The organism is Microcoleus sp. B3-A4 (assembly GCF_036705385.1).
Lineage (GTDB): Bacteria > Cyanobacteriota > Cyanobacteriia > Cyanobacteriales > Microcoleaceae > Microcoleus.
On record NZ_JAUBUI010000007.1, the window covers coordinates 1 to 55,273 of the forward strand.

General features: G+C 43.9%; 67 protein-coding genes and 1 tRNA gene (1 of these 68 cut by a window edge). 51 read left to right on the top strand and 17 right to left on the bottom strand.

Annotated elements, in window-relative coordinates:
* Positions 1-69 precede the first annotated feature (69 nt).
* A complete protein-coding gene (locus QUB33_RS05345; protein WP_333348272.1) occupies positions 70-867 on the top strand; it encodes a hypothetical protein in 798 nt (265 codons plus the stop codon).
* A gap of 111 nt (positions 868-978) precedes the next feature.
* Here the strand turns inward: QUB33_RS05345 and QUB33_RS05350 are convergent, their stop codons facing one another.
* Together QUB33_RS05350 and thyD are read right to left on the bottom strand one after the other, a co-directional pair.
* Complete coding sequence (locus QUB33_RS05350; protein ID WP_333348275.1) at positions 979-2,034, bottom strand: nucleotidyl transferase AbiEii/AbiGii toxin family protein; 1,056 nt, start codon at positions 2,032-2,034, stop codon at positions 979-981.
* Between the two features lie 348 nt (positions 2,035-2,382).
* Positions 2,383-3,309 (bottom strand): thylakoid membrane protein ThyD, encoded by a 927-nt coding sequence (gene thyD / locus QUB33_RS05355; protein WP_333348278.1) that lies wholly within the window; start codon positions 3,307-3,309, stop codon positions 2,383-2,385.
* Positions 3,310-3,457: 148 nt separating this feature from the next.
* Here thyD and QUB33_RS05360 point away from each other — a divergent pair, with 148 nt between their 5' ends.
* Positions 3,458-5,089 (top strand): DUF3352 domain-containing protein, encoded by a 1,632-nt coding sequence (locus tag QUB33_RS05360; RefSeq protein ID WP_333348281.1) that lies wholly within the window; start codon positions 3,458-3,460, stop codon positions 5,087-5,089.
* A gap of 212 nt (positions 5,090-5,301) precedes the next feature.
* Positions 5,302-5,922 carry a DUF3352 domain-containing protein gene (locus tag QUB33_RS05365; RefSeq protein ID WP_333348284.1) on the top strand — a complete coding sequence of 207 codons (621 nt, stop codon included), beginning with the start codon at positions 5,302-5,304 and terminating at the stop codon, positions 5,920-5,922.
* Positions 5,923-6,199: 277 nt separating this feature from the next.
* Here the strand turns inward: QUB33_RS05365 and QUB33_RS05370 are convergent, their stop codons facing one another.
* The 3 genes from QUB33_RS05370 to QUB33_RS05380 form a co-directional block, all read right to left on the bottom strand.
* Positions 6,200-6,397, bottom strand: coding sequence for a hypothetical protein (locus QUB33_RS05370; protein ID WP_172187588.1), 198 nt, complete (start codon positions 6,395-6,397; stop codon positions 6,200-6,202).
* A 196-nt stretch (positions 6,398-6,593) separates the two neighbouring features.
* Positions 6,594-7,010 (bottom strand): tetratricopeptide repeat protein, encoded by a 417-nt coding sequence (locus QUB33_RS05375; protein ID WP_333041347.1) that lies wholly within the window; start codon positions 7,008-7,010, stop codon positions 6,594-6,596.
* Positions 7,011-7,135: 125 nt separating this feature from the next.
* Complete coding sequence (locus QUB33_RS05380; protein WP_172187584.1) at positions 7,136-7,489, bottom strand: HesB/IscA family protein; 354 nt, start codon at positions 7,487-7,489, stop codon at positions 7,136-7,138.
* Between the two features lie 245 nt (positions 7,490-7,734).
* Here QUB33_RS05380 and QUB33_RS05385 point away from each other — a divergent pair, with 245 nt between their 5' ends.
* The 8 genes from QUB33_RS05385 to QUB33_RS05420 all read left to right on the top strand — a co-directional run bounded on the left by QUB33_RS05385 (position 7,735) and on the right by QUB33_RS05420 (position 15,726).
* A complete protein-coding gene (locus tag QUB33_RS05385; RefSeq protein WP_333348287.1) occupies positions 7,735-9,387 on the top strand; it encodes a DUF6930 domain-containing protein in 1,653 nt (550 codons plus the stop codon).
* Positions 9,388-9,502: 115 nt separating this feature from the next.
* Entirely contained in the window at positions 9,503-9,757 is a 255-nt protein-coding gene (locus QUB33_RS05390; protein ID WP_333348290.1) for a hypothetical protein, read from the top strand.
* A 4-nt stretch (positions 9,758-9,761) separates the two neighbouring features.
* Entirely contained in the window at positions 9,762-10,118 is a 357-nt protein-coding gene (locus tag QUB33_RS05395; RefSeq protein WP_333348292.1) for a type II toxin-antitoxin system PemK/MazF family toxin, read from the top strand.
* A gap of 60 nt (positions 10,119-10,178) precedes the next feature.
* The gene (zds, locus tag QUB33_RS05400; protein ID WP_333348634.1) at positions 10,179-11,615 is read left to right on the top strand and encodes a 9,9'-di-cis-zeta-carotene desaturase; all 1,437 of its coding nucleotides are present in this window, start codon (positions 10,179-10,181) and stop codon (positions 11,613-11,615) included.
* 102 nt (positions 11,616-11,717) lie between these two features.
* Positions 11,718-12,164 carry an SRPBCC family protein gene (locus QUB33_RS05405; protein WP_333348295.1) on the top strand — a complete coding sequence of 149 codons (447 nt, stop codon included), beginning with the start codon at positions 11,718-11,720 and terminating at the stop codon, positions 12,162-12,164.
* Between the two features lie 106 nt (positions 12,165-12,270).
* Positions 12,271-14,292: a serine/threonine-protein kinase gene (locus QUB33_RS05410; protein ID WP_333348298.1), complete on the top strand. Its 2,022-nt coding sequence runs from the start codon at positions 12,271-12,273 to the stop codon at positions 14,290-14,292.
* An 85-nt stretch (positions 14,293-14,377) separates the two neighbouring features.
* Positions 14,378-14,451 (top strand) — tRNA-Val (locus QUB33_RS05415).
* 123 nt (positions 14,452-14,574) lie between these two features.
* Positions 14,575-15,726, top strand: coding sequence for a tyrosine-type recombinase/integrase (locus tag QUB33_RS05420; protein ID WP_333348301.1), 1,152 nt, complete (start codon positions 14,575-14,577; stop codon positions 15,724-15,726).
* Between the two features lie 197 nt (positions 15,727-15,923).
* Here the strand turns inward: QUB33_RS05420 and QUB33_RS05425 are convergent, their stop codons facing one another.
* The 3 genes from QUB33_RS05425 to QUB33_RS05435 are packed head-to-tail and all read right to left on the bottom strand — an operon-like array spanning position 15,924 to position 19,842.
* Entirely contained in the window at positions 15,924-16,103 is a 180-nt protein-coding gene (locus tag QUB33_RS05425; protein WP_333041339.1) for an NblA/ycf18 family protein, read from the bottom strand.
* Complete coding sequence (locus QUB33_RS05430; RefSeq protein WP_333348304.1) at positions 16,100-19,555, bottom strand: VapE domain-containing protein; 3,456 nt, start codon at positions 19,553-19,555, stop codon at positions 16,100-16,102. Before QUB33_RS05430 ends, QUB33_RS05425 begins: the two co-directional genes overlap by 4 nt.
* Positions 19,552-19,842, bottom strand: a complete 291-nt coding sequence (locus QUB33_RS05435) for a hypothetical protein (RefSeq protein ID WP_333332939.1) — start codon at positions 19,840-19,842, stop codon at positions 19,552-19,554. The genes QUB33_RS05430 and QUB33_RS05435 overlap by 4 nt, the downstream gene beginning before the upstream one ends.
* A gap of 352 nt (positions 19,843-20,194) precedes the next feature.
* Between QUB33_RS05435 and QUB33_RS05440 the strand changes: the two genes are divergently transcribed.
* The 22 genes from QUB33_RS05440 (at position 20,195) to QUB33_RS05545 (ending at position 32,827) form a co-directional block, all read left to right on the top strand.
* Entirely contained in the window at positions 20,195-20,431 is a 237-nt protein-coding gene (locus tag QUB33_RS05440) for a helix-turn-helix transcriptional regulator (protein WP_333146769.1), read from the top strand.
* 233 nt (positions 20,432-20,664) lie between these two features.
* Complete coding sequence (locus QUB33_RS05445) at positions 20,665-21,885, top strand: hypothetical protein (RefSeq protein ID WP_333348307.1); 1,221 nt, start codon at positions 20,665-20,667, stop codon at positions 21,883-21,885.
* Between the two features lie 343 nt (positions 21,886-22,228).
* Positions 22,229-23,797, top strand: a complete 1,569-nt coding sequence (locus QUB33_RS05450) for an AAA family ATPase (protein WP_333348310.1) — start codon at positions 22,229-22,231, stop codon at positions 23,795-23,797.
* 92 nt (positions 23,798-23,889) lie between these two features.
* Entirely contained in the window at positions 23,890-24,171 is a 282-nt protein-coding gene (locus QUB33_RS05455; protein WP_333348314.1) for a hypothetical protein, read from the top strand.
* Between the two features lie 44 nt (positions 24,172-24,215).
* A complete protein-coding gene (locus tag QUB33_RS05460) occupies positions 24,216-24,524 on the top strand; it encodes a hypothetical protein (protein ID WP_333348318.1) in 309 nt (102 codons plus the stop codon).
* A 59-nt stretch (positions 24,525-24,583) separates the two neighbouring features.
* Positions 24,584-24,997: a DUF6876 family protein gene (locus QUB33_RS05465; protein WP_333348321.1), complete on the top strand. Its 414-nt coding sequence runs from the start codon at positions 24,584-24,586 to the stop codon at positions 24,995-24,997.
* 87 nt (positions 24,998-25,084) lie between these two features.
* On the top strand, positions 25,085-25,468 hold the full coding sequence (locus QUB33_RS05470) for a hypothetical protein (protein WP_333348324.1): 384 nt from the start codon (positions 25,085-25,087) through the stop codon (positions 25,466-25,468).
* Between the two features lie 132 nt (positions 25,469-25,600).
* Positions 25,601-25,942 (top strand): hypothetical protein, encoded by a 342-nt coding sequence (locus QUB33_RS05475; protein WP_333348327.1) that lies wholly within the window; start codon positions 25,601-25,603, stop codon positions 25,940-25,942.
* A gap of 75 nt (positions 25,943-26,017) precedes the next feature.
* A complete protein-coding gene (locus tag QUB33_RS05480; protein WP_333348330.1) occupies positions 26,018-26,362 on the top strand; it encodes a hypothetical protein in 345 nt (114 codons plus the stop codon).
* 31 nt (positions 26,363-26,393) lie between these two features.
* A complete protein-coding gene (locus tag QUB33_RS05485) occupies positions 26,394-26,633 on the top strand; it encodes a hypothetical protein (protein WP_333348332.1) in 240 nt (79 codons plus the stop codon).
* Positions 26,630-27,013, top strand: a complete 384-nt coding sequence (locus tag QUB33_RS05490; RefSeq protein WP_333348336.1) for a hypothetical protein — start codon at positions 26,630-26,632, stop codon at positions 27,011-27,013. The genes QUB33_RS05485 and QUB33_RS05490 overlap by 4 nt, the downstream gene beginning before the upstream one ends.
* 1 nt (position 27,014) lies before the next feature.
* Positions 27,015-27,686 (top strand): MT-A70 family methyltransferase, encoded by a 672-nt coding sequence (locus QUB33_RS05495; protein WP_333348339.1) that lies wholly within the window; start codon positions 27,015-27,017, stop codon positions 27,684-27,686.
* 96 nt (positions 27,687-27,782) lie between these two features.
* Entirely contained in the window at positions 27,783-28,379 is a 597-nt protein-coding gene (locus QUB33_RS05500; protein WP_333348342.1) for a hypothetical protein, read from the top strand.
* Between the two features lie 81 nt (positions 28,380-28,460).
* Positions 28,461-28,745, top strand: a complete 285-nt coding sequence (locus QUB33_RS05505) for a hypothetical protein (RefSeq protein ID WP_333348345.1) — start codon at positions 28,461-28,463, stop codon at positions 28,743-28,745.
* A gap of 41 nt (positions 28,746-28,786) precedes the next feature.
* Positions 28,787-29,347 (top strand): hypothetical protein, encoded by a 561-nt coding sequence (locus QUB33_RS05510; protein ID WP_333348348.1) that lies wholly within the window; start codon positions 28,787-28,789, stop codon positions 29,345-29,347.
* Positions 29,348-29,393: 46 nt separating this feature from the next.
* Positions 29,394-29,615 (top strand): hypothetical protein, encoded by a 222-nt coding sequence (locus QUB33_RS05515; RefSeq protein WP_333348351.1) that lies wholly within the window; start codon positions 29,394-29,396, stop codon positions 29,613-29,615.
* A 35-nt stretch (positions 29,616-29,650) separates the two neighbouring features.
* Positions 29,651-30,043, top strand: a complete 393-nt coding sequence (locus QUB33_RS05520; RefSeq protein ID WP_333041319.1) for a hypothetical protein — start codon at positions 29,651-29,653, stop codon at positions 30,041-30,043.
* A gap of 27 nt (positions 30,044-30,070) precedes the next feature.
* Positions 30,071-30,421: a DUF3846 domain-containing protein gene (locus QUB33_RS05525; RefSeq protein WP_333348354.1), complete on the top strand. Its 351-nt coding sequence runs from the start codon at positions 30,071-30,073 to the stop codon at positions 30,419-30,421.
* An 80-nt stretch (positions 30,422-30,501) separates the two neighbouring features.
* Positions 30,502-31,092 carry a hypothetical protein gene (locus QUB33_RS05530; protein ID WP_333348357.1) on the top strand — a complete coding sequence of 197 codons (591 nt, stop codon included), beginning with the start codon at positions 30,502-30,504 and terminating at the stop codon, positions 31,090-31,092.
* A gap of 169 nt (positions 31,093-31,261) precedes the next feature.
* Positions 31,262-31,999, top strand: a complete 738-nt coding sequence (locus tag QUB33_RS05535; RefSeq protein ID WP_333348360.1) for a hypothetical protein — start codon at positions 31,262-31,264, stop codon at positions 31,997-31,999.
* Positions 32,000-32,037: 38 nt separating this feature from the next.
* A complete protein-coding gene (locus QUB33_RS05540; protein ID WP_333348363.1) occupies positions 32,038-32,520 on the top strand; it encodes a DUF1822 family protein in 483 nt (160 codons plus the stop codon).
* Positions 32,521-32,530: 10 nt separating this feature from the next.
* Positions 32,531-32,827, top strand: coding sequence for a hypothetical protein (locus tag QUB33_RS05545; RefSeq protein ID WP_333348366.1), 297 nt, complete (start codon positions 32,531-32,533; stop codon positions 32,825-32,827).
* A gap of 86 nt (positions 32,828-32,913) precedes the next feature.
* Here the strand turns inward: QUB33_RS05545 and QUB33_RS05550 are convergent, their stop codons facing one another.
* Complete coding sequence (locus QUB33_RS05550) at positions 32,914-33,408, bottom strand: hypothetical protein (RefSeq protein ID WP_333348369.1); 495 nt, start codon at positions 33,406-33,408, stop codon at positions 32,914-32,916.
* 352 nt (positions 33,409-33,760) lie between these two features.
* Between QUB33_RS05550 and QUB33_RS05555 the strand changes: the two genes are divergently transcribed.
* From QUB33_RS05555 to QUB33_RS05605, 11 genes are all read left to right on the top strand, one after another.
* Positions 33,761-34,138 carry a hypothetical protein gene (locus tag QUB33_RS05555; protein ID WP_333348372.1) on the top strand — a complete coding sequence of 126 codons (378 nt, stop codon included), beginning with the start codon at positions 33,761-33,763 and terminating at the stop codon, positions 34,136-34,138.
* A 114-nt stretch (positions 34,139-34,252) separates the two neighbouring features.
* Positions 34,253-34,576 carry a hypothetical protein gene (locus QUB33_RS05560; protein ID WP_333348375.1) on the top strand — a complete coding sequence of 108 codons (324 nt, stop codon included), beginning with the start codon at positions 34,253-34,255 and terminating at the stop codon, positions 34,574-34,576.
* Between the two features lie 35 nt (positions 34,577-34,611).
* Positions 34,612-34,947, top strand: coding sequence for a helix-turn-helix transcriptional regulator (locus QUB33_RS05565; protein WP_333348378.1), 336 nt, complete (start codon positions 34,612-34,614; stop codon positions 34,945-34,947).
* Positions 34,937-35,170, top strand: coding sequence for an HNH endonuclease (locus tag QUB33_RS05570; RefSeq protein ID WP_333348381.1), 234 nt, complete (start codon positions 34,937-34,939; stop codon positions 35,168-35,170). Before QUB33_RS05565 ends, QUB33_RS05570 begins: the two co-directional genes overlap by 11 nt.
* 311 nt (positions 35,171-35,481) lie before the next feature.
* Positions 35,482-35,706: a hypothetical protein gene (locus QUB33_RS05575; RefSeq protein ID WP_333041309.1), complete on the top strand. Its 225-nt coding sequence runs from the start codon at positions 35,482-35,484 to the stop codon at positions 35,704-35,706.
* Positions 35,707-35,723: 17 nt separating this feature from the next.
* Positions 35,724-36,113, top strand: a complete 390-nt coding sequence (locus tag QUB33_RS05580) for a hypothetical protein (protein WP_333348384.1) — start codon at positions 35,724-35,726, stop codon at positions 36,111-36,113.
* Between the two features lie 32 nt (positions 36,114-36,145).
* The gene (locus tag QUB33_RS05585; protein ID WP_333348387.1) at positions 36,146-36,388 is read left to right on the top strand and encodes a hypothetical protein; all 243 of its coding nucleotides are present in this window, start codon (positions 36,146-36,148) and stop codon (positions 36,386-36,388) included.
* A 44-nt stretch (positions 36,389-36,432) separates the two neighbouring features.
* Positions 36,433-36,681, top strand: a complete 249-nt coding sequence (locus QUB33_RS05590) for a hypothetical protein (RefSeq protein ID WP_333348390.1) — start codon at positions 36,433-36,435, stop codon at positions 36,679-36,681.
* A gap of 37 nt (positions 36,682-36,718) precedes the next feature.
* Positions 36,719-37,087, top strand: a complete 369-nt coding sequence (locus tag QUB33_RS05595) for a DUF7694 domain-containing protein (RefSeq protein ID WP_333348393.1) — start codon at positions 36,719-36,721, stop codon at positions 37,085-37,087.
* Complete coding sequence (locus QUB33_RS05600) at positions 37,087-37,404, top strand: hypothetical protein (RefSeq protein WP_333348396.1); 318 nt, start codon at positions 37,087-37,089, stop codon at positions 37,402-37,404. The genes QUB33_RS05595 and QUB33_RS05600 overlap by 1 nt, the downstream gene beginning before the upstream one ends.
* Before the next feature lie 541 nt (positions 37,405-37,945).
* A complete protein-coding gene (locus tag QUB33_RS05605) occupies positions 37,946-39,154 on the top strand; it encodes an MFS transporter (RefSeq protein WP_333348400.1) in 1,209 nt (402 codons plus the stop codon).
* A gap of 368 nt (positions 39,155-39,522) precedes the next feature.
* Here the strand turns inward: QUB33_RS05605 and QUB33_RS05610 are convergent, their stop codons facing one another.
* Positions 39,523-39,759, bottom strand: coding sequence for a hypothetical protein (locus QUB33_RS05610; RefSeq protein ID WP_333348403.1), 237 nt, complete (start codon positions 39,757-39,759; stop codon positions 39,523-39,525).
* A gap of 190 nt (positions 39,760-39,949) precedes the next feature.
* On the opposite strand from QUB33_RS05610, the gene QUB33_RS05615 reads away from it, so the two are divergent.
* The 3 genes from QUB33_RS05615 (at position 39,950) to QUB33_RS05625 (ending at position 41,209) form a co-directional block, all read left to right on the top strand.
* The gene (locus tag QUB33_RS05615) at positions 39,950-40,261 is read left to right on the top strand and encodes a thioredoxin family protein (RefSeq protein WP_333348406.1); all 312 of its coding nucleotides are present in this window, start codon (positions 39,950-39,952) and stop codon (positions 40,259-40,261) included.
* Between the two features lie 125 nt (positions 40,262-40,386).
* Positions 40,387-40,662, top strand: a complete 276-nt coding sequence (locus QUB33_RS05620) for a thioredoxin family protein (protein WP_333348409.1) — start codon at positions 40,387-40,389, stop codon at positions 40,660-40,662.
* A gap of 58 nt (positions 40,663-40,720) precedes the next feature.
* Entirely contained in the window at positions 40,721-41,209 is a 489-nt protein-coding gene (locus QUB33_RS05625; RefSeq protein ID WP_333348412.1) for a MerR family transcriptional regulator, read from the top strand.
* 103 nt (positions 41,210-41,312) lie between these two features.
* On the opposite strand, the gene QUB33_RS05630 is transcribed toward QUB33_RS05625, so the two are convergent.
* The 7 genes from QUB33_RS05630 to QUB33_RS05660 all read right to left on the bottom strand — a co-directional run bounded on the left by QUB33_RS05630 (position 41,313) and on the right by QUB33_RS05660 (position 47,980).
* Positions 41,313-43,271 carry an AAA family ATPase gene (locus QUB33_RS05630; RefSeq protein ID WP_333348415.1) on the bottom strand — a complete coding sequence of 653 codons (1,959 nt, stop codon included), beginning with the start codon at positions 43,269-43,271 and terminating at the stop codon, positions 41,313-41,315.
* 182 nt (positions 43,272-43,453) lie between these two features.
* Complete coding sequence (locus QUB33_RS05635) at positions 43,454-43,627, bottom strand: hypothetical protein (protein ID WP_333348417.1); 174 nt, start codon at positions 43,625-43,627, stop codon at positions 43,454-43,456.
* Between the two features lie 243 nt (positions 43,628-43,870).
* Positions 43,871-44,653, bottom strand: coding sequence for an adenylate/guanylate cyclase domain-containing protein (locus QUB33_RS05640; protein ID WP_333348420.1), 783 nt, complete (start codon positions 44,651-44,653; stop codon positions 43,871-43,873).
* Positions 44,654-44,737: 84 nt separating this feature from the next.
* Positions 44,738-45,319, bottom strand: coding sequence for a Pycsar system effector family protein (locus tag QUB33_RS05645; RefSeq protein ID WP_333348424.1), 582 nt, complete (start codon positions 45,317-45,319; stop codon positions 44,738-44,740).
* 10 nt (positions 45,320-45,329) lie between these two features.
* A complete protein-coding gene (locus QUB33_RS05650) occupies positions 45,330-46,193 on the bottom strand; it encodes a hypothetical protein (protein ID WP_333348427.1) in 864 nt (287 codons plus the stop codon).
* Positions 46,194-46,577: 384 nt separating this feature from the next.
* Positions 46,578-47,051 (bottom strand): GNAT family N-acetyltransferase, encoded by a 474-nt coding sequence (locus tag QUB33_RS05655; RefSeq protein WP_333348430.1) that lies wholly within the window; start codon positions 47,049-47,051, stop codon positions 46,578-46,580.
* A complete protein-coding gene (locus QUB33_RS05660; protein ID WP_333348433.1) occupies positions 47,048-47,980 on the bottom strand; it encodes a GIY-YIG nuclease family protein in 933 nt (310 codons plus the stop codon). The genes QUB33_RS05655 and QUB33_RS05660 overlap by 4 nt, the downstream gene beginning before the upstream one ends.
* A 636-nt stretch (positions 47,981-48,616) precedes the next feature.
* Between QUB33_RS05660 and QUB33_RS05665 the strand changes: the two genes are divergently transcribed.
* From QUB33_RS05665 to QUB33_RS05680, 4 genes are all read left to right on the top strand, one after another.
* Positions 48,617-48,874 (top strand): type II toxin-antitoxin system ParD family antitoxin, encoded by a 258-nt coding sequence (locus QUB33_RS05665; protein ID WP_333348436.1) that lies wholly within the window; start codon positions 48,617-48,619, stop codon positions 48,872-48,874.
* Positions 48,875-49,073: 199 nt separating this feature from the next.
* A complete protein-coding gene (locus QUB33_RS05670) occupies positions 49,074-51,125 on the top strand; it encodes an N-6 DNA methylase (RefSeq protein ID WP_333348438.1) in 2,052 nt (683 codons plus the stop codon).
* Positions 51,122-52,492, top strand: a complete 1,371-nt coding sequence (locus QUB33_RS05675; RefSeq protein WP_333348441.1) for a restriction endonuclease subunit S — start codon at positions 51,122-51,124, stop codon at positions 52,490-52,492. The genes QUB33_RS05670 and QUB33_RS05675 overlap by 4 nt, the downstream gene beginning before the upstream one ends.
* Positions 52,493-52,495: 3 nt before the next feature.
* A protein-coding gene (locus tag QUB33_RS05680; RefSeq protein ID WP_333348443.1) for a DEAD/DEAH box helicase family protein crosses the window boundary here: on the top strand, positions 52,496-55,273 show its 5' portion. The gene runs 456 nt beyond the window's last position; 2,778 of the gene's 3,234 nt are visible here — the first part of the coding sequence; the start codon lies at positions 52,496-52,498; its stop codon lies off the right edge, out of view.

Consider the following 55,273-nt stretch of genomic DNA (forward strand, 5'->3'; position numbering starts at 1 on the left):
TTAAGACTCAGGTGTGCATATTTAAATAACCACATTAAACTCAGTATTTCTGCTTAGTTAAAAAGCGGGATGCTCCCCATCGATCGTCTGCTGAATAACGCGCCGACTGCTCAACCCCCATCCCAAGGAATCGACATTCAGCAGTTCCGAAATAGTGTCGAAGACAAGCTAAAAAGCATCCACGAAGATTTAGTGATTTTCGATCGTCGAGGTGAAGAACGCTTTGAGTCATTGTCTCAGGATCAGCGCATCTTTCTCAGCAAAGGCGATGAGCAATTTGCGTGGCTGATGCAAATGCTCACCGATGAAGCCAAAGATGGCCCGCGTTTGTTCAGTTTTAAGCTCATTAAAACAGGGTTTTTCGATCGCCCCACATGGATAAGTAAAAAAATTCAAATCACCCTCTGGTGCGAACACTCTCGTTTGCCTCTTCCCGCCTTAAATCCTAACGACAAGAAGAAGGGGGTTTATGAATTGGAAGTGTCGCGCGCATGGTTTACCAAAGCAGCCCCCTATCTCAAAATTTTGAGCGGAACCCTTAGTCTAGTCTTACCTGTCGCAGCCTCAGCAACCAAGCTAATGCTAGATGAAGCCACCTACAAAGGCATTGAAGAAGAACTCGATTTCGGACAAAAAAGCATCGAGTCTACCTTGAAAGGAAGCGATTTAGCGACTAATTTGTCTACCGAAAGAGATGCCCCTGATTGGCAACAGGGCGAAGCAGCCATCCGCGCCCAAGGCTCGATTTTGCGAGAATTACACGCGCTGCTAAAAGCAAAAGATCCTGGTTTTGGTGGCTTGGTGCGGGTGCAGAACAGACGCCGCGAATTTCTGTGGGTTCACGAGCAGTTTGTAGATGAGTATTAAGATTTTTATGTTGACACCATTATTACTATCAGGTGATAATTTAAACAGGAAATCTCAGGTTGCCATGCTCTGCCTGGAAGGAGAGCAATACCAAATCCAGCATCTAAGCATCTAATATTCAAGCCTGCCTGGGAACGAGGAAATAGTCTCGCTAAATGTCCTGACTGTGATTTCCCTGCCTAAATCCTGAGCTAGTAAATCGATACCGTCAATAACTTTATTTGGTTCTGCAATACTCAAAACCTCATAGCATTTTTCCCGATAATCGGGACGATCTTGGAAATACTGAATCGCTCGATCGAGTGGTTCCATAACTTGATAAGCTGCTTCCGCTTTGTCGATCGCCTCTTGGGGAATCGGAGTCGCTAATCTTTGAATAGCCAAGTCGATTAAATCTCTAGAATTTACCCGATCGCTCGGCCATCGATCGGCATTTGCCAACAACTTTTCTGCTATACTATCAATTTGATTCAAACAAGGAACAGGCGACCAATTTGGATAATTTGGTTCGCCAAACTCAATTCGCCCTTCACAAACCATCTCGAATTTAATAGTAGTGTCGTCAACAATAACAGGAAATCTTATCCCATACTGGTTGGCTTGAATATCGTTCGGGAGAACAATGCGTGAAGCGAAGCTATCCCCAAGGGAATCGCGACTAGCAAAAATCGCATTATAGCCTCCTTCGGCTACTTTGCGGCGCAGGAGACGGTAGCCATTATCCATCGGACACATAAAGTCAATATCCTGGCTCAACCGATATTCTCCGTGTTCCATACTTACCAACGTTCCGCCGCCAAAATACGCCCGACATTCCTGTAGAAATTCGACATTCAAGTGGCTGAGTACAGTTAATATCTTTTGATGAATTTCGCGTTTAAACATTGCTTGAGAACTTACCCAATTTTCTGGATGTTTTGGCGGAAAACCGCTTCTCAGTTCTGCTATTAACCAAGACTGATAGTGTTGGCTGATTTGTTGAATAAAAGCCAGTTCCTCAAAGCTAGGTGTTCCCAAAACTCCCCAATAATGCCAGCCAGATTCGTAGCGGCATAGCATTTCCTTGAAACTCATTTTTTTTACATCAGCAATTTGCCAGCAGATAGCTTGAAGGAATGGGAGTTCGGCGGGAATTGTCAACCCGGTTGCTATTTCTTGATGGTTCATCTGCTTTCGGCAAAAGCGAGGCAGAGCCTCTGGAACTGCGTTACCAGGCAGAGCCGATTGGTGACAAATTAAGCTCACACCGACCGTCTCTCTTGTTTGTATCGAAGTCTCGATCCCCCCTAACCCCCCTTAATAAGGGGGGGACAAGATTCTTATCAAAGTCCCCCTTCTTAAGGGGGATTTAGGGGGATCGAGACTCGACTAAAAGGGACATTTATTATGGGTTTCAGTCTTAAGTTGTCACCAATCAGCAGAGCCTGGGAACGATAATTTTTCTTCCAGTCCGCGCAGGCGGACTTTGTTTGTTTAGCCCCGACTTCTACTCGGCGGGTTCTATTCCGTAGGTTCCTAACTTCCCGATAAAATCTCTTCGAGTGCTAATTTTAGCGTCGGATATTGATATTGAAAACCACTAGCTAAAGTTTGTTTGGGCAACACTTTCTGCCCTTCCAAAACAAGTTTTGCCCCGTCTCCCAAAAGCATTTCTAAAGCAAAACCTGGCACCGGCAACCAAGAAGGCCGCTGCAAAACTTCCCCTAAAGTTTGACACAATTCATTCATCCGCACCGGATTCGGTGCTGTCGCATTCAAAACGCCTTCAACTTGCGAATTTTGCAAAGCGTACAAAATTAAATCAACCACATCCTCGCGATGAACCCAAGAAAACCACTGTTTCCCAGTGCCGAGCGGCCCGCCTGCAAATAGTTTAAAAGGTGGCAGCATTTTTGCCAACGCGCCTCCCATTCCCAAAACTATCCCCAGCCGCAAAATTGCTAACCGCGTTCCCGCATTTTTTGCAGGTTGGGCGGCTGCTTCCCAGTCTTTGCACACTGTTGCTAAAAAATCGTTTCCAGCGAGGCTCGTTTCGTCAAATTCAGCGGTTTCGCTGGTTCCGTAATAGCCGATCGCCGATGCGCTAACAAACACCGATGGTCTAGGATTAGCATTGACGATCGCCTCCACCAATTTTGCCGTCGTCAGTCTGCGACTGTCCAGAATTGCTTGCTGGCGCGCCTCCGTCCACCTTTCCTCCGCAATCGGAACCCCTGCTAAATTGACAACAGCGTCGCAGCCCGCGATCGACTTTTGCCAATCACCAGACTCCGCAGGAGTGTAGGCGACAACTTCCAAATTCGGATAAGCTGAAGCCGGAAAAACTCGGCTAGCCTTCGCCGCATCCCTGCTCAAAACCACCATTTGATGTCCCGCAGCTTGCAGCTTCTCCACCAGCCCGCTACCTACAAATCCCGTTGCTCCCGCGATCGCTACTTTCATCTTTTACCAATAATGCACAGTTCTAGCAGTTTAGACGATCGTCCAAACTTGTTTTGAATTATACAAAAATAAAGAGCAGCCTCGATCGCCTCCCCACAAGCTTTCTGTATTTTGATTAAACTGATATGGGACGCGAGGAAAACAAACCATGCCTGCAAAAAAATCAAAGCTTCTAATTGCTGCCTCCATTGCCGCAGCAGGTAGCGCTGCGGTCTACTTTTACTTCCAGGGTTTGAGCCAACAAGTATCTAACCCTCAAGACAGCGCCAAAGTTGTACCCGACGAAGCAATGATGGCCGCGTTCATATCCCCCAATCCCCAAGCTTTGGCCGTGTTGCAGCGATTTGGCACGCCTGGGGCTCAAAAGTTGGTCGGGATGGGTTTGAAGACCTTTCAAGAACAAAGCTTGGCAGGCACTCAAATCGACTTTGACAGGGACTTAAAACCTTGGCTGGGGGGGGCGATGGTCGCTTTGTTGCCCCCTGATGTTGCTGCAAAAACCGAGCCTCCTAAGCTGCTGGTTGTAGTCAGCGTCAAGAATAAAATTAGCGCTTGGAATTTTGCCAATAAATTAAAATCTCAGCCCGGTGCAACTACTCAAGAAACCGAGTATAAAGGAGTTAAAATTTCTGAGATTGCAGAGCCAACTGGCAAGCGCTACAGTGTGGCTTTGCTGAATGACCAATTAGTGATGGCTCCTTTGAGAAAGCCTGTGGAATTGGCGATCGATACTTTTAAAGGAGAACCCTCCCTCGCTACGCAGCAGAGCACAACTAAGTTTTTTGCAGAGAGTGCTGGTGTCAAGAATCCGATCGCAACTGTTTATATTGCTGACTATGCTGCTGCAATTGAGCAATTGAAAGCTAATTTGCCCGCAGATATCCAGTTGCCTTGGACAGTGTTTTCGCAGTTCAAACAAGTTAAGTCTTTGGTAGCGGGAATTGGTGCGGACAGTGCGGGATTGAGGGTAAAAACTGTCGCTCAGTTAGACCCTAAATTCGTGCAGCAAAATCCACAAGTCCCATCGAAATTGTTACCCCGATTTCCCGGCGAAACTCTTGCTTTAGTCGGCGGCAAAGGACTAGATCAAATTTGGTCGCAGGCGACGACTCAGGCAAAAGATAGCCCGGAAGTTGACAGGGGAGTTCAGCAGGTGAGGAGTAGTTTTAAGCGGTTGGATTTGGATGCCGATCGTGATGTTTTTGGTTGGATGAATGGGGAATTTGCGATCGGGGCGATCGGTTCGGATCAAGGGATTTTGTCTCAGTTGGGGATGGGGGCGGCGATGATTTTTGAAACGAGCGATCGCCCTGCTGCAGAAGCAACCCTGAAAAAACTCGATGCGATCGCCAAAAGCAATGCTACAGTCAGTGTCGCCCCCAGACAAGTTCAAGGAAAGGAAGTTACGGAATGGAAAATACCCCAGCAAGGCACTTTATTCGGGCACGGTTGGCTGAATGAAAATTCTGTGTTTGTAGCTTTCGGTGGCCCTTTAGTTGATGTGATTACTTCGACGCCACCGCAGCCGTTAAGCAGCAGTCCGAGTTTTCAGGCGATCGCCACTTCTTTACCGCAAGTCAACCAAGGTTACTTTTACATAGATATGGAAAAAACCATGTCTTGGGCTAACCAATATTTGCTCGCAGTACAGCCAAATTTAGTTTCACCGCCCGCTGCTGAATTGCTAAATTCTCTCCGAGGAGTTAGCGTAGCCACAGCTTCTACACAACCGACAACTGCTGAGTTGGAGATGCTTTTTGCCTTCAAATCTAATCGGTAATTTTTCCTTCTATCCTTCTATCCCTTAATATCGTTTCCGGTTGCATCGGAATAATCAAATCGAGTCAACAGTTAACACTCAACCATTCAGTTTTTCCACCCGCCCGTCAACAGTCAACAGTCAACAGTCAACTATTCCGGAGGAGTGCAACCGGAATTGATATAAATCCCGTACACGGCTTTGTTGTCGGACTTTTTCCTGACAAAAAAAAGATGCTGCCCTCAATAGAGGGCAGCTACTCAAATCGTGATGTTTTTGGTTGGATGAATGGGGAATTTGCGATCGGGGCGATCGGTTCGGATCAAGGGATTTTGTCTCAGTTGGGGATGGGGGCGGCGATGATTTTTGAAACGAGCGATCGCCCTGCTGCAGAAGCAACCCTGAAAAAACTCGATGCGATCGCCAAAAGCAATGCTACAGTCAGTGTCGCCCCCAGACAAGTTCAAGGAAAGGAAGTTACGGAATGGAAAATACCCCAGCAAGGCACTTTATTCGGGCACGGTTGGCTGAATGAAAATTCTGTGTTTGTAGCTTTCGGTGGCCCTTTAGTTGATGTGATTACTTCGACGCCACCGCAGCCGTTAAGCAGCAGTCCGAGTTTTCAGGCGATCGCCACTTCTTTACCGCAAGTCAACCAAGGTTACTTTTACATAGATATGGAAAAAACCATGTCTTGGGCTAACCAATATTTGCTCGCAGTACAGCCAAATTTAGTTTCACCGCCCGCTGCTGAATTGCTAAATTCTCTCCGAGGAGTTAGCGTAGCCACAGCTTCTACACAACCGACAACTGCTGAGTTGGAGATGCTTTTTGCCTTCAAATCTAATCGGTAATTTTTCCTTCTATCCTTCTATCCCTTAATATCGTTTCCGGTTGCATCGGAATAATCAAATCGAGTCAACAGTTAACACTCAACCATTCAGTTTTTCCACCCGCCCGTCAACAGTCAACAGTCAACAGTCAACTATTCCGGAGGAGTGCAACCGGAATTGATATAAATCCCGTACACGGCTTTGTTGTCGGACTTTTTCCTGACAAAAAAAAGATGCTGCCCTCAATAGAGGGCAGCTACTCAAATAAAGCATCTTAAAGTCTCTCAAAGCTTCAGAATTAACCTTCAGACATTCCTGATTTATTCGGCAATTGCAAATCATCCGGATCTACATAGTGACAAACTGCTTTGTCCATGCAAATCAAGGCCCAGCCAGATTTATCGATGCTCATCAATTTGTAAGAAGCGGGCTGAATAAAGAAACCTTTGTGGTTGCGGGTTGCTGGTTTGATGTTAACGTGGCTGTCATTACTCATGTTTTTACAACTCCTAGTATTATCGTAGAAAAATCTGAAAACCGCTGGGCGGGTTTGTGAATCGTCTAAGTTTTCAAATACTAGCACTGACTTTCTGAGTTTTCCATAAAGTTATTTATTGATTTATTACGATATCGTAATAAACCGCAAAATCGATTTCCTCGATCCCCGCCCAAAAATCGACTTGTTTGCGTGGTTACGGCTCCAGAAGCCACTGTTTAACGCGGGCGAGACTCTTCCAGTCGGGTTTTCTCTTTAATCCTTCTTCAAAATTTTTTTTAACTTCGTCGAGCAACTCTTCGGAAGCCATTAGGAGTTGCTGAGCCACTTCTACGTGGGGGCGCACTCCTTTATCTTTGAGATCCAGGATCGCTACTGCTAGGTTGATGCGAGCTTGGGGGTCGTGAGGGTTCAATTTAACGGCTGTTTTCGCTGCCTTTTGAGCCGGTGCAGGTTTATTTTCCAACAGGTAGAGCCACGCAAGGCTAGCCCAGGCATTGCCATTTTTGGGAGCTTTTTCGCACACTTCTTTAAACACGGGGATCAGATTAGCCGGGGCTTCGCCAGCTTGGTAGCGATCGAAACCGTCTTTAAACAATTCTTCAGGGGTCATTCGATTTTAGATTTTGGATTTTAGATTTTAGATTGGAAAGAGCATTGGGTGCGGGACGCAGCAATGCAGTCCGAGGCATTCTCAGCAATTAGCAATTACCAATCCCCAATGCCCTATTTTCCAATTTATGTAGAAAAAGAACTGCCACAACCGCAAGTTTGAGTTGCGTTGGGGTTAGTAAACTGAAAACCGCCCCCGATCATAGCATCGCTGAAGTCGAGAACCAAACCGTAGAGATAAAGAATGCTCTTGCGATCGCAAACTACCTGAAAACCGTCGTAGTCGAAGACTTCATCGTCGGATTTCACAGTGCTGGGATCTGCGAAATCCATCACGTAAGACATACCAGAGCAGCCGCCCTGGCGCACCCCTACCCGCAAGCAGAGGTCTTTACCTTGCTTCTCTCTCAGAGCTAAAACTTGACGGACAGCAGAGTCCGTCATTTGAATTCCACGCTTTTGTGAAGTGGCTTGAGTCATAATTTGCCGAACTCCTGAGATTGTCTAATGCTAAGAGTTTAATCTTATGCCTCCATTGTACAGGCATTCGCCAGAAGGCCTTGGGTTAGATGCTGAAGGCCGAATTTTTAGCTTCTAATTTTTAATTCCCGTGGGGCCTCGTTCCCAAGCTCGATGTCCTCTCCCCCTATAGGGTTTATGATTGATAAGCAGCGGTTGACCGGCTACCGGCACCGCAACAATGCTTCACCCAACGGGCTTACTCTATGGCAGCGCTGAATCGCACTACTCTTCGTCGGCTACAAAACTTACCTCAAATTCCCAGCGTGTGGGAGGGCGATCGCCGACCCTTATCTAATGCTGACTCACACCTGATGATAGATGACGATGACATTCTAGAAGGTGGTGGCGAGTGCATTCTCTGGGTCGATGGCTCCGAGGGAGTCGTGAGGGCTATGGACATGGTAGGTCCAGATGCCGGCCCAGAGGCGATCGTCCGGGCCCTGCTACGGGCAATGGAACATCCCCAAAGTCCGGCTCCCGCAGGTCGGCCCCAAAAAATAGTAGTCAAAAACCGAGAAATTCAATTTTATCTGCGGGGCGTACTTCAAGATTTAAGCATTTCCATTGACTACGTGCCGGAATTGCCCTTAATTGACGAAATATTTCGCGGCATGGAAGAGGTCGCGATCAACAGGCCTCCTGAGTTGCCCCCTCAGTATGCTGAAGTTTTAATGGAAAAAGCTGCTCAAATTTGGCAAGATGCTCCGTGGCGGACTTTGAGCGAACACCAAATTATATCTATTGAAATCAATCAGTGGGATGTCGCCAGCCTCTACGTTTCCGTATTGGGGCAAGGCAGGATGGATTACGGAGTTTTACTGTACCGTTCTCTAGAATCCTTGAAGCGGTTTCGAGAACGAGTCGTCAACGATGAATCTTTTGAAGATTTAGAACAGGCTTTTTTAGGGCAAGACTGTTTGTTTCTTACCTTTGAAAGTGCGGCAGATATTGATGAGGACGACGACGAAGAAATTGATTTAGCAGATTTGCCTCCATCGGAAATTGAACCAAATTTCGGCAACCTACATCCTTTAGAAGGATTGCGATCGATTCTTTACGAAGAAGAAGCCCTCACGATGTTAGTTGCTCTCGAAGCATTTCATCGCTTTTTCCGCAACGGCCGCCGGAAATTGGGTTCAGACACTTTTCCAAGTCTTAGCAGCCGCTACCGCATCCCAGTTCCGCAGCCTGACGGAGAAATTCAACAGGTATCCGTTAAAGTTTCAACGATGCCGGATGTGTCAGACGAATTATTACAGATGCTCGGTGATGATGACGGTGATGACGGTGATGACGATGATGATGAATTTGAAAAGCCACTGCTGCGGGACGATTTGGTGCCGCAAAATTCATTTTTGAGTCTCGGCGCCGTACCTTGGGAAACGGTACAGTTCCTGCGCGAAAGTGTCCAGTTTCACCAAGGTGCAGAAAGTGAGATTAATACCGCCGGAGATGGTTTGCCGGTGGTGATGATCCAAACTTCTCATCCGAAGGCAAAAACTATGATTCAGGATTTGAAAGAAGCTGGAGGCGTGAAGGGGATTGGTTTTAATCCGGGCGAAAATCCTTTTCAGGATGAGCAATACGACTTGGGTATTTTGCAAACTAAAAATGGGGAGCTGTATTTGTTTGGGGAGTTTAATGAAGACGATCCGGTGCATCAGGAAGCTCGCAAGAAATGGGATCGCCGCTGTAAATTAACCAACGGTTGGTGCGGTTTGATTATTGCTAAAGGGTTGATGGGTGCTTCTCGCGGTCAGCCTCAGTTTAAGGATATGGTTGCTTTGCTGGAGGTGCGCTGGGTGTCTGCTAAAGACTTGGGAATTGGGCCACTTCAGTTGATGCCGATGTTTTAAAGTTGGTTGACTGTTGACTGTTGACTGTTGGCTGTTGTGAGAAAGAAGAAGTAAAAGTAATTTGTAAGGTGCGCCGCAGCGCACCCTCGTTTTTAAATTATTAAGGAGAATCATTATGTCAAATTCTACTCAAAAGCGAGAAGTGTTAGTCGCCCTTGATGCTGAATTCGCTGCTAAAATAGACCAGCTTACTGATGATTGGACGGAGGCGATCGAACAAGCTCTCCGTCTCTGGTACGCTAAGCAAATAGAAGATAAGTTGCGGAATTTTTATCAAAACCGCAGCCAAGAAGATATTGAGTTTGAGGAAGAATGGGCAACATTGGCTCAGGAACAAATGGAAGAAATTTTAATAGAGGAAGGTCTTTGAGACAATGACAGAAGCTTATCCGCGATCAGGCGAAGTTTATCTTGTGAGAGCTTTGCGAACGATCGGAGATACAAAAAAGCGTCCTGTTGCTGTCGTTTCCATAGATAGCCGGAATGAATTGAGCCTTACTGTACTGATTGTCCCTTTTACTAGCGATTTGAGAGGGGGCGAAACTCCGACTCGGGTTTGGATTCCTGCTGGTGAAGGAGGTTTAGAATCTGACTCGCTGGCTGTCTGCGAGCAAATTATAACTGTCCAAAAGACTTATCTGGAACAAGGCCCTTACGGTAAACTTAGTGCGGATGTCCTAGCAAGAATACAGAGGGCTATACAAGTGTCGATCGGCATTTATGAACTTTGAATGTTTCGGAAATTCTAAAATTTGTTACAATCTGTAAAAATACTGGAAAGGATAGGTAAAATGCGGGTTGCGATCGCAGGTGCGGGACTGGCTGGAATGACCACAGCAGTCGATTTAGTGGAGGCCGGCCACGAAGTAGAAATTTTTGAATCCCGCCCCTTTGTCGGCGGCAAAGTCGGCAGTTGGGTTGATCCCGACGGCAATCACGTTGAAATGGGTTTGCACGTCTTCTTCGGCTGTTATTATAACTTATTTGCCCTGATGAAAAAAGTGGGAGCATTTGACGATTTGCTCCTCAAAGAACACGTCCACACTTTTATTAATCGAGGGGGCGAAACCGGTTCTTTAGATTTTCGGTTTCTTGTGGGTGCTCCTTTGCACGGTTTGAAGGCGTTTTTCACGACATCTCAGCTATCCGTACAAGACAAAATTCAAAACGCGATCGCCCTGGGAACTAGCCCCATCGTCCGAGGTTTGATAGACTTTGACGGGGCAATGAAAACTATCCGCGATTTGGATAAAGTTAGCTTTGCTGACTGGTTCCGCAGCCAAGGTGGCAACCAAAACTCGCTCAAAAGAATGTGGAATCCGATCGCCTATGCACTGGGCTTTATCGACACGGAAAATATTTCTGCCCGGTGTATGTTGACAATCTTTCAATTCTTTGCATCAAAAACCGAAGCCTCTGTCATGCGGATGCTAGCTGGATCTCCCAACGAATATTTGCACAAACCAATTGTGGAATATTTGGAAAACAAAGGAGCAAAAATTTACACGCGGCGCAGAGTGAGAGAAATTCAGTTTGAAGAAGGCGAAGAAACCCGCGTGACAGGCTTGGTAGTAGCTAACGGCGAAACAGAAGAAAATATTACCGCAGACGCTTACGTTTTCGCCTGCGACGTACCCGGAATTCAGAAAATATTGCCCCCAGCTTGGCGCAAATGGTCAGAATTTGACAACATTTATAAATTAGATGCTGTGCCGGTTGCTACAGTACAATTGCGGTTCGACGGTTGGGTAACGGAATTGGAAGACGAAGCTAAGCGCAAACAGTTGAGCCACGCTGTAGGAATCGATAATTTGCTATATTCAGCAGATGCAGATTTTTCTTGTTTTGCAGATTTGGCGCTGACAAGTCCCAAGGATTATTATCAAGAAGGAAAAGGTTCGCTGTTGCAGTTGGTGCTGACACCGGGAGATCCGTTTATCAAACAAAGCAATGAGGCGATCGCCCAACACGTACTTAAGCAAGTTCAGGATTTATTCCCGTCTGCGCGGGAATTAAACATGACTTGGTACAGTGTAGTTAAGCTCGCTCAATCTTTGTATCGCGAAGCACCGGGAATGGATGTTTTCCGCCCTGCTCAAAAAACGCCGATCGCCAATTTCTTTCTAGCAGGAAGTTACACTCAGCAAGATTACATTGATAGCATGGAAGGAGCGACACTTTCAGGCCATCAAGCGGCTAAGGCAATTCTCGAAGCTTACAGTCATTAGTCATTAGTCGTCTCTCGTTTTCTCTGGTTCCCAGGCCTAGCCTGGGAACAAAAAAGAAACAATTCTTCAATCTAAAATCTAAAATCTAAAATCTAAAATCGCATGACTGATTGGTTAGAACACAGCGTCCAAGTAGAAGTAGCAATTCCCATCGAATTAGCGTGGCAACTCTGGTCGGATTTAGAGCAAATGCCGCGCTGGATGAAGTGGATCGAATCAGTTCGCGTTCTCGAAGACAACCCGGAATTATCGCGCTGGAAACTCGCAACTGGCGGGTTAGAATTTAGCTGGCTTTCTCGGATTCTCAAAGTAGTGCCGAAGCAGATAATTCAGTGGGAATCGGTAGACGGTTTGCCAAATCGGGGTGCGGTGCGGTTTTACGATCGCAAAAACAGCAGCATTGTCAAACTGACGGTAGCTTATGGAGTTCCCGGCTGGCTGGCAAAATTGATGGACAATTCATTTCTAGCGCGAGTAGTTGAATCGACTCTTATGGCTGACTTGGAAAGGTTTAAAGAGTATGCTCTGAAAGTGAAAGCGACATCTTAAATTCTGAGGACTAAAATCCTTTGGTTTTTAATTGTAACGCGAGAGCCGATCGGTCTTTGGCGTCAGTATCATAGAGATGTGCTGCTGATTCCTTCTCGGTTCAGTTATGAGTTACTGCCTAAACCCCGCTTGTCAAAACCCGCAAAATGCCGATCGTACCCAATTCTGCCTGAATTGCGGCTCCAAACTGTTGCTGAGAGAACGTTACCGCGCCATCAAACCCCTCGGGCGCGGCGGTTTCGGCCGCACTTTTTTAGCAGTAGACGAAGACAAACCCTCAAAACCGCGCTGTGCAATTAAACAGTTTTTCCCCCTATCCCAAGGTACAAGCAGCAGCGAAAAAGCAGCAGAATTATTCAACCGAGAAGCGGTGCGACTGGACGAATTGGGAAAACACCCGCAAATTCCCGAACTGCTGGCGCACTTTCAGCAGGAACGCTATCAGTATTTGGTACAGGAATTTATAGAAGGTCAGAATTTACAGGAAGAGTTGGCGCGGACTGGGCCTTTCAGCGAAAGTAAAATTCTCAGTCTGCTGAAGGATTTATTGCCAGTATTGCAGTTCGTGCACGATCGCAGTGTAATTCACCGAGATATTAAACCCCCCAACATTATCCGGCGTCGCATTTCTAAAACTCCCATCATTTATACTTACCCAGCATTAACCGGGGAATTAGTTTTAGTTGATTTTGGCGCTGCAAAAGTTGTGGAGGGTTTGAGAGAAACCGGTACAGTCATAGGTTCTCCCGAATTTGTGGCGCCGGAACAAATTAGAGGTCAAGCGGTTTATGCCAGCGATTTGTACAGTTTGGGAGTAACTTGCATTTATTTGCTAACTCAAATATCTCCTTTTGATTTGTTTGATATCAATCAAGATGTTTGGGTTTGGCGAGACTTTTTGAAGGTTCCAATCGATCCGAAATTAAGTCGCATCCTCGACAAAATGATCGAATCGAGTCTCAGCCGGCGCTACAAATCTGTAGCTGAGGTATTGAAAGATTTGCAGCCGCAGCAGTCGGCGGCACAGGTTCCGACTCCGGCGGCCCCTGCGATTTCCCTGCCGCAGAGGACGCCGGCGGTGCAGAATGCAGTGCCGCCAACGCTTGCAGGCACAATCATACCTGTGCCGCCGATGCAGCGGGTTGTACCTGCACGCGCGCCTACTTGGAGGTGTGTTCATACTCTGGTAGGGCATTCTAATGCTGTCACGTCGGTAGTTTTCAGTCCTGATGGCGCGACTTTAGCTAGCGGCAGTGAGGACAAGACGATCGAGATGTGGAAGTTGGACGCGGGTAAGCGGTGGTACACTCTCACGGGTCATTCTGACTGGGTGACTTGTGTAGCGTTTAGTCCTGATGGCGCGAGTTTGGCTAGTGGCGGCCGGGACAAAATGATTCATATTTGGGATTTGAATAAGGGTAAGTGGTGGTACGCTTTGGCTGGTCATTCTGACAGGGTTTCTGCTGTGGCGTTTAGTCGGGATGGTCAGGTTTTGGCTAGCGGCAGTCGGGACAAAACTGTGCAGTTGTGGAATTTGAATAAGGGAAGGCGGATGTCGGCTTTGACCGGTCACGCTGGCGGGGTGGAGGCGGTGGCTTTTAGTGCTGGCGGGGAGTTTTTGGCTAGTGCCAGTCGGGACAAAACTGTGCAGTTGTGGGATTGGCAAAAGGGTCGATCAATTGGTACTCTGGCGGAACACGGGGATTGGGTGCGGGCGATCGTTTTTGCTGCGAACTCCCCCAACTCCCTGGCCGGTCAGACCCCCCCCAGCCCCCCCTTGGTAAGGGGGGGAGTAGGAGAAGGATTAATTTTGGCCAGCGGCAGTCGGGATGGTACGGCGAAGCTGTGGCGGGTGGATGCACAGGGGCGAGGGACGCTGTTGCGGAGTATGAGGGACAATTCTGGGGATGTTTTGTGTCTGGCGTTGAGTCCCGATGGTCGGGTTTTGGCGACGGGGAGTCGGGATGGCACGATTTATTTGTGGGATGCGGGTACGGGGGGTTTGCTGGAAATTCTGACGGGCCACGGGGGGGAGGTTTTGTCGGTGGCGTTTAGTCCTGATGGGGGGAGTTTGGCTAGCGGTGCGGGCGATCGAACTGTGAAGATTTGGCGGGGGATTGGGCATTAGGGGCGATGTCAAGAGTGCCTGCTTAAAAATCTTATATTTATGCTTGACAGGCGATCGAGTGTTCTGCTACATTAGGAATTCGTGAGGACGCATAGCTCAGTTGGTTAGAGCACTACGTTGACATCGTAGGGGTCACTGGTTCGAGTCCAGTTGTGTCCATCCCAAAACCCGCTTTCTAGGCGGGTTTTGAGTTTTCTATAACCTAATGGGCTGCTATAGTATTCTCAATCAGGGGTGACAATAAGTGACAATCCCAGACATTAAATGCGATAAATCTGCGATATGCCCAAAGGTTCTGTAAATGTAGAAATTTTCAAGGAACGGCTACGGTTAGCCTGGTCATGGAACGGGAAACGCTTTTGGCTCTACATCGGTTTGCCCGATACGATCGTCAATCGTAAGGTCGCTTCTATGAAAGCCAGCCAAATCGAGCTAGACATTGCTAGTGGTAATTTTGATCCCTCCCTCGCCAAGTACAAGCCCCAGAAACAAGAATCTATTTCTGTTTCTGAGCTTTTTGACCAATTTGTCGAATATAAACGCCGTAAAATTGAGGCTGATACTTTTGCTAAATATACTGCCTTTCAAAAACACGTTGCTGTGTTTTTCAAGAACAAAACAACAATTTCTGTTTCTGAAAGTGTTGCTGAAAATTTTAGAGATTGGTTATTGTCCGATCGCTCCCTTGAACCTGTGACGGTACGCGAACGGATTATCATGATGAACGCTTGCTGGGAATGGGCACACAAAAAGAAGCTGGTTCTCGAAAATCCTTGGGCTGATGTTAAGGTTTCAGTCCCGCCAAAACAGCGCCCCGAACCGTTCACGCTTACAGAAATGAGCGCCATCGTTCATAAATTTCGTTCTGACTCAAACTTCAGTAACTACGCGGATTATGTGGAGTTTAAATTTGGCGTCGGTCTTCGCACCGGGGAAGCTGCTGCGCTGCAATGGCGACATTGTTCCGCTGAATGCGATCGCATCTGGATCGGAGAAAGTTTGAGTAATGGTGGCTCTCGCAAATCAACCAAAACTAATAAGGCGCGCACGGTGCCGCTAACACCAAGGCTGCAACAGCTATTACTTGATCGGCGACCAATTGAGACGCTGCCCGACAATTTAATTTTCACCAGTAGCGAAGGTAGAGCGATCGACTCCAAAAATTTCTGCAACCGCTACTGGAAACCTGCGCTTGCATCCCTTGGAATTGATTACCGAAAACCTTACAACACCAGGCACACGCTAATTTCTCACGGCTTGGAAGCTGGCATGAATCCCGTGGCGATCGCATCCCTCACTGGCCACAATGTTCGCACTCTGTACGAAAACTATGCCGGATTGGTCAACTCACCACAATTGCCTGATTTTTTCCCGGTTTTGAACCCGGTTTCAGATGCTGATTTTGTGGTAATTCCATCTGATATCTCTGAATAAAACTCAGATGTTCAGGATGATTAATATCCCCATTACAACTTATTAATTGATTCAACAAAATAGGATTATAGAGAATTTTCCCGCTTGGGTTGCGTCCCCAGTGAATCCCTTCTATAAGTTTTTTTTGTTGTCGGTATCGCATTAAGGTTCGATCGCAGCAGTTGAGAATTTGGCAGGCAGTCTTTGCATCACAGAAATTATTCATTTGGATTTTGATTTGAATTGAGTAAACTTTTGATTACGTTGTCTTTGATCATGTTTTGTCGCATTAGTTCAACTAAGAGGACTCGTGCTTCTTCTACTGAAAGTGATTGAGCTTGAGAAGCGTAGATTCTTAATCGAAGTTGTTGCTCAAGTGTGAGGTCAATAGTTGTCATGATTCTATTTTCTCAGTGCGATCTTTTTCGGCAATCAATAGGTTGATTCGATCGCGAACCTCAGCAGTTTCTCCAGTCAGCCAATTCACTATTACCTCTCTCTGGTATTTAGTCCCTGGCGCTTTCCATCCATACATCTGAGTCAGTAGATTTTGCAAGTGTTCTGGGTAGTATTCGGGCCACCAAATAGTAGCTATCTCTCTTAGTTTTTCAGCATCCTTCTCATCTATTCCCCCGGAGATAGCTGCTGGTTCGGGTGTTGGTTCGGGTGTTGGTTCGGGTGTTGGTTCGGGTGTTGGTTCGGGTGTTGGTTCTTCCGTTCTCTCCGTTGTCTCCGTTGTCGGTTCTACTATTGGCATTGTCGATTCCGATGTCGTTGGAGCTAGTGTCGGAGTTGGTGTCGGGTCTGGGGAAATCAATCCATTAAAAGCGGTTTTTTCATCAGCGGTAAGGGAGTTCCAGACTTTCTGGCGATCGGCTGCGCCTTTGCTGCAAACTTCCTTGAGCATGGTCTGAATATCAAGAGCTGTTTCTCGATCGCCGGCTTTGATCGCTAGCCGAATATATTCGACAAGATCCCCTGTTTCGTCGTTTTGTTGAGGCTGCTGATCAACCTCATTTTTTGAAAATGGCTCCAAATTCTGAGGTCGATCGCTAGGTTGATCACCTTGCTGTGCAAAGGATTGATCAACCTGATCAACCTGATCAACCTTGTTACCAAAACTAGGAAAATCTTTCGCTGCCGTGGAATTACTGCCAGCCAAAGCAGCCATCCAGTTTACTGTTCCTTTCGAGGTCGGATTCGAGGTCGGATCAGAAGTTGGATCAGAAGTTGGATCAGAAGTTGGATTCGAGGTCGGATCTGAATTTAGTATTTTTTCAGAAATAGGATGATCAGGTTGATCAGGTTGATCAAATCCTTGTGTAGCAGGGTGATCAACCTCGTGATCAACCTCCCTTTTTAAGGGGGTTTTCAAAACTTGAGGTTGATCAGCAGCCTCAACAGGGATTGAATCAGCCTCAAATTCGGCGTCAAATTCGGCGTCGGATTCAGCAAGCTCAAGAGGGAGGGAGACAGGTTCGGGTTCGGGTTCAGTTTTGCACCAAACTCGAACTCGTTTGCTGGATATCGATCGAAACTCTCGCTCCCACCCAAATTTTTTGAGGATGGCGGAACAGCGCATCTGATGCGATCGCTCTTGTCGGCTCAGGTCAACTTGGAGATGAGTGAGAAGGTCGCTGAGTCGGATATATTCGCGGTGTTCAATAAAATTTTCGATGACATCTTCCCAGGGATCTGATGACTGAAACTCTTGAGCAATGTGTTCGGCAGTTTCTTCATCTTCATAGTCAAGACAAGGTTCTTCGCCAGATTTGTAAGCCAGCATCGCAGCAGCCCAAATCGCATCTCGTTCTTTCTTAAGCAATTTAGTATCAATCCGGTGCTTGACCGGAATTACCCAAAATCGCCGGTTGCCTGTTTCATCAGCGAGAAATTCTTGCTTGTTGGTGGTTGCGACAATGATGCTGGGTCGGTTGAAGTCTTCAATATCTCGGCAATATGGCGGTCGAATTTTGTCTGTTCCGGTGGATAAAAAAGCTTTGGTTGCACTGACATCGCGCCGTCTGAAAACACTCTCTAGCTCTGCCCATTCTACAAACCAGGCTTGGTGCAATTTCAGCCGTTCATCTTTGTCAGAAACAGTTCCCAGGGAATCGTCAAAATATTTGCCTCCCGCCAGCACCTTAAAAAAAGTTGACTTTCTATAGCCCTGTTTCCCTTGCAGAATCAGAACTGTGTCTATTTTGCATCCTGGTTCAAACGTTCGTTTCACAGCACCAATTAATGTTTTTCGGACAAACATTTCATAAATTGGATCGTTGACACCAAAATATTTTTCAGCGAGACTATCTAAAAACGAAGTATCTGGTGCTGGTGGCAAAGAATTTAGATACTCTTCAATTGGTGAATACTGATTTTCTACTGCTATTTCTGTCAGGATATCTTGAACATCTTCTCGACTGGATTTTACGAGAATTCCGTGTTTAATTGCGAGTTGAATTCGCACTCGATCGAGTGATACTGGTGTACCGTCAATTTCGATTCGCTTGCTGAGTTTATTCAAACGAAGCCGTTTGCCAAATTTTCTAATGATTTTTCGGTAATCCTGAATCATTCTGTTATCTGAATTTAAAATATTAAATTCAGGTGATGAATCAGAGCTAGCAGCAGAATTAGGAGAGTTACCCAAATCAGATTCAGCCTCTGCCTCCATTCGCGAAACTAAATGATCGGGTTGCAAAGACTTAATGAATCGCCAGTATTCACCTTTAATGCAGCTTTCAATCCCATCACTAACATATTTAGAGATGCTGGCGATCGGATTCGACTTAACTGCGTAATTCCAGATTTGATCCCACTCTTCTTGATCCCAGCCACTGCCGGGAGAACAACGCCGACAAGCATCAAGAAATAGAGTGTAGGCATCCTCATTGGTTACTTGTCCGAGTCGGCTGAACTCAGATTGAACTCCAATTAAATCCCGTGCCAGTGTTGCCATTGAGGTATTTCTGAGAGTCGCTACTCCATTCAAAAATTCCTTGTTGGGCTTTCCCAGACCGCACTGTAGAGAAATTGGCACCGGCACCGGAACAGTGATGTCTTTATACCGTTGAGATATTTCCTCCGGTGTCGCAGTTAGAGTTGCGGTGGCAGTGCGCCCCGTCGTGGCAGTCGCACTGTCTAAGACAGTAGCGCTGTGGGTGGCAGTCGCAGTAGCAGTGGTAGAAAATTGCAGTAAAGCTTGGTGCTGTTCCTCAAGTTCTCGTTGTTTCCGAGCGAGTAACTCTTGATAGAGAATGAGAAGTCGATCGCGCAAATCACTGTAGCTGTAGCGAGTGCCAGACTCTTCAACAAAATCGGTTTTAACGGGTTCGCGATCGGGCTTAACGTGCCACGCACCCGCGAGCCGAAAAACACGACTGGGATTTTTGTTGCTCTCGTCTGCTTCCATCACTTCGATCAGAAGCACTTGCAGTTCCCGCCATTGTTCCTGTGCGATCGGCTCATCAAAAAGCCAATACGGTTGCATCGACTTGTCACCGCTAAATATGGTGAAAGTTGGTTCAACAAAACCTACTTCGCTCCATTTTTCAAATTGTTCTGCCAACGGGATATCGTCCCACTCGCAGAAAATACCACAGCACTGCTTAATCTCAGCATCGCTATGTCCGGCTGTACCTGCGCCTGCACCATTAACCACGACATAAACACCGCGCTTGTCTGCTTGATACTGCTCAATCTGTTGCCAGTTAAGCTCAGAACTTTTGCGACCTTTATCCTTTTTCTTGCGTTCATCAGAGCTATGATAGAAAAACCTCAACAAAGCTTCGCCCGGTTGATAGCCCAAGTAATTCAGGTGCTTTTGTGCCAGCTCACGATCTATATTCATTGCTTTCTGACTCCTGATTTTGATTTTGCTGCGACTAAAGTTTGCAATTGTTGGCGCAAACGATAGATTTCCTGATTGACCGACGATCGTTTTTCTTCCAAATCATTGATTCTTTCTCTCAGTCGTGTGATTTTTTGACTTTCATTTGCTTGAATTTCGCTAGCTGGGAAAGTACCTTGGGCTGGATCTGACCAATAGCACTCGGCACACAGCCCATTCGTTAATAAGCCGAAGCATCGTTTGCCGTCCTTGTGATAATTCGATCGACACCATCCGTTTTGGGTCATGTTCTGTACTGATTTTTTAGGGCAGTTTTTCAGTTAGCCAATAGCTGAGTTAGCTGTTTCCCAAATCCGTATGGAATTACCGCATTTTGTTTTCTGGAAAACTGTGCCTGTATGAAATGTGGCTTTGGGGTGCGTGGTTTTTCGTTACGGATTTTCAACATGGGTGAATTTGTTGAGATGGCTGCGAGAATAGTGCTAGCGATCGAGGTCGAATTAGCCCCCGGCCTCGATCGCTAGTTGTTCTACGAGAAGAGACAAACTGGCTAGACAAAATAAGTAGCCAATTTGTCCTGTAATTGATATTATGACAGAAAGACCTAAAGATCAATCCTTAGAAACTAGGAAAATTACTGTGTTGCGATACTTACGGGAAAAAGCGGGACTAAGTAGGGAGCAATTAGTAGCACGTTTGGGAAATCGGATTGCAGTGCGAACTTTGCAGCGATGGGAGACGCTGGGGAAAGAGCCAGCCCTTACTCGGGGCGACTGGATCGACCTTTGTGATGCTCTCAATGTTCATTGGGAAGAGCTTCCCAGGGATTTGTCAGATTTAGTAGAGGAGGAAACAAACTACGAAATGCTTGCTTAACCTTAACAAGACAAAATGGCTTGTCATAATGTCTTATTAAGTGGTATGATAATCGCACAAGCCAAAATTAACAGCCCCAAAAATCTGAGAACCAGCAGCCTCAGTAATCAACGATCTGCTTAGGAATGTGACGCAAGGCTTGCGCGATTCAACTTTTAGGACATTGCAAAAGCAAAATTGCTTCAGAAAGAAGTACGGAATCTTTTTGTCAAAATTACCGAGTTAAAAAAACCATGCCAAAACTACCCACAACGTTTCAAACGCTTGACTTGACAGGATTTGAGGTCGATCGAACTCAACAATACACAGGAATTAGTCGAGAAATGATTGATTTTACGTGTGCTGTGCTTAACAAAAATCGTATAGGCATTGTGGTTCGGAGTGTGGGTGCAGCGCTCAAGGAAATTTACGGAATCGGAGGGAGCACCGATATTATCTGCAAATTGCTGAAAGAATGGCGTACAGATAATCTGTCGCTGATGAAGCAAGGAAAATCAGAGAAGGATTTAGCAACAGCACTGTTGGAAGCAGCGGACGATGGTTTGCTGGAGGACTCCGAAATACCTGAAGATATTCTCAAGGTTTCTCATCAAATGGCGATCGCGTTCTACAGACTGGCTTATCAAAAAGCTGATACCAGCGTGAGTGGCGATCGGATGAAACAGTTAGCTCAGGAAAATGAGCTGATGCGTCAACAACTCAAAGATTTTCCTCAAAATCAAATGGAGTTGAAATTTTATCTAGCAGAGTATGAACGCCAACGAAACGAACTTCGGGAAGCGTACATGAATCTGAACAAACAAAAGTTGACCGATTCTGAAGAATTTCGTCAGCAGTTAGATTTGCTTCAAGCCGAAAACAATGAATTGAAAGCCAAATTGACACTTGCTGAAAAACGGTTGCTCGAAGTTGCAGAATTTGAAAATGCTTCTCGCGATCGACTCAACGAAATGTCCAAACTTAACGGTCAAATCGAAGCACGAGAACGAGAAGTGTCGAGTCTTCATTCTCAAATCCAAGCTCTACAAGCACAAGTTGGCGAGAAACAAGTCCTAGAAGCTCAACTAGAACAAGTGAGAACTCAGCTAAGAGAAGCTTCAACAACAATCACTAACCTGCAAAGTCAACAAAAAGTTAGTGGGGCTTTAGAAGTCGATCGAGAATTTGATGATAGTGATGATGGTATCGTTACAGACGCACAGCTTATGGTCGAAAACGAGACTTTGCATGGTGACTTGTCTGATGCTCTCAAAGAAATTGAAGAATTGAAAAGCATCGTGGCTAATTTATCATCGGTTAACACTCCTGATAACACTCCTGATAACATTCCTGATAACACTCCTGATAACATTCCTGACAACATTTCTGATAACGTTTCTGACAACATTTCTGATAACGTTTCTGAAAAAACTCCCAGTAAAAGCAAGAAACCAAAACTTGCTCTTGTTCACTAGAAACAGAAAGAAAAACAAAAACTCAGTAACAGCTCTGAACAACTGTTACTGAGAAAAAAGAGAGAAAGTTTGGGTTTCGGAGTTTGAGTTTGGAGTATTGAGTGAGGACTTAAACTCAATACTCATAATCACTCTCGTATCAACCAGTAATCGTCAACCAGTAATAGGGTAATTGGCAATCGGTACTGGGTAATCGGTAGTAAGTAGATAGGCGGGATTAAACCGACTAATGTAACCGTATGTAAATAGGCTTAAGTTAGCCAGTAGAAAGCATTTAGACACTTTACATCGTTTACATAGTTGCGTTTTAAAGCGCCGACTTACTTAATCAGGGGATAGAAACATGATAAACCTAAAAAAAGAAATTCAGCTAATGTTGATGGCACGATTTCCTTTGTTGTGGGTAGTAAGCCCAGAAGAGGAAACCGCCGAAGAAATTTTGTGTGCTATAGCAAAAGCTAAGGAAGGGCAAATCTACTTCTGGGATTTTGCCCGTGGTTGGACGGATTCGGGTACATCTAAGGGAAATCCGATGCAAGCCTTGGAGCGGATTAGCAAAGCGCCGACAATGGAACAAGTCACTGTCTTTGTCATGAAAGACATCGCGACTCTGATTGCACCAGGTGCGAATGGGCAGATAGCAAGTAACCAACTAGCGATCGTCCGGGAACTGAAAAATCTGGCAAAACAAATAGCCCGTGACCGTCGCTGCCTCGTTATCCTCTCTGACCAACTGAGAATTCCACAAGAACTGCGCGAAGAAATTACGGTAGTAGATATCTCGCTGCCGACCATCGATGAGATATCAAAGCTGATCGATCGACTGGTGGGCAAGGAAATTAAACTCAACGCAGAACAACGGCAACAGCTAACAAAGGCTTGCCAGGGGCTGACTCGGTGCCGAATCTCTCGCGTCCTTGCCAAGTGCTTAGTTCTTGGAAAAGTTGATATTCGGGCCCTCGCTGCGGTCATCGAGGAAAAGCGCCAAACCATCCGAGAGACAGGCATCCTCGAATTTATCCCGGTTCAATCAGGTCTGGAGTCGATCGGCGGACTCGAAAATCTCAAGCAATGGGTAACAGTTCGATCGCACTCTTTCAGTGACCAAGCCCGCGAGTATGGTTTGCCCAACCCCAAAGGTGTGTTACTCGCCGGCATTCAGGGAACAGGCAAAAGTCTCTTAGCCAAAACCATTGCTGCTGAATGGAAATTGCCTCTGCTGCGCCTCGATGTCGGGCGCGTGTTCGGGAGCATGGTCGGCGAAAGCGAGAACCGCATCAGGCAAGTCATTAAGTTGGCGGAGGCGATCGCACCGGTGATTTTATTCCTTGACGAAATTGATAAGGCCTTCGCCAACATCACCTCTGGTATGGATGGAGACTCCGGCACTTCCCAGCGGGTATTCGGCGCGCTGCTGACCTGGATGCAAGAAAAGACCGCGCCAGTGTTCGTAGTGATGACCGCAAACCGCGCCGAAGTTTTGCCCGCCGAGTTGATCCGCAAGGGACGGATTGATGAAATTTTCTGGGTTGACCTGCCAAACCACTCAGAGCGGGAGGCAATTTTTCGAGTTCACCTTACCCGCCTCCGTCCTGATCGAGTGAAGTCGGGAGATTTCGACTGCGGAATGCTCGCAAGTCAGTCGCCGTCTCTTTCCGGTGCGGAGATTGAGCAAGTCATTTTTGATGCGATGCAAACAGCGTTCAGTGCCGGACGCGAATTCACAGAGCGAGATTTGAGCGTAGCAATCATCGGCTGCGTCCCTCTGGCACGGATTGCTCAAAATCAAATTGACGACCTTAAAACTTGGGCAATTCGATCGGGCGCTAAATCTGCCAGCATTGCCGATCGAACAGAAATATCTGTGAGTTCCTACTCTCACCTTTCTCCTCTTGAGGTTGACGAAAATTAATCCTTATCAAAAAGCGAAGGTAGCCGAAAGGTTAAATGCTTCGCTTTTTGGTTTTGGTTTATGAAATAAGTCATTTACTCTCAAAGAATCAGATGGAAGCAATTGAACTAGGCAAAGTATTTCCTAATCCCAATGTTAGAAACGACGGATACCTTCTCAGGAAATTGATTTGGAGAAATAAACGTCCTATTGGTTGGTGGAGTTATGGCAGATGCGGAACCGATAACGGTCTTTTATGGCTGCAAAATTATGCAGGCTATTACTCACCTGATTTTTGTTTGGAATTACAGTCTGAACAAATAGCCTTACAACGGGTTCGCCAAATTCTTGAAGAATGGGACAAGAATGATGAACGTCCTACTTGGACAGTTTAATGCAAGTTTAAAGTTAAGCAATTCGTTACCAACTAAACCAAAATATGCAGAACCAAGAATTTCAGCATTATGTTCATCCTCTCGCAACGATCGAAGTCATTGATACTGATCAAGGCAAAAAAGAAGTAATAAATAATTGGGCATTCGCTTCAGTTATTTGGTCAACTGCTCTCGCTGGTAATGCCAATGCTCTAATCATGGTTAATGAGGTGTTTCCAGATAAGAGTCAGATTCCTGTACTGATTCTGCGTTCTAAACAGGGAGATGAAGCAGCGATGAGAGATGCGATCGGTATTCTTGCCTTTGCGATCGAAAACAAATTAGAAGAAACATTTGAAGAAAAAGGAAAGTGAAATAGTCGTGTAATGCTTCGCTGTAAGGAAGTGATTTCTTCATTTTGTGAGTAAGATTTATGTCAAAAGTAAAGATGGATGCTGAAACACTGTCCAAGAATTTAGAACACTTTAATGGAAGTGAGCAATATTACAAGCATTTCCTTGGACTTCAGTACACCGATGGAGTCAAATACTTGGCTGAAAATGCTGAAGCTTACTGGTTGATTGATGCGATCGTCTCCTATCAACCCAGACTGAGGAAAGTTCGTAGTTTAAGTGAGTTTCAACTTTGGTTCCTTCATGTTGGCGATAAACATGAATTTATCAAGCCTAAATCGCCTAATGATGCTGTTCTGACTTGTTGGGAAGATACGCCCAAACTCGGAGTTACACCTGCCGTTATTCAGCAGATACCTTACACCGAGTTTCCCCTGCCGGAAATCAAGCTTTTCTTACGAGATAGAGTTCTTTACTTGCCAAGTGAAAATTAAGCCTTGAAATGCTGTCCAGTCGTCCTACTCTGGAGACTGGACACAATTTTGCACTACATCATTTAACGAATATTAGGAGCAAATCAAATGACTTCTAGCGAACAAAGTTCCGATCTTACACTCCAAGAAAAGCATAAAGAACTGGCAGAATTGCAGGCAGAGGTTAACAAAATTTTTGCTGAAGCAATTACTAATGAGGTCAAAACTGCCGACTTTGCAACTGAAATTTGGGTTCAGGCAATGTTAGAGAAAAGACCTTATGTGGCAATTGCTTGTCGCATGATTCACCACAGCACAACTTTTCTAGGAGATGAATTGCTGCAATTTCTGCGATATCTAGCTAAGGGGACTCTGGAACAAGATTCTTCGATCGTATACTGGGCAGTCGATTTAATTAATCAAGGTTTAATTATCAACAACACCCTCAAAGAGGATGACCAAAATGGCGAATGTGAAATGCAAAATTTGTAACGGTCAGCTAATATTTCTGGGTCAACTCGGATACTTGAGACACTTTACTTGCCGAAACTGTGGCATGAATTTTAGCCAAAGTCCCAAAATTGTCAGAGACGAATTTGACCGCATTATTTCTGTCAAATACTAATGAAAAAACTTGTCCTAACTCAAACCAAACAATGCCAAAATTGTCCGTGGAAAAAATTAGTAACAGTGGCTGATATTCCTAACTACTGCGCTAAAACTCATGAAGCATTACGCGAGACGATCGCTGATAAAACAGGCAATGTGTCTCAGCTTCAATGCAAAAATATTACAGTGATGACTTGTCATAAGTCGATTCGATCGCCCTGTGTTGGATGGCTGCATAACCAGCTTGGTATAGGTAGTAACGTCCCTTTACGAGTACACATGATGTTTTACTCCAACGTGAAGGAGATTGAAATTGACGGTGAACAGAAAGACACCTTTGATGAAACTCTTATTTAGGCTCATGTCAACCAAACCTAAGTGAAGCAAATAATGCTTCGCTTAGAGGGATTGACCTTGAATATAGGTAACCAAATGTTTCAAGAAACTAATGAACAAACTCCAGAAGCAGAAATCCGAGAATTAAAGGATGGAATCAAGGAAATTGTGAACTGCGCCGGAAAACGAGGCTTGAAGATTAGAGAGTTTGCGATCGAAATTTGGCAGAATGTGATCGATCGAGATGTTAATTATTTAGCATTTGCAAGTCTCTTGTTAACAAGTGTCACAGGTCTACAAGGAGAATCCTGCTTTCAATACATTGAGCAAATGATAGAAGCTACTTTGTTAGGCAATTTAGAGACAGAAGAGACAGCTATAACTCTGATGGCTGATGGATTAGTGAAATATCAGGAACCGATTAACAAACTAATCACTTGATTGACTTAATCTCTCACATCAAATAGTTGCCATGAAACACATTGTCATCTTAGAAGTCATTGATGAAAAAAATCTGACAGCAGAAGTTATGCAGGAACCGCCGATGGTTTTAACTTGGTGGGGAATGTTCTTCTTGTTTAATCGTAAAACTGTTCAAGATTCGATCGAAGGCGAAGGTAAAATCATCACCTATATCTATGTCGAGATATACGGCTGTGCTTTACGAAGTATCAAAGTTTCAGAAGTAAAAAGAATGAGGCGAACATCATGAATGCTGAAAGAGAACAACAAGTAGTAGACGAAGCTGCCAGAATTCAAAAAGAGGTTGATAAAGTCTTTGAAACCGCTCGATTGAATAACTGGAGCTTGGAACAATTTGCAATCAAAGTTCTAGCAGGCGCAACAGAATTTGAACTGGCATATATTGCCATTGGCTCTCAACTTGTTCAAAATGTAACGGGATTAGATGGTCAAAGTTCGGTGGAAATTCTCAAGTATTTGATTGCGGAAACGCTAAATAAGAATACTGTGAAAATTAGACAGGCACAGGAACTCTTTTATCAGGGATTACTTATCAACAAAGAACACGCTGAACAACAGAAACGACAGCAGCAAGCATCCAAACAAACCTCAAAAGAAAGTAGAAATTAGGATGAAAAGTTACAAAGCTCATGACACAGTAGGACAACAGAAACTGTCGATCGCCATCAATCTAATCCCAAATCTGCCCCCGGTTCCCTGCAAGGATTATCGGCTGATAGTGCTCGATCCTCCGTGGGAATATGGTTTAAGAGAAACAGACCCCAGCCACCGGGGGCGGTGTCCATATCCTGCGATGACTGACCAGCAGATTATGGATATGCCGATTAGTGCGATCGGTGCTGATGATTCCTACATCCTTCTGTGGACAACGAACAATCATCAATTCTTAGCCTTCCAATGTCTCCTAGCGTGGGGATATGAACATAAAAGTACATTCACTTGGGTCAAGGTGACGATCGCTGGCAAACCCCACATGGGAATGGGGCATTATGGTCGCAACTGTACCGAACACTTATTGATAGGAAAGAAGGGTAAGGTTCCGAGCATGAGTACACTCGGAATGACCAATGTTCCTAACGTCATTTATGCCCGTCGCCAGGAACACTCAAGGAAACCTGAAGAGTTCTGGGTGCTTGCAAACACCCTGGCTCAGAGATTAGAAAACTGTGAGAGCTTGGGCAAGTTATCGCAGCCGTCAAGAATTGAACTATTCGCTCGGCAACAGCGCCCTAACTGGGATGCTTGGGGTGCTGAAACTCACTTCTCTAATCTTTTAGTTTGATAACTTAACCCTAGTTTTCAGCGGAATTACTAGGGTTAAGTCTCTCCGTTACTGCTTCGCTTTGAGATATTGATTTGTCTTCTCCTATTTACGATCATGCTTGATGATTCCATAAAAGTTGTAACGATTGACGAGGACAGCTACATTGTTCGAGCCCAGGAATATCGCTATCTGGCTGCTGAAAACTCTCCAGAAATTGTCTCGAAAACTTATATCGAAGTCCTGAAATTGCTCGGGGAAATGGAGGTTACACAGTTCACCGGTGACGGAACCGAGTTAGTAGGTTATTTGTACAGAACTCATGATTTAGCTAATTCAAATCCTGAAATGTGGGATATACCAAAGTTTATCCCGTTTGATGACCAGTTTTATGATGAGAAACGAGCAACTTACTTCGATGATACAGGCTTTGACTTTGCTCAAAAAGAACTAGAAAAACTCTCAGAAGTTCGTCTAGTGAAAGGCATCAAACGCCACCTAATCAAAGATTACGATCGAAAGATAATCGTATGTTTGCGGATGTACGACGCTTGCCGAGAGGGTTGGTTTACAGCATTCAAAACTGAGTTAATAGCATTCAAAGCTCCCGAAATCTACAACTGGAATAACTCTGTGTATCGCTTAACTTTGACTGCCGATGAAGATGAAATAACAACTGCTTACTACACACTTTCAGGAAAGTACAAACGATGATGGAAGCAATTGGAGTTAACTTAAGTCTCTGGGTTAGTGCTTCGCAGAAAGGTATTGATTTGTTCTCTCGTATTGACAATCATGACTAACCTTGATAACGACTGCAGAACGACAGAATCCGAATCTAATGAATTGCCAGACACCACTGAAAACGGATTTATTACTGTAAGTGATTTCTTTGCATATCAGCATGAATCAATCGAAACTGCACTGAAAAATAGTGAGTTTCAATACCTAATAAAGTTTCATCTGTTTGACCCTGATGCGCTCTGGAAACAAGGTGCTTTTAGAGTCTATGTTGCCCCAGAACATCTCGAAGCAGTTAGTAATTTGTGTAGAGCTACAGAAAAAGCCCCCGTAAACTAGGAATAGCGTAATAACTGGGTCGCTCCCAGTTGATAACTATCATGCGATCGAATTCTGAGCCTTTGATTAATTTACCTTTCCCAACTAATGAACAATGCGATGTACCCCGAATTTATCTTCAACAAGAAGGTTCTTTCCAGGGTACTTGGATTGATGCTATCAACGCTTCTGAAATGCAGCAAAATATTGACTACATTCAGGCTTCAGTTAATGGTTCTGTCAAAATTAGTTCATTTCAACGCTTTCACAGCGTTGAGTTTCTGATGACACCAGAAATGCCAATACCATTTATCGCACAAGTAGGTAAAGGAATTGTCAAATATGGCAAGCCATTTTGTGTCTATTTCTCCTTCTACGAGCATCGGCAAGAACCAGAAATCTTGAAAAACTTTGGAGAAGATTACAGAGGTTGTTTCGATCGCACTGAAGATTTTATCAAAGAAATTCTTACCCAAGAAGCTTTTGATTCACAGTTAAAACGCAACAATCTTAGCTGGAAGCATCTAAATATCGAAGAAATTATCCGAGATTGGTTCTATTCGACAGAGGGAATTTATCGTCGGATGTTGGATGAGAAAGTCTACATTTTCAAACGTCGTTAATGATTTCAGATATAGCGTAATTACTGGGTCGCTCTCAGTTCTAAAAATGGCTTCACCTGAGACAAATATTGCCGGATTGCAGAAAGTAGCTGATTTTCCGTTGAATCAGCTTCATAGAGTTGTTTCTTCTATGAAGCAAATGACTCATCAGCTAGAGTTTTACGTTTATCAAGGCAAGTTTTGCCTCTACGTTTTACCCGAAAATACTGAAGCTGCCAAAGTGTTGCTTGGAATTCCGATGCGCTCCGCGCCCGCAAGCTACGAATAGTAGCGTAATTACTGGGTCGCTCCCAGTTTTAACCCATGCCTTACTACATTTTAGTCACAGAGGAGCAAGAGGTAGAAGTTTATACCACTCCTGAAATGTTGACGATCGAAGAAATTAACGAAGTAATTGGTAGTGAAGCAGTGCCAGCTAATTTCCAAATAGTAGAAGAGTTGAGTTTTTCTGATCCTTCGATCGTCATGCTTTGTGATGCTGATGCTGTATCGAAAGAACTTCAGCCAACTTGTCTGACACAGAATGGCGATATTGTTTGTGGTCAGGTACTAATCCTGGCAACTGATAAATCACCAGACAATTTGTGCTTACTTAACGTCCGCCAAGCCAAACTTGTCAAAGAAGAACTGAAATTGTACCCAAAATCAGTCAAACCAGAACACGATTTCAGTGCTTCGCTATGGGATATTGATTGATTTTCTAAGTCGTTTACAGGAGCCAAGATGCCACGATTTTACGCTTTAATTAACTCAACAGGAATTCAAGAAGTACAAGTAACTGAAATACCAAAACTGCCTGAAATTCAAAAGCTTGTAGGAATTCCAGGTAAAGAAGCATTTGTGGAAGCGGTTTATCAGTGCTATTCTGACCCGTCGATCGCTATTCTGTGTGATGACGAATTCTTGCTTAAAGGTTGTCAACCAACTTTAGTTCTTCCTAATGGGACTATTCTTCATGGACAGCTTTTCATTGTGGCACGGAATATCCAAATTGAAGATTTCTGCCTTTTGACTCAGAAACAGCTAGAAATTATCAAAAAAGAAAGCAAAATCTATTCCTTACAGCCTCGCTAGCAACCAATCATGCCCTGTCTAGAACGAGAACTAGGGCATGAGTCATTTCAGAGTCAATTCAACATCAACGGTCAAGAATCATGGATAACAATCTGTATCGTCGAATAGTCCAGTATGCGATCGAAATATCTGGGCAAGACTCATTGCCCTGGCCCGGATTGTACACTGCCAGAAGTGTCTACAACCTTCTGAAGAAATCTCCGCCTTTGTTGCCCGAAGAAATTGGCGCTCAACTAGGTAATATATCAGCAGAATATGTCAATCAAATCATTTTAGCTTTACAAACTGGCGAGGTTGAGATTGAAGCAGTTCCGACAGAAACAGCAGGTGGTAGACCCAAAGTGAAATATACGATTGGCAAGGATAGCTACACCTATTACATTTTGGTGTCGCCTAGAGGTTTTGATATTCGCAAATCTTCTCAGTTCAGACTTAACATACTGGAATTGATTGGAACTCACGTTGCTGATGTCGATCGAATTGACAACGAATTTATCGATCGGAGTGCTGTGATATTTGCCAACAAAAACTCTAACGATAACTTGAGCTATCTCACCAAAACTGGGAAAGAATTACGGGGTTTGTTCGTCATTCTTTCTCTGATTAATGCTGATGATTTAGTTGCCTTAAATTCAACACAGGTTCGGTCGATCGTCAGTCAGCTAGTCTAATTCTAATCCCAATGAAAAAGCGCTAGTTGCCTAAGTTCCTAGCGCTTTTTAGTTCTGTATCTCACTATTTTGTTGTCTGTTTCTTCATCCGGGGTGGTTTGTGAAGCAACAAAACAGAAGTAAGTTCAGTATAACCCATTTTCCACAACTAGACAAACAGGTAAGAAGAATGTTAGACGAATCAAATCCTAGAGAATATGATGCGGTACTCGGCAATCAAGTCTTAGATCCGATCGATACTGATACTGCGGTGTTCGGAGGTTTATTCGGTGTCAGGAACCGTTTAGCATCAGGTAATATAGCATCACAAATTGGTGCTATGTCTGAAGCGTGTCGATATGGTGAGCCTGGTTTTGATTTGATAGTTCAGTTTTTGAGAGATAACTGGAACTCGATCGATCCAAAAGTAAAGGTCGCTGCAAAAGATAGAGTTGCTGAAATTTTGAATAAGACTCTAATTACTGATAATGTAGGGTGGTATCTTATTTCACATCGACAGATTCGCATTGAGAATAAAATAGATACTTTGGAATTAGCTTGTGAAAAACTTCTTGATTACATACATAGCGTGTACCCAAACACAAAATGGTATCTAGCTGGAGGATACGTCTATGTTTTATTTTCTCAAATTCACGATCGGAATTGGGCGAGAGGTAACAGAAAAACGCTAAATGATTCGATCGACTATTTGGTTCAGATTCTCACAGCCGAAAAGCTAAGAAGAGTCCGAATCTTACAATTTGCTTACGCTCAAACTTATTATGATGTTTCGTTGGCTCATCAAAAGGAAATATATGGAGCCAAATTTGTCAAAAACATTAAATCCCGATTGGCGAGTCAAAGCATTTATCATAGTTTACTTCCTTGGTTTGAAGAAGAATTAGAAAAATTAATTGCGTCAGGTTAATGCTTCGCATTTAGACTGTGATTTCTAAATCACAGAAAATGAAAGACAATTTAACGGAATTGCCGATCGACCAGCAAGTCTACAATTTAGCTTTAGGTTATGCCTCAGAACAAGCAAACCTACAACATGGGCTGAAAATTTTCTACAATACAATGACCGTGTGGGCAGTGAATTATCTTCTAGGGCGGATGAACTTTGAAACCCTGATAGATAAAGATGATGATTGGACTGTGGGAATTGAATCAGCTTTAGAATTGGCTGACGTAATCTTGCCCGGAATCGGAAAAATTCAATGCTGCCGAATTGGTGAAGGAGAAACACGAATTATTGTTGCAGCCCAAGACGATCGCATTGCTTATATCTTTGTTGAATTACCGGGGTCAGTAGAAAAGGTCAAACTTTTGGGCTTTCTCCCGGCTGCCGACATCCACGGCGATACTGTAGAAATTTCCGTTACCAACCTTCAGCCATTTGACCGCTTATCTGACTATTTGGAAGCTATTCAATTACAAACTGTTTAAGGAGAGAACAATGGCAACTTTGAAGAATTTGATGATGTCTCTGGCAGGGAAGCCCAAGCCTGATCCAGCTCAAGCGGTTTGGATCGTTAACTGCCCCCCGCCAGAACAGGATGATTTTGCGGGAGCGATGGCGTTCCGCCCCGCAAGCTACGGACAAGCTGAATGTCAACTTGAAGATAAATTCCGATTCGACAGAGAGGGCGTTTATCTTGGCACTACAGCTTACTTGGCGGGTGCCGTCGCCCATCTCACTGCTGAAGAAATCGATCGGGACTGGGAATCTGTTTGCAGGATGATGAATTGGTAATAACCCGTGCCTTGGCTAGATCCGAAGTATAGCCAAGGTATAGCCAAGGTATAACTCACCAGCGCAGTGACGGGAGTAGCGCCCCGTCAAGCGCGTTGTAATGTAACTCCCGAACGCTCCTGATTCATGAAATCTTGTACCTCATGAGTCAGTCTGTGGGCATCTTCAGCGCTCAGGGAATCTTGATCATGGTCATTCAGGTAATCAGCGAAGAATGCTGCCGTTACATAACTTTGCCAGACAAACATTTCGTTTTGGGTTCCGGCAATGGGACTATCGAAGCTTTCGCCTACATGAAATACCGAGTTATCTTCAGGATTTCCATAGAATTTAGCTGGTTCTTCTTTCATCGGAGTGCTAAAAACTCTGTAGCGTTTCCTAACTACCGATGTTAAATGGGTAATTGTCACCCCTGGCGGTGGATTATTCTTATCTCGGTAGTTGCCTTGGTTCATCCAGGCATAGAAAGCATCTATGTTCCCTGATACTTGATATCGATCGCCTTGCTCACTATGATTTCCGTACTCAGACAGTAGCATTTCCTTGAATAACTCAAAAACTTTTTCATCTGATTGGTTCATTGAAAAAGAGCATTTCTTCAAGAGTTTGTTACAGTTTGTCAGAACTTGGAAAGCATCTGTTACTTTTGTATGCACAGACAACGGTGTGCTGCTTACTACATTACAGTTCTTTCTCCTGATTCCTAAGTAAACTGTATGTCGATCACTTATTACTGCTGGAGCAAGATAGCATCCAATAATTAAACTTTCAGACTCAGGTTTAAACCCAAATCCTACTGCTTTTTGTCGTCTCCGTTTCGCTTCTCCCATATTTCCTCACTTTGAAACTCAATATTATTCTATTTTAACGCTATTCTTTACTTAGCGAACATTATTAGCTTCGCCCTAAAGTAGTAATTTAGCGGATCGTATTATGCACAACCCAGATTTTTCAATCCCTCAAGAAGTCGAAAAAAAACTCAGAATATGTCTTGTAATTGAAGAAGCTTCATGGATTAACCCTGAAGGTGAACTCGTACCTTGTGAGGTCAATCATGAAGTCGTTGCCCCCCAATTTTTACCGGGCAAAGCAGAGAAATTGATTTGCTTCTCTCGACAAAAGTATGTGACGATCGGCTTAACTCCAATCAAACTCTTTCTCAACAAGGATAGTGCCTGGGAAAGTGCTTGTCTTGATGCTGTTTCTGAATTAGGTTTATCAAATACTCAGATTATTTCTAAGTCGATCGTTACTCAAGTCATTAACAAAGCTACACTCTTGATTCAGTCTTTAAATTGGTGGATGATATAATAACGGTTTTTTGTTTCTTGTTTCTAGAAATGTTTCTGGTAATGTTTCTAGTAATGTTTTTAGCAAATAGTAAGATTTTGCTTCGCTGGTGAGGGTTTGAGATGGAGGTAAATAATGCTAGACTTCGACAGAGAAAATGGTACTTGGAAAGGTAAAGATGGCAAATTGGTAAAATATACAAAAGAAACTCGCCAGCTTAGTAGTCATGATGATTGGAGCGAGTATCATCTGCAAATTACCAAATGGCCAAAAACTACATCAATTGAGATTGTAGTAATGAGTGGCGATCAAGGATATGACTCTGAGAGCCGATGGTCACGTTCCGAAGTACATCGGCTAACCAAACTGCCTCATGCAGAATTTGAGGCACAAAGAGATCAACTAATTGAGAAAATCCTCAAATTAGCAAATGAACAATTTGGGCATCTAACACTTTAAAAGCGCATATCTGGGTCGCTCCCAGAACTCTTATCATGTACGACCAAAGCAAGATAACGCTAGGGAAAACCATTAAAAATGCTCGGCAACAACACGGTTTTAGCCAGAAAGACTTGTGTAAATTGCTGATTATGCCGTCAGACAATTTTCAGACGATCGACCGCTGCCTGCTCTCAAAAATAGAAAATAACCGAGTCGATGTGCGATCGGATGAGTATGACTGGCTGATACCCAGAATCGCTGGAATATTTGCCTATGATATTGCTTGGCTTGAAACACTTCGTCAGCAAACTGAAGTTGAACCATTCGATTTGAGCAAAGCGCTAGCCGTATTTCCCGTTTACTTCAATCAACAACACTATGAACTATAAAACAGTGTATCTGCATCGGGTGGTGGCGGAACAAACTCTCGATCGAAAGCTTCGACCCGGTGAAGTTGTTCATCACCTGGACGAAGACAAGTCAAACAACTTACCAGAAAACCTGGTGATTTGTTCTAGTCCTTCTGTTCACGGACGATACCATGTCCGTTCTCTGAGACAGAAACTTGAAGCCGATCGACCTCTGATTCAAGTAGGCGATTTGTGGCTTTAAATCAACAGCTTGCTCAAAAAAGTTATTCCAGTTCCAGTAAACCATTTTGGGTATTTCCATAAAAAGACAACACATCGTTCTGACCGTCACAACAGCTTTGACCGTCACAACAGCTTTGACCAGTCCTTTGTTTACTGGTGTTCAAGGGAGTAAAACTGGACAAACCGAAGTTGACCAATATCGGGCGTGAATACGATGAAGAGTCCTATCCGATCGGCATTCAAATTGAAGAACTAGAAGGCAACCGCCAAAAGTCACAGTAATTCTTCAGTAATGCTTCGCTGTAAGGTAGTGTTGTTTCTTTCAATGCTATGAACTTAGAACAATTAGTTCGATTTCTCAAATATGAAGCCGATCTCCCTACCTTTTTCCAGACTTCTGCCAACTATTACTACCACAATCAAACACTACCTTCAGAGATTGAAACTCAGAAAATTAAGGTAGTTTTAGCCGTCAGCGATCAAAAAGAAGGTCAGCAGCCAAAGAGTAATGATCCACTCTATCAACAAGCCTATCAAATCGCTCAGTCTATCTAGTTGGAGCTGATAAGTAGATGGAAGGCATTAATATTTGGTCTGGCTCTGATATGGGAATTGGTGCAGCTTTGACCAATCCCACAGAGCTAGCTTTCCGAAAGGGCAACATCAAAAAGCGCTACCCGGTAGTATTCAGAGACGTGAATTTTCCTGATGCTGAAGCTGCATATCAAAAGCACAAAAGTCGTGATTTGCAGGAATCGATCGAGATTATGACGGAAATCATTGTGTGCAAATTACAACAGCATCCGCGACTGTTTGAAGAGATTACCAAACGAGGCGGTGTTGAATGGCTTAAGCGATGCCGTCACATTGTTGGAGTAAGAAATAGTCGTTGGGAAGGCTACGGATTGGAAAGCAATTTCATCCTGTGCTTGGTATTTGCCTATCAATTGTGTAGTGAATAGCGTGATTGCCGGGTCGCTCCCGGTCTTAAATTATGTCTAAGCCTAAGTCTGAAATCAAGTTTGCGATTCTTAAGGCGAGTTATTGGGTTGGCGATGCTACTGAATATGGCTGCGTTTACTGGTTACTCGGAATGAAAGGAAAATGGTCTGAAGAGTTTGAAGCAGCCGAATTCTTCGATACTCGATCGGATGCTGAATTACGCTTAGCTGAGGAGAATCGTGCTTCTGAAAATCCTCATAGTTCCATTGTTGAAGTTGAATTGTACCGTGATTAAGTTAATGCTTCGCTCTGAGATTTTAACTTTAAGGAGAATCAGTCATGACAATTACAGTCGAACAAATCAAATCAATCCTTGCTGGCACTGAAGAAAATCTGCGACTTTTGCAGAAGCAGCCAGAGTATCAGGCGCTCGAACAGAGCGAGAATTTTGTTACGCAAAATGAACTACGTTTGGCGGATGCTATTCAGGCACTGAGTGAAATTTATCAGGCAATTACTGAATCTAAATGCGATTTAGTCAGTGCTGTCGTTAGTTCACATCTACCCCCCAACGGAATTTCTTACTAATTAGTCAGCGCATTGCCGGGTCGCTCCCGGCAGTCTCATGAAATCTACAAGTGTTAAATGGAATCCCCCCACTGCTGAAGAGTTGCCGTGTAATTGGTCAGTTCAGGCGATCGGAGCTGATGGCGGAGCTTATAAAAGTCGCGACAGTTTGATTGTAATAATTTCTTGCTGCCTCGAAAAAGACGGTCTTTGGTGGGTTCATCTCTCACTGTCTCGGAAGAAATCAGTTCCGACCTGGATAGATTTGGTCAAAGTCAAAGAGATTTTCTTGGGTGCGGACGCTTTGGCACTTCAGATTCTGCCTGCTCGATCGGAATGGGTGAATGTTCATGAATTTTGCCTGCATCTTTATCATTGTCTCGACGAACGCCCAGTACCAGACTTTCGCAAATTAGGAACAATCTAATGACGATCGATCCACATGATATGAGAACCTATGAGGTTCGACAACTGCCTTGCAAAACTTGTCCGTTTAGTGGAGAAAAACCACTAATTCTATCTCCTGATAAGTTAGCAATGTACTATGAAAACTTGATGGGCAACGGGCAACACATTTGTCATACCACGAATAACACGCAAATTTGTCGTGGTGGTAGGGATATACAACTAAAATGGTTTCATTCGATGGGAATGTTACCTGAGCCAACTGATGAAGCTTTCAACGAAGCAGTAAACTGGGCATTGAAAAATAAGGAGTCAGCAACGTCAACGACCCATAACTAAATCTTAGATTCTAGTGAGGGCTTGAGAAATCAAGTCCATAGTTGACCCGTCTAAGTTCCTTGAGAGCTACGTTATCTAAACCACAGCACCCGAGAATGCTTCAACAGTTCTCGGCTCTGCTGTCAGTTATTAAACGTCCGATTTGGGTTTAGGCAGTGTGGCTGACCTCGACACCGCCTAGATAACATTGACCAGTTGAACTTTACCCTAGCAATAGGAGCTTTCAAATGCCCAATAAAAATGCAGTTTTTGTAATTGATGCCGATCGCCTGTTGCCGGGGAATGTACCGGGGTTGGACGATCGGTGAAGCAACATTCTGGGCAATCCCAATGCACCGGAGGGATTTCGGGCGTTGCTGAATTCAAGTATGAATTCAAGATTTCCCAATTGCTATAAGCCAAGTATGGTGAGTTTTGTAACATCAAGCGAAAAGTTGATTCATACCGTGAGTCAGCAACGCCTAGAAACCATTAACTCGATAGGTTTCGATTACCAGAGTAATTACCAACCCAATACAAATAAAACCCCTCACCTGATTTTATGATTAAAAAGCTCTTCTTACTTCTTGTTTGCTTATTTGTAGTCATGATTGGCTTCGGAGTAAGCCTGCCTGTACTTCCTTTCTACGCCCAACATTTACATACAGCAGTTGTTCCGCGTGAGACGATCGCCATTCACATTACCTTATTAACCAGCATTTACGCCTTCGCTCAGTTAATTACAGCACCGTTTTGGGGGCAATGGTCAGATCGAGTCGGCAGGCGACCCTTAATTTTGATCGGAATTGCCGGTTCCGCGATCGCTCAATTACTATTTGGGTTTGCCTCTTCCCTGGCAATGCTGTACGTTGCTCGCTCAGTCGGTGGGGTTCTAGCCGCTGCGATGCTGCCTGCTGCTGCGGCTTATGTTTCGGATGTAACGACTGAGCGCGATCGCACCCAAGGAATGGCTTGGCTCGGTACAGCAGTGAGTCTTGGAGCAATTGCTGGACCAGCTTTTGGTGGTTTGACAACTCGTGAAGACTTACATTTTACCCTCGGTCTTTTCGATCTCAAAATTGAAAATTATGCTCCTCCCTTTTTTCTAGCTGCGGGTTTGATGTTCTTAACGCTGCTAGTCGCTCTCCGCTGGTTGCCAGAATCGTTACCATCGAGATCCGCAACTGTAGTCCCTCGTCAGCCAGCACTAGATTGGAAAAGGCTGGGTAAACCATTATTACTGCTGTTGGGTTTAGCCACGATCGCCCAGTTTGGACTCACGATGTTTGAAGCCGTTTTTGCATTATATGGTCAAGAAATATTGGGATACGGGCCCGTCCAAACAGGCTTTGTATTTATGATGTGTGGCTCAGTGATGGCAGTCTTTCAAATCATTGCAGTGAGCTTTTTGTCTCGATATATGAATGAGATCGCCCAAGTTGCTCTGGGATTTGCACTCATGGGAAGCGGCATTTTCCTGCTACTAATGGCGAGATCGCTTCCCATTGTGCTGGGAGTTGTCGCTATATTGGCATTCGGTATGGCATTGATTACCCCAAATGTAGCTGCTTTGATTTCAAAACGGGGCGGTCAACACACGGGAACAGTGTTAGGAATTCAAAATGCCGCTAATAGCCTCGGACAAGTTGGGGGATCAATGTTAGGGGGCGTTCTGTTTGCATGGCAGGTAAACGCCCCTTATGGCTTTGCTGGCGTTTTACTAATGGGAACGGGCTTAATGCTGGGTTGGATGCAGAAACATCAGCATTGATGATTCAGGCACAACACTACCTCACGTCTTGCCTCAAGCTTGAGTTAGTGAGAAAAATTCAGGTTCAGGGTTACTGACTAAACTCCCGCTTTGGAACCTCAGAGCGGAACAAAGAAATTGCCGCGACGGTGGCTAACACCTGAACAGCGACAAAAATTCTTAGATTCTTGACTGCTTGTTTGAAGCCTTCTGGTGTGAATAGATTTATATTAGGATGCTGCAACCACCAACAAAGCAGTAAACAGAGCAGTAAAACTGTTAGGGCGACACCGTTTTTCTGATTCCAAAGAACGCCTTGTCTGTTAGTTCTTTTCACAGCATCCTAAATATTTCCCAAAAGACGATCGCATGGCGATCGCCATAACCGTCTATCTGGAGGGGTTGCTTTGATTTCCTCTCATCCCAGGCATATTTTTCATCATATCCTTGCAACAGCTACATCCGCCTTCAGTAGGCTGCTGCGGAGCCTGATTGGTTTGCGCTATTGTTTGACTAGCAGTCTGGTTGTGAGTGTCTGCAAACGAGGAATTAGCTGTCAAAGCTAACAACGTTAAGCCAGCTATAGTTCCACCGATTACTGTTTTAGCAAGTGTGAGCATACTCATCTTTATCCTCAATTGAGTGATTAATTTCTTAGAACTAAGTCCATACTAAACTCTCCACCAGACTAGAGAGTCAAGGCCTAAATTCAAAAATTCGAGTAAATATGCCTGAAGAATGATGTTGACTTTTCTACTTGACTCTCTACTGGACTGGAGAGTTTAAGATAATAGAACACAAATTCTGGTAAAGATAATGAAAAAACATCTAGTTGAGATTTTTACGGGCAACTGTCCACTTTGTGACCAAACAGTTCAGTTGGTGCAAAAAATGGCTACCTCACGTGATCAGGTAAAGGTCTACAATCTAGGACAAGGGCAGGAGGGATCGCAATACTTAGAACAAGCCGAAAGATATGGAGTGAAGGCAGTGCCTGCGATCGCAGTAGATGGAGTAGTTGTCTTTACGGGTAAACCCAGCTATAAACAACTTCAGGGGGCTGGGTTTGGTCAGCCTACGATCTCCCTCCCTTCAAGCGAATATCTTTATGCGGGTATGGGCATATAGAGCGTTTATAAACAATTCACTTTTTGCTAGCTAGTGCTGTAAAAAAAGTTCCCCATCCCTCTTGACATTGAAGTCAGGTTCAAGGTTTAAGCTACTCTTATAACTGTTCAAAAAAGGTTAAGATAATGGCCAAACGTATAGTCGAAGTCTTCACTGCTGGGTGTCCCTTGTGTGATGAAGCTGTTAAGTTAGTGAGGGAGTTAGCCTGCTCAAACTGTGAGGTGCAGGTTTACGATCTGCGTGAGGGTTGCGCCACCAATGAGTGCCGTGAGAAAGCAAACCAGTACGGCATTAACCGCGTCCCTACTATTGTCGTCGATGGTAAACTTGCTGAGTGTTGCTCTCACCAACAGCCAGTGTCCCGCGAAGCGCTTATAGCTGCTGGTATTGGGCAAGGATAAATTACTGATGGGGAGGGGTAATCGCCCTCCCATTCTCAATTAAAGAGGTGGCAAAAAAGTGAAACAGGGATTGTTTATCAGCCAGTTAAGCCGTCAACTGGGTATACCCGTTCCGACAATTCGCTATTACGAACGCTTAGGACTACTCAAGCCACCTGAGCGAACACAGTCACAATATCGTATCTATTCAGAAGAAGCGTTAGAACGTCTGCGGTTTATTCAAAAAGCTAAGCACTTCGGACTTTCCCTAGATGAGATCAAAAAGCTCATTGACATCAGCGCCCAAGGTATTCCTCCCTGTGTAAGCCTTAAGGCAATGGTAAAGCAGCATCTAGATGAGTTGGAGTGCCGTATTGAGGAAATGGTTGAATTTCGCCAGGATTTGGCTAATCGGTATTCAAAGATTGAGGCTTTGGTTGAAGAAGAGTCAACCACACCGAACAATGTCATCTGTGGTACCACAATCTGTCGGCTGATTGAGCAAGAAAACGATACCCCCCGAAACATTACCAGCGAAACAGTTGTTAAAGAGCGTCTTAAGCGTTGATATGCGATCGCACTCAGGGATTTTGGGCATGGCGGGGGTGTTGGGGTTTTGGTTTGGGTTTAGTTTCGCAAAAATGGGGGTGTTGGGAGCGATCGCACTCGCGTCAAGACACCGTTGCGTTACCCGCATCAAGGATACCTCGCAAAAACTCGACTAATTCAGCAAAGCTATCGGGGTTATTTTCAAGCAACCATTCTGTAAGCATGATTGAGTGTTTGGTTTTCCTAAACTTGACCCGCACGAACGATAGCTCGGCAAACAGCACATCGAGCAGTTTGGCTGCGTTAATATTTTTGTCAACGTATTGGGGATTTGATAGCTCCTCTGGAGTAGCATCTTTAGAGAAACAATCCTTCTTCTCCTTCAACTTATCTTTATTGCTTTCCAGCCTTTCTCGAACAGCTTCGCTGGTAAGATCGTGTTCTCGTCCCGCATCGTCTTGATTGAGAACGGCTGCTATAGCATCGGGATGCAGCAGGTAATTTTCATACATACACCTTTCGAGAAAATGAACTGCTTCCGAGCTTCTTTTCTGCAAATCCGCGCGATCCTGTTTAGTTCTATTTTCCCGGTCAAACACAAATCCAACAGCAGGAGGGTACAAATTATTCCCACCGCTGAGCCGTTGGTATAGGTCAAACATAACATCAACAAAGTGAGCTTTCTTTCCCAATAAATCCCCCGTGTTTTTGATGCTGACAATTTTAGTTCCTGTCAAAAGTTCGGGAGCTAGCTCGGACAATACGAGCGGGAAGCACAGTTCCTCGGTCGGCCCTTCCACCCACAGAATGCTATCGGCACCGAAAACATCAGACAAACTCACCCCCAGTTCAGCTAGAAGAGAGCGCTGTTCCCTAATATCTCGCGCATTCATCGTTGATGCTTGGGTTTGGCCATCCTCATATCGAAGCTTCACGATAGTTGAGGGATTGGCAGCAGCAATAATCTGGGCCGAATGAGTGGCAATAAAATATTGGTGCTGCGGAAACTCTTTGAGGATTTGTATCAGCTTCTTGGCAGCGCCTGGATGCAAATAAGATTGGGGTTCGTCAATAATAATCGGTCTGGATTCTGGGGAAGCCAGTATCGCGTAAAGAATCGCCAGCACTTGACCGGTGCCAGTCCCGCAGTCTGACAAGGAAAATGCCAAATCCTTTCTCTTGCTTTCGGCGGCTTTCGCGGGCCAAAGCAATATTTCAACAGGGTTGGGTTCCCGAGAGTGCTGCTTCGATAGAATTTGAGTTGAAACTGACGCGAACTGAGGAAACATGGTAGAAACATAGTTATTGAAACGCTCGTACAGCTCTTCTTTACCTCGCGACTCTAATAAATGAATAACTTCGGCTAGGTTTGAAGCCCTTGGATTAAGCTCTTCATTGTTTCCCACAGAGCATTTTCCAATGAACCGCTGGGCTTGAAGTTGGGAAACGCAGTTTCTGAATACGTGAAAAAGTGTTACGAAAAAATCTTCACTTGTATAGTTAGAGTCTATTTCATTAGTTTCTTGGTAAAATGTAAAACGACCGCTTTCGTCTTTTTTAATAAGATTTCTGTTTCGGTTCCTTGAAAATCCCGACCAGATTTTACTTGGTTGGTAGTATGTTAATTCAATAGCCGGATCTAAATCTTTGATTGAAATGTTATCCCGGTTTACTGAATTAGCTGTTAATTTTGAAACACTTAACTCTACATCATTGGGATTGTCCATCCAATTTTGGAATAAAACAAGCACTTCGGATGGGGGTAAGAACGAATCGCGAGCAGAAGATAATTCTACATAGCAGTCTGCTGATAAATCATCGAAGAGGCGATGAATTTCTGCTTTTGTGAAGATTAAAGTTAATTTAGCGGTAGATTCTCGGTTCGGCGTTGAATTGGGTTGCGGGAAAGTTTCGATAGTGCGGTGCGGGCTTGTCTCAAAGCTCAGGCTCAAAGCTTCCAGCAGCGCTGTTTTTCCTGAATTGTTGGCTCCCACAATAATGTTGATGCCAGGTTGGAATTCTAATACCCCAGAATCCTGGAAGGATTTGTAATTAAGTAACTGGAAACGGGAGATGTACATAACTGTGTTTTTGAGGAAACGATACTTGAGCGCTCCGAGCCTGTGCGGTAGCGAGGCGGGCCGACTACATTTTAATCCAAACACAAACACAGTCTGGTTGGAGTAAAAAAGCGATGATTGTTCACATCGGTACTTCAGGTTAGAATTACGACCCTTGGCAAGGTGTGCTTTATCCCCACCAGCTACCGCCTCGCAAAAAGTTCGATCGCTACATTCAGCAATATCAAACAGCCGAAGCTAATAGCAACTACTACCGAAGAGATTAACAGCAAGAATGAAACGACAAGGGCGATGCTCGGGAAGCACAGAACGATCGACCGCTCGCGGAACCATAATTCCAGCATTCGAGATCTCACAACAAATCCCCTCTGATTGTTTGCAGCCTAAGTTTCAGGCATTTCGCATCTAAAAAGTAAAAAAAAGATGCTTCAAATTGGCGGACGATTTAATCGTCTTTTACCAGGGAGTTCTAAAACTTTCCTCTCTACAGGATTAAGTTGAAGGATAGAATGCGATCGCTTGCATCAAATTTCAAACTATAATCTAGGGGTACACTTTACTTTCCAAGCATGGGTCGTATCAAATTTAGCCTCAAAAACTTATGATAATGGTCGATAAAAACCTTCTTGAAGTAGTAGCTCTAATGATATTTTTGCACGTTCTTCCATTGGTATTATAGGGGAACGGATATAACGATTGACAAGCTCTTGAACCTCTAAATCTCCAATGTTTTTTAAATTCATTGTTCTAGGCTCTAACAGCTTCCAACAATGAGATGTAGTAGTATATTTTTCAGGTGGAAAAACCTCTTCAAAATTTCTGTTTTCCCATTCACTAGCTGGGAATACAATACTACTAGAAAACATTTCCTCAGTTTCAGGTATCACCGCTGTGCATCGATTGGCAAAAGTGACAGGAGTTCCAAATACAGAGCAACTGTATTTGAGAGGTGTACCTACATATCCAACGGTGACAAGTCCACTAGCAATTCCTATATGAGGACAGAAATCAAGTGCATCATGTTCGCTCATCCATCTAGCTGCATTTATTGCCTCTTCAAAGGGGTCATTAGAACCAAATTCTTTAGAAAAAACAATCATGATCTCATCGCCTATATACTTGTCAACAATTCCATGAGTGTCTTGAAGAGCTTCAGCCGTAATCCAAGCAAAAAAGTTATTGACAAAAATTAGTATTTCTGTTGAAGATAGCTCTAAGGTTCTTGCTGAAAAATAGGAGATATCAGAATATAGGATGGTAGCTTCTATTTCCCTGCCTTTTACAGCGAAAGTGGCACCAAATCCATCGTCGAGTAGACCATCCACTGTAAGAGGACTAGATATTAGATAATCTTCCAGAGAGTTATAACGATAAAAAACCATATTTTACACGTCCAGGTTTAATGATTAAATACTTCAAAATTTTTGACCTTTATGCGCCTAAGCAACAATAGCTTATGTTAAGATTTATACATTTCGATATACTAAAATAGCGATTAGCAGTGAAATAAGAACAATAAAAATTGAAAAGATTAGCAGCCATAAGGCTATCCTAAAAAACATAAATTTTGTTGATGCTATCTCTGAATTGATAGTAATTTGACTTGCTATATCTAAATCTTCCTTTCTATAAGGTTTTTGTACTTTACCTTCAAAATATAATCGATTCATCGCATCTAATAACTCAGTAGAATCATATTTGTTAAGGTTATTAAAGAAGTAAAAATTATCACTATCTTTAAGTGGAAATTTAGAGTTTCTAACTGATTTTGTTCTTGACCAAACAAAATGATCTATATCAGTCTTGGGAAGAAAAGATACAGAGCAAATTAGCGAACTGATACACAGTAAGAACATTGAAATTAATAGACCATACCGAAAAAGGTTCGGTATGGTTGAGGCTGTACTGAGATAAGTGATAATAGCAGTAATTGCAGCACTGCAAAATGCCAATAAAACTGCATTTTTTGCTTCAGCAAACTTGAGCCAATCGTTAACTATTTGGAAAATACAAAGGAGTTTGTCAGTGATTATCATAAAACCAGCCATAGAGCTTACCTTAACTGTCTAATGTTACTAAACTTGAGCAGAAAGATTTACCATGTTTTTCACACCAATTACTACCTAAACTATAAGCAGTATCAAAATCAAAGCGGCTGTCATTTGAAACATCCTCCTTTTTCCAAAGTTCGATTTTCTTGCCATTGGGACAGCCGCAAGAGTAAGTAGCTCTTTCGTCTTTAAGATTCGAGAAAAATCTCTCTGAAACCCAAAGCTTATTAGCTGTAGACAGACTAGCTAATTTCGCTGCCATATTCACAGGTTTTCCAGCCCAAACCTCATTTTGTCTATCTGTTCTGCTCTGATAACTTTTTAAACCAAATTTGCGAACTAAAACAGTCTTTTGGTCAATTCCAAAGTGACCACCAATATACTGATCAGTAAGCTTTTCAACTTTTGGTGTAAAATGCTCATAAACAAATGTTTTAAATGAAACAGTTGCAGCGAGAGCTGAATAAGGTTGACCTCTATTAAATAGGCTAAAAACCCCATCTCCCTTAATATCAATATATGCTGCTCCAAACTCATGGAAGATTCGGATTGCTGTTTCTGTGAAAAGTCTGTAAGCTTTTGCAGTGGTTCTATCATGTAACCTAGCACTAAGTTTTGTAGATCCCTCCATATCTACGAAACAGCAAATAACATCTGGAATTTTTAACCAGGTAGTAGGGTTCTCAATTGGTATTTGAGGCGTATCTGGAATTTGATTGCGATGGGTGATGGATGGTATTTGACTAAAATAGTTTAGTTCCTTCTCAATTATTTTCTCAATAGAAAGTGGCATTTTACCTTCTACCGTGGAATCTTCTTGAAAGAAAACATTTTTTACATCATCGGATAAGCTCATAAATTCCTCAAGCATTGGCAATTGCTTGTTTCAAAGGTCACTTACAAATCAAACTAAAGCTCTATATCGTCATAGAGAAAAAATATACTATGGTTAAACTGTAACCAAACATAAAATATTACAGCTAGTGCGGATTACCGAACTTTATTGGACAAATGCGCTAAACGTAGTGTTTCGTACCTAATTCACAGTCTTTTTATTTCTTTTACTCAATCACTGCTGCACTAATTAATTTAGAAAAGCAGAAACCTTGTATCAGTACCAAGTATTCAATTACGCCCTACTGATAACTTGAGGGCTAACTCTGTATAGCAGTCGCCAAGGCGGAGTAATGGAATGAGTTCGATCGCCCCTCGCTGTAGGTTGGGTTGAGCCTGTCACGTCCTTGCTTATAAATCACTAGATAACGTGAAACCAAACATGACTCGATTGGGCGATCGCGATCGCCCCTCTATAACCAAGTAAACCTTGAGACTTAACATCTGCACTACCGAGCTTCTTGAAGTATCTGGCAACTGGGAATAGCTCGAAGCCCACCTTTTCATAGGTGTGACGGGCTGGAGCATGGCCAGGATCGCCCCCAGTCTCAACCATAGCAATAGACATCCCCGCATCTTTCATCCAACCCAGAGCAAATTCTATCAAAGCGGTGCCAATCCCTTGACCTTGAAAGTCTGGATCGACAGCAACCATGTAGATTTCACCCATGCTGTCCCAAACGTGTAGTTTCACGGCTACAAAGCCCACAGTAGAATCTGCATCAATAGCAAGCCATACATTCGTGTCTTCCGCAGCACAGACATTCTCCACAGCTTTTTGTTGGCTCACACGCCAATGATTGGGATAGAATGCCTGGTAAACATCCGCGTTCATCGCGTTCTGAATCGAACTCGGACATCCCGATCGCCGATCGCACCCAACTCAACATCACTCAACACTTTTGCTTCCATCCCGTACAAATCATTCAGCACCGCCTTGACGTTCGGAAACGCAAAATACTCTGTCAGCTTGCCAATACGGTAATTAAAAGCTTTGTACCGATGCTTGAAGTACAGTTCCACATTCCCCCGGTGTTCCCACAGTCCCAGCAAATTGACGGTCACATCCGAGTAATGCGCTTTCACATCCCGCTGCACTTCGGCGATGCGTTCGGAGATCGATCGAGTTGTCACCCCAATTTTATAGAAGCAGCTTTCGTCAGCTTTGACTTCCACAAAATAGAGCGCGTTCACCAAAATCCGACGAAGCTGTGCTCGATAAATCAGCAAATCAGCCCGTCGTTCTTCCAAACAAGATAAACCCGCAGCTTCCGCAATCTCTACAGAACCTTCCAATGAAGCCAGCTCCGACACCAGCAGCGGTTCTTGGACTTGGTTGAACAGCGCCAGGGGAAGAGCGGCGACGGGGATTTTGCCCAAGTCGGTAAACTGATAAGAGCGATCGCCCGACGACTCCACCAATCCTTTGAGTTCCCACCGAAAGTTTACCAAGTCTTTGGGAATCGATCGCTTTTGTGTGCCGTACTCTTTCCACAGCACTTTCAATTGCTCTAATTCCTCACCTTTAAGTCGCACGTTGAAGTTATCGTAGAGGGGAAGCGATGGAAACGCTTTGGTTTTAATCCGCTGCGAAACGGGCTTGCAAGTTTCCCCGGTGTGCGCGAAGTGATGTTCTTTCACGGAACCCTTTTTCGCTGTGAGGGAGCCTCCGCAGTAGAGGCAAGCGAGGTTAGTTTTTCCGCGCACAGCTTCATCAATGCCCGTCAGTTCGCCACTGAGAGCAACACCAAATTTAAGCCACATAGTCAAAAGTTCTCCTAAAAGCAGGTTTTCGTAGATGCACCTGCTCCACACGATCGAGAATTGTAACAAATCCAGGGGTGAGAACTTCTGGCGGGCGTGAGTAAAGCGATCGACACTCGATGCTCTTGATGCGTGACTTTAATCCTTGCATCCACCAAAATCTAAAATCTAAAATCTAAAATCTAAAATTGCTCGTCACCAATCGGGAATTTCTTCAGTCCGAGTTTGATAGGCCTTGTGACAGTTGCTCTCTCGCTAACGGCACAGCGGGCAATTCCTGCTCTAATCCGCTACTTGGTTCAAGACGGGACTGGACAAAATTAGCCCGTTCCTTCGCTGACCGTCATACAGCCCGATCGCACAAATTTGTTGGGTAAGCACGATTATGCTTTGCTTCGGCTGCTGTGGGGTAATGCTTTGAGACGAAACAACGGGGGCTGCGACCAACAAGCCGTTACCGAAATGCTTGACTCTAGGTTTTGAAGGTTTTTACTGGCTTATATTAGGGATTTCTTGAGGCGGGTCGGCAACTGGCTGGCACACAAGAGCTATTTTTTAGTACAGTGATAACAACTATTGCTATTCGCTGTTATTAATGAGAAAATCAGATAGCGCAAGTTACAGGAGGACTCAGGCATGAATGTGTCTTTGACACCGGAGCTAGAGCAGTATGTCCAAGAAAAAGTCTCAAGCGGATTATATTATTCGGCCAGCGAAGTTATTCGTGAAGGGTTGCGCCTGCTGAGAGAACGAGAGCAATTTCAGCAAACTCGCTTACAGGAATTGCGACTAGACATTCAGGCAGGGTTAGTTAGCGGTGAGGCAACTCCCCTGGATATGCCAGCAATCAAGGCAAAAGCGCGGCAGCGTCGTCGGCCGAGACAACCTCAGTAATGAATGTTTATCTTCGATCGTCCTGAAACACCCACGCGCCGAATACGAGAAAGTTGGATATTTGGGAATACATCGCTTTCTGGACAGTCTCGATCAAGCTGACGAATTTTTAGAACACGTTAAGGGCAAACTGCAATCTAAAATCTAAAATTTATTGACCATTAACAACAAAAATGAGCCCAAAAGATAAATCTGCTGCATGATAACTCAAAACATTCTCCAATACGAATCTAAAATCTGGGCAACGGCAGATCTGCTGCGAGGCTGTGGCATTAAAGAGTCGGAATGGCCATCATACATGATGCCGTTTTTTGCCCTGGTGATGATTGAAAGTCGTTTGGTCAGGATGTTTGATCAACTAAAGGCAGAAATTGGTGAAGAAGCGTTAGAGGATATTTCTCAAGAAGATTTAATCGAGCTAATTCAGGATAAAGGACAGGGCTATAACGGCTATATTTTTGAGAAAAACCAAACTTTAAAGGATATTTGCCAGAACGATAAATCCTTTGATATTGATTTTGAGGCATACCTACACGGCTTTGACTCGGAGACGAAAGATTTGTTGGGAGTAGATGCTTCCGAGGGGGAGAAGTTTCTTGATATTAAAGGCATCATTGCCAAGCTCAAAGCGAAAAAGGTGCTGTTGGGCTATACGAAGGAATGGAGCGGCATTGACCTCAAACCTTTTGACAACTCAGCAATTACGACACTAGAAGAACACATCAAACGTCGTTGGGCAGACATTTCAGCAGAGACAGCCGGGGAACAGTTCACACCAGATGATGTGATTGGGCTGATTGCTGAGATTATCGCCTCTAAGATTGACGATTCGGATCGCCTGTTGAAAATTTATGACTGCACCTGTGGTGGCGGTAATTTGCTATTTGGGGTGGAAGACCGGATTAATGCCAAGGTGAAGCGACTCACCCAAACCTTTGGGCAAGACTGGAATGATGCGCTTTACGCCTTAGCCAAGATTGAAAGTCGGTTTCGAGTAGATTCTAAGATTGAGCATGGTAACACGCTCACAGATGACAAGTTTTATAACGATGAATTTGATGTGGTGATTGCTAATCCGCCTTATGGGGTGGACTGGAAAGGGTTTAAGAAAGACATTGAGAATGACAAAACTGGGCGGTTTGAGTATCTGCCGTCTATTTCAGATGGCCAATTGCTGTTTATGCAGCATTTGATCTCCAAGCTGAATGCGCTAGGTATGGGAGTTGTGGTTCATAATGGCTCGACGCTATTTAGTGGCGATGCAGGTTCGGGAGAAAGCAATATTCGGAAATGGATGCTGGATTCGGACATTGTAGAAGCGGTGATCCAGTTGCCGACAGATGAGTTTTTTAACACTGGTATTTACACCTATCTCTGGGTACTGAACAAGAATAAACCCGTCAATCGCCAACATCGCATGATGTTGATTAATGCCAGTGAAAAATTTAAGCCCCTGAAAAAGAGCAAGGGCTCGAAGCGGAAAGAGGTGGATGCAGCTAGCCGCTTAGAGATTGTGGAAACTCTGGCTCGATTTGTGGATAACGATTATGCACGTGTATTTGATAAAGAGTTTTTCTATTTCAATAAGCAGGCGATTAGGCTCACGAATGTGGATGAGCAAGGCAGAACTTTCGCCAGTCATCTCAAAGATGGCAAAACCAGTCTGAAGCTGTCCCCGCTGAAGTTGGAAAACGGGGAACGGACGTTAACGAAATTTATGATTACGGAGTATGACTCTGAGCGGTTTGGCTCGTTGGTTGAGGCGTATGAGCAAGATATTAAGCTGTTTGTGAGTTCGCTGGACTACAAAGAGCAGCCGTTGATGGTGACGACGGAAAAGGCGCTGTATAGCTTTGATGCTGACCAAGAAACGCTGATAAAAGAGGGGTTGGGTAAACGGGAGGCGTTGGGTTGTGGCCAGATTGTTGTGAAGGCGGCGTTTAAGAAGAGCACGAAAACCCAGGTAGAACGAATAGAAATTACGGTGGAGCTAACACCGGATTATCAGAAGGATTATGAGATTATTCAGTTTCATCGAGATGAGGCGAAAAACCGGGCAGAGATCGAGGCGTTTCTAGCGAAGTATATTACCAAGCCGTTTGAGTATTTAGAAAATGTGGTGGGGGTAGAGATTAATTTTAATAAGGTGTTTTATAAACCGGAAAAGTTACGAGATGTAGCCACAATCTTAGACAAAATTGCGACTCTTGATAATGAATTGAAGAGGCTTGAAAAGGAGTTGGTGGTATGAAAAGTGAACTTAATAAAGCTGTGTCGATGAAAGATAGTGGTATTGAGCGGTTAAGCGAAGTGCCTGAATATTGGGAAGCAAGGCGACTAAAAGATATCCTTACATACACGAAAGGATACGCATTCAAGAGTGAGGATTTTGTTGATTCTGGAACACCTGTTGTAAAAGCAACTGACATTAAACAATATCGCATTCTTGAACCAACAAGTTTTATTAATTCGTCAACTATTGAAAGCTATAAAAAGGTTTTACTGAAAAAGAATGATATTGTTATTGCTACTGTAGGTAGTCAACCTAATATTGTAGATTCTGCTGTTGGACAATTAGCACGCATAGATGAAAAAACGGCAGGGTCTTTATTAAATCAAAACACTTTGATTATTAGGATTAAAACTAAGAGAATAAGCAATAAATTTATATATTACATTTTGATTTCTGAATTTTTCCGGCAGCATTTGAGTTTAATTGCTCGGGGCACTGCAAATCAATCCAGTATCAAAGTTTCTGAAACTTTAGAATACCTTTTATTTTTACCACCTTTTGATGAACAAGAAGCGATCGCCCACTACCTCGATACCAAAACCGACCAAATAGATCGCAAAATTGACCTACTCACCCAGAAGGCAGCGCTATACGGCAATCTCAAGCAGTCTCTCATTAATGAAACTGTGACACGGGGGCTTGATAAATCTGTGCCGATGAAGGATAGCGAGATTAAATGGTTGGGTGACGTTCCTGAACATTGGGATATTAAGAGGCTAAAAGACGTAATTGAAAATCTTGAGTCTGGTGTAAGTGTTAATGCTGAGAACTTACCTGCTCAAATTGATGAGTATGGTATTCTGAAGACAAGTTGCGTGAATAAATACGGTTTTAATCCAATTGAAAATAAAACCATATTGCCTGAAGAAATTAGTAGAGCTAAGTGTAGCCCTCGTCAAGGTAGTATCATCATCAGCAGAATGAATACACCTGAATTGGTTGGGGCCAGTGGATTTGTTGATAAAGATTACCCAAAGCTATTTTTACCTGATCGCCTCTGGCAAACTGTTTTTCATCGCAATCCCAGAATAAATTCTAAATGGCTGAGTTATCTGCTATCAGTAACTCGATTAAAAGAAGTCATTTCCTTCTCTGCAACAGGCTCAAGCCCAAGTATGAAAAACCTTGCACAAGAGGATTTCCTGTGTATAAAAATTTTTACCCCCCCTTTGTCCGAACAAAAAGCGATCGCCGACTACCTCGACACCAAAACCGCCAAAATTGACCAAATTATTCAAATTATCAACACCCAAATCGAAAAACTCAAAGAACTGCGTAAAACCCTGATTAACGATGTTGTCACAGGCAAAATAAAGGTAGTCTGACCTATGAGTGAACTAAACCTGCAAGACAAATTCCTCATCCCCTTTTTTCGAGAAAGTTTAGGCTACCAAGAAGTTAAAGCCAACACTATCACCAATTCCCTAATTATCGAAGAAGACTTACAAGCCTTCATTTCAACCACCGAACTCAACCAAAAGCCCTACGAGTCACTGCTCAAAAAATATAGCGGCAACGCCCAAAAACTGCTAGCAGATCTAATCGAGCTAATCCAAGAGCGCATCGCCAGCAGCCGCAACATGGCATTATTTATCAACGCCAATAAATCCGTTACCCTGCAAGGCATCAAACTCCACCTATTTTACCCCGACGACAGCGTAATTCACGACAGCAGCCTCTTTGCTCAAAACATTTTCTCTGTCGTTCAAGAGCTGCCTTACAAATACCACTATCAAGGCGAACAAATCTTTTCCTTCCGTCCAGATATCTGCCTCTTTGTCAATGGCATTTACCTCGGCTACAGCGAATTAAAATCTAACCTCAGCAACCAAACCGCCCGTAAAAATGGACGGGGTAAAGTCATCAAAAACTATTTTGGTGCTGTGCGAGCCTATCACGATGCCTTTGATAAAAATGCTGACATCAGCGACAAAGACAAAGACTGCTACCGCAAAGACTTCCTCAAAATTTTTGAAAAAGCCATTCACATCACCACCACCGACATAGCCGAAACCTACGTCATTCGGACGCTCTCTGACTATTTTGACGACATCCTCACCACCTGCCGCGAAGGGAAGTTCGATCGCGAAGAGTACGAAAAGAAAGTTGTCAAAGCTTTCAAACCCTATCCGCTTCTAAACCCTGACGGTGACAAGAAAGGCAAACTCAAAGAACTCTTCACCGCCCACTATGGCAAAAGCTTCATTGAAAAAGAAATTCTCTACTACAATTTCATTGAGCGGGATGTTTATGTTGTCAATGGAAAAAAGGAACTCAAGAGCGAAATTGGACACCTGATTTCGCCTCGCCCCAAACAAAAATTTGGCACGGATAAAATTCTGGCTAAAATTGACGAGTTTTTGGAACATGAAGCCGAAGACGACTACTTTATTCACCAGCTAGAACAGCAGTTAGCCCACGTCTCCACCGCCAAACGTCACGAACTAATCGAAAAGCGCAAAGCTTACGAGAACAACAAAAACGTTTATTCTCTTCTGCTGCAATATGCCGCTGGCTTTGGTAAATCCAACATCATTGGGTGGACAGCCCTGCAACTCAAAGATTTACGTCGCGACGGTGAATATGTCTACGACAAAATAATGATTGTGGTCGATCGCCTACAACTCCGCAGCCAGATCGACTCGAAAATGCTCAACATGAACATTGACAACCGAATGTACATTGAGGCCAACAACAAAAAAACCTTCCAACAAGCGCTTCAGTCCGATACCCGCTTAGTAATTGTCAACCTGCAAAAATTCGGAGCTGTGGAGGAAATACTCGACTCCGACACCCTACAAAAACTCACCCAACTCCGCATCGTCTTTCTAATCGACGAGATCCACCGCTCCAACAGCGGCGAGCAACACGAAGAAATGGTCAATATCTTTGACCAACTGCAAACCCCCTTTGACAAAGAGGATCAATACAACCAAACCCGCACTAAGAAAAACCTGATTATTGGATTTACTGCTACCCCCGACGATCGCACCCTGGCACGCTTTGGCGAATTTAGTGGCTATGCCGAAAGTGAAAAACTCTGGGTTCCCTTCGACTCCTACACCATGAAAGAAGCCATTGAAGATGGCTTTATTCTCAACTCCCTCAAAAATATTGTCCCCGTCGCCTCTAAAATGCTATTCGACCTCCCTCGCAACGAACTAGAGGGCTTCACCGAACCTAACTACAAAGACGCTGATAAAAAGCAAATTTATGAAAACCGCGATCGAATTAGTGCGATCGCCCAATATGTTGCCGATTTGCTGGTGAAAGATGTCTATCGGCAAATCCGAGGCACAGGGAAAGCGATGTTAGCAGTATATTCGATCAAAGCGGCGATCGCTTACAAACAAGCTGTAACACAAAATTTTAACGAACTAATTAAAGAGCAGAAATATGCCAAATATGCCGATGCTCCCATTCATATTGTTTACTCCAGCAGCCAAGATGAACAAAGTGCAACCGGGCTAAATGATGGACTCACAGAAGAAAAAGTTTTAGAAAGCTTCGCTCTCAAGAAAAATGGCTTAATTATTGTTGTAGCCAAGTTGCAAACAGGGTTTGATGAAAAAAGATTACACACCTTATTCTTAGATAAAGAAATTAAGGGCATTGCTGCGATCCAAGCGATCTCGCGGGTGAACCGCACAGCCAAATATAAAAATGACTGTAAAATTGTGGACTTTTCCTATAACAATGTCAATGTGCAAAATATCAAAGACGCCTTTGAGCATTTTTCTGATGTTGTTGTTAGTGACTTTGATCCTTTCAGCGATGAACGAGTTTTAGACATTCTGTTCGCTGAGCTAAAAAAGTCTGATGTTTACCAACAATTCTTTAATATCTTCCTGAGAATCTTTAATGATGATGCAAAGCGGAACAATCCTGCCAACTATTTTGATTTAGAGAGCAGCATTGAAAAACACATCAATGCCAACCCCAATCATACCGCTGATACAAAAACAAAAACTGCCCAATATTTCACCATTCTCAACCGTATTGAGTATGTGATTGCTTTAGATAAGAAGTATAGCGAGCCTAGTTTTCTAGAATTTTTGCATCTGTTCAACACCCTCTACAATAGATTGTACCGTATTAGTGAGGTA

Coding starts and splice junctions, on each gene's coding strand:
- QUB33_RS05510 (WP_333348348.1), top strand. CDS start 28,787: ATGCGATCGAATTCTGAGCCTTTGATTAATTTACCTTTCCCAACTAAT.
- QUB33_RS05460 (WP_333348318.1), top strand. CDS start 24,216: ATGCAGAACCAAGAATTTCAGCATTATGTTCATCCTCTCGCAACGATC.
- QUB33_RS05610 (WP_333348403.1), bottom strand. CDS start 39,759: ATGAGTATGCTCACACTTGCTAAAACAGTAATCGGTGGAACTATAGCT.
- QUB33_RS05650 (WP_333348427.1), bottom strand. CDS start 46,193: ATGCTTGAGGAATTTATGAGCTTATCCGATGATGTAAAAAATGTTTTC.
- QUB33_RS05615 (WP_333348406.1), top strand. CDS start 39,950: ATGAAAAAACATCTAGTTGAGATTTTTACGGGCAACTGTCCACTTTGT.
- QUB33_RS05585 (WP_333348387.1), top strand. CDS start 36,146: ATGTCTAAGCCTAAGTCTGAAATCAAGTTTGCGATTCTTAAGGCGAGT.
- QUB33_RS05560 (WP_333348375.1), top strand. CDS start 34,253: ATGCTAGACTTCGACAGAGAAAATGGTACTTGGAAAGGTAAAGATGGC.
- QUB33_RS05575 (WP_333041309.1), top strand. CDS start 35,482: ATGAACTTAGAACAATTAGTTCGATTTCTCAAATATGAAGCCGATCTC.
- QUB33_RS05410 (WP_333348298.1), top strand. CDS start 12,271: ATGAGTTACTGCCTAAACCCCGCTTGTCAAAACCCGCAAAATGCCGAT.
- QUB33_RS05370 (WP_172187588.1), bottom strand. CDS start 6,397: ATGAGTAATGACAGCCACGTTAACATCAAACCAGCAACCCGCAACCAC.
- QUB33_RS05450 (WP_333348310.1), top strand. CDS start 22,229: ATGATAAACCTAAAAAAAGAAATTCAGCTAATGTTGATGGCACGATTT.
- QUB33_RS05620 (WP_333348409.1), top strand. CDS start 40,387: ATGGCCAAACGTATAGTCGAAGTCTTCACTGCTGGGTGTCCCTTGTGT.
- QUB33_RS05590 (WP_333348390.1), top strand. CDS start 36,433: ATGACAATTACAGTCGAACAAATCAAATCAATCCTTGCTGGCACTGAA.
- QUB33_RS05525 (WP_333348354.1), top strand. CDS start 30,071: ATGCCACGATTTTACGCTTTAATTAACTCAACAGGAATTCAAGAAGTA.
- QUB33_RS05430 (WP_333348304.1), bottom strand. CDS start 19,555: ATGAATATAGATCGTGAGCTGGCACAAAAGCACCTGAATTACTTGGGC.
- QUB33_RS05350 (WP_333348275.1), bottom strand. CDS start 2,034: ATGAACCATCAAGAAATAGCAACCGGGTTGACAATTCCCGCCGAACTC.
- QUB33_RS05425 (WP_333041339.1), bottom strand. CDS start 16,103: ATGACAACTATTGACCTCACACTTGAGCAACAACTTCGATTAAGAATC.
- QUB33_RS05595 (WP_333348393.1), top strand. CDS start 36,719: ATGAAATCTACAAGTGTTAAATGGAATCCCCCCACTGCTGAAGAGTTG.
- QUB33_RS05565 (WP_333348378.1), top strand. CDS start 34,612: ATGTACGACCAAAGCAAGATAACGCTAGGGAAAACCATTAAAAATGCT.
- zds (WP_333348634.1), top strand. CDS start 10,179: ATGCGGGTTGCGATCGCAGGTGCGGGACTGGCTGGAATGACCACAGCA.
- QUB33_RS05660 (WP_333348433.1), bottom strand. CDS start 47,980: ATGTGGCTTAAATTTGGTGTTGCTCTCAGTGGCGAACTGACGGGCATT.
- QUB33_RS05435 (WP_333332939.1), bottom strand. CDS start 19,842: ATGACCCAAAACGGATGGTGTCGATCGAATTATCACAAGGACGGCAAA.
- QUB33_RS05420 (WP_333348301.1), top strand. CDS start 14,575: ATGCCCAAAGGTTCTGTAAATGTAGAAATTTTCAAGGAACGGCTACGG.
- QUB33_RS05520 (WP_333041319.1), top strand. CDS start 29,651: ATGCCTTACTACATTTTAGTCACAGAGGAGCAAGAGGTAGAAGTTTAT.
- QUB33_RS05480 (WP_333348330.1), top strand. CDS start 26,018: ATGTTTCAAGAAACTAATGAACAAACTCCAGAAGCAGAAATCCGAGAA.
- QUB33_RS05380 (WP_172187584.1), bottom strand. CDS start 7,489: ATGACTCAAGCCACTTCACAAAAGCGTGGAATTCAAATGACGGACTCT.
- thyD (WP_333348278.1), bottom strand. CDS start 3,309: ATGAAAGTAGCGATCGCGGGAGCAACGGGATTTGTAGGTAGCGGGCTG.
- QUB33_RS05515 (WP_333348351.1), top strand. CDS start 29,394: ATGGCTTCACCTGAGACAAATATTGCCGGATTGCAGAAAGTAGCTGAT.
- QUB33_RS05390 (WP_333348290.1), top strand. CDS start 9,503: ATGTCAAATTCTACTCAAAAGCGAGAAGTGTTAGTCGCCCTTGATGCT.
- QUB33_RS05605 (WP_333348400.1), top strand. CDS start 37,946: ATGATTAAAAAGCTCTTCTTACTTCTTGTTTGCTTATTTGTAGTCATG.
- QUB33_RS05580 (WP_333348384.1), top strand. CDS start 35,724: ATGGAAGGCATTAATATTTGGTCTGGCTCTGATATGGGAATTGGTGCA.
- QUB33_RS05490 (WP_333348336.1), top strand. CDS start 26,630: ATGAATGCTGAAAGAGAACAACAAGTAGTAGACGAAGCTGCCAGAATT.
- QUB33_RS05445 (WP_333348307.1), top strand. CDS start 20,665: ATGCCAAAACTACCCACAACGTTTCAAACGCTTGACTTGACAGGATTT.
- QUB33_RS05470 (WP_333348324.1), top strand. CDS start 25,085: ATGACTTCTAGCGAACAAAGTTCCGATCTTACACTCCAAGAAAAGCAT.
- QUB33_RS05405 (WP_333348295.1), top strand. CDS start 11,718: ATGACTGATTGGTTAGAACACAGCGTCCAAGTAGAAGTAGCAATTCCC.
- QUB33_RS05545 (WP_333348366.1), top strand. CDS start 32,531: ATGGCAACTTTGAAGAATTTGATGATGTCTCTGGCAGGGAAGCCCAAG.
- QUB33_RS05600 (WP_333348396.1), top strand. CDS start 37,087: ATGACGATCGATCCACATGATATGAGAACCTATGAGGTTCGACAACTG.
- QUB33_RS05535 (WP_333348360.1), top strand. CDS start 31,262: ATGTTAGACGAATCAAATCCTAGAGAATATGATGCGGTACTCGGCAAT.
- QUB33_RS05395 (WP_333348292.1), top strand. CDS start 9,762: ATGACAGAAGCTTATCCGCGATCAGGCGAAGTTTATCTTGTGAGAGCT.
- QUB33_RS05540 (WP_333348363.1), top strand. CDS start 32,038: ATGAAAGACAATTTAACGGAATTGCCGATCGACCAGCAAGTCTACAAT.
- QUB33_RS05500 (WP_333348342.1), top strand. CDS start 27,783: ATGCTTGATGATTCCATAAAAGTTGTAACGATTGACGAGGACAGCTAC.
- QUB33_RS05655 (WP_333348430.1), bottom strand. CDS start 47,051: ATGAACGCGGATGTTTACCAGGCATTCTATCCCAATCATTGGCGTGTG.
- QUB33_RS05485 (WP_333348332.1), top strand. CDS start 26,394: ATGAAACACATTGTCATCTTAGAAGTCATTGATGAAAAAAATCTGACA.
- QUB33_RS05475 (WP_333348327.1), top strand. CDS start 25,601: ATGAAAAAACTTGTCCTAACTCAAACCAAACAATGCCAAAATTGTCCG.
- QUB33_RS05375 (WP_333041347.1), bottom strand. CDS start 7,010: ATGACCCCTGAAGAATTGTTTAAAGACGGTTTCGATCGCTACCAAGCT.
- QUB33_RS05495 (WP_333348339.1), top strand. CDS start 27,015: ATGAAAAGTTACAAAGCTCATGACACAGTAGGACAACAGAAACTGTCG.
- QUB33_RS05670 (WP_333348438.1), top strand. CDS start 49,074: ATGATAACTCAAAACATTCTCCAATACGAATCTAAAATCTGGGCAACG.
- QUB33_RS05645 (WP_333348424.1), bottom strand. CDS start 45,319: ATGGCTGGTTTTATGATAATCACTGACAAACTCCTTTGTATTTTCCAA.
- QUB33_RS05505 (WP_333348345.1), top strand. CDS start 28,461: ATGACTAACCTTGATAACGACTGCAGAACGACAGAATCCGAATCTAAT.
- QUB33_RS05640 (WP_333348420.1), bottom strand. CDS start 44,653: ATGGTTTTTTATCGTTATAACTCTCTGGAAGATTATCTAATATCTAGT.
- QUB33_RS05675 (WP_333348441.1), top strand. CDS start 51,122: ATGAAAAGTGAACTTAATAAAGCTGTGTCGATGAAAGATAGTGGTATT.
- QUB33_RS05630 (WP_333348415.1), bottom strand. CDS start 43,271: ATGTACATCTCCCGTTTCCAGTTACTTAATTACAAATCCTTCCAGGAT.
- QUB33_RS05465 (WP_333348321.1), top strand. CDS start 24,584: ATGTCAAAAGTAAAGATGGATGCTGAAACACTGTCCAAGAATTTAGAA.
- QUB33_RS05530 (WP_333348357.1), top strand. CDS start 30,502: ATGGATAACAATCTGTATCGTCGAATAGTCCAGTATGCGATCGAAATA.
- QUB33_RS05455 (WP_333348314.1), top strand. CDS start 23,890: ATGGAAGCAATTGAACTAGGCAAAGTATTTCCTAATCCCAATGTTAGA.
- QUB33_RS05550 (WP_333348369.1), bottom strand. CDS start 33,408: ATGAACCAATCAGATGAAAAAGTTTTTGAGTTATTCAAGGAAATGCTA.
- QUB33_RS05570 (WP_333348381.1), top strand. CDS start 34,937: ATGAACTATAAAACAGTGTATCTGCATCGGGTGGTGGCGGAACAAACT.
- QUB33_RS05385 (WP_333348287.1), top strand. CDS start 7,735: ATGGCAGCGCTGAATCGCACTACTCTTCGTCGGCTACAAAACTTACCT.
- QUB33_RS05365 (WP_333348284.1), top strand. CDS start 5,302: ATGCTGCCCTCAATAGAGGGCAGCTACTCAAATCGTGATGTTTTTGGT.
- QUB33_RS05360 (WP_333348281.1), top strand. CDS start 3,458: ATGCCTGCAAAAAAATCAAAGCTTCTAATTGCTGCCTCCATTGCCGCA.
- QUB33_RS05665 (WP_333348436.1), top strand. CDS start 48,617: ATGAATGTGTCTTTGACACCGGAGCTAGAGCAGTATGTCCAAGAAAAA.
- QUB33_RS05555 (WP_333348372.1), top strand. CDS start 33,761: ATGCACAACCCAGATTTTTCAATCCCTCAAGAAGTCGAAAAAAAACTC.
- QUB33_RS05345 (WP_333348272.1), top strand. CDS start 70: ATGCTCCCCATCGATCGTCTGCTGAATAACGCGCCGACTGCTCAACCC.